Consider the following 57,671-nt stretch of genomic DNA (forward strand, 5'->3'; position numbering starts at 1 on the left):
CAAAGCCATCCAAAAAAGAAGAAACGAACAACAGTCATGAGAGTACTACTTATCAATACATCCGAACGCATCGGCGGCGCAGCCATCGCCGCCAGCCGTCTGATGGAATCACTCAAGAACCACGGCATCAAAGCCAAGCTGCTGGTACGCGACAAGCAGACCGACCAAATCTCCGTTGTGTCACTGGACCATAACTGGCGCATGGTGTGGAAGTTCGTCTGGGAGCGCATCGTCATCTGGAGCGCCAACCGCTTCAACAAAAAGAACATCTTTGCCGTAGACATTGCCAACACGGGAACAGATATCACCTCACTGCCCGAATTCCAGCAGGCAGACGTCATCCATCTGCACTGGATAAATCAGGGGATGCTCTCGCTGAGGAACATCGAGAAGATTCTCGCCTCGGGCAAACCCGTCGTCTGGACCATGCACGACATGTGGCCCTGCACCAGCATCTGTCACCATGCCCGCGAGTGCACCCGTTACCAGCAGGAATGCCACAACTGCCCCTTCATCCATGAAGGCGAAGGCAAACGTGACCTTTCCTACCGTATCTTCCGGAAGAAGATGAACCTTTATAAAGGAAGACGAATCAACTTCGTGACATGCAGCCATTGGCTGGAAGAACGCGCCCGCACAAGCGCCCTCTTCAGCGGACATGCCGTGACGTGCATCCCCAACCCCATCAACACCAACCTCTTCAAACCCCGCAACCGACAGGAAGCCCGCAACCGTTGCCTCCTTCCGCAAGACAAGAAGCTCGTGCTGTTCGGCTCGGTGAAGATTACGGACAAGAGGAAAGGTATCGACTACCTGATAGAATCGTGCCGCCTGCTGGCCGACAAGCATCCCGAACTCCGGGAACAGTTGGGCGTGGTCGTCTTCGGCAACCAGTCGCAACAACTGGAGAACCTGCTTCCATTCAAGGTCTATCCGCTGAACTTCGTCAGCAACGAACACCAACTGGTGAACATCTACAATGCCGTAGACATCTTCGTGACCCCCTCTCTGGAAGAAAACCTGCCGAACACCATCATGGAAGCCATGGCGTGCGGCATTCCCTGCGTCGGATTCAACGTAGGCGGCATTCCTGAGATGATAGACCATCTGCACAACGGCTACGTGGTACAATACAAGTCCTCGGAAGACTTTGCCAACGGCATCTACTGGACGCTGACCGAACCCGATTACCCGAGCCTCTCGGAACAGGCCTGCCGGAAAGCCGTATCCCACTATTCGGAGAACGTCGTCGCCAAGAAATACATTGACCTTTACAACAAAGTGACCGGAAGAAATGCATAACCACCCCACCCCGAAATTCAGCATCATCACCGTGACCTACAACGCCGAAGCGGTATTGGAGGACACGATTCAAAGCGTTATCTCGCAAACCTACCACCACGTGGAATACATCATTGTGGACGGTGCGTCCAAAGACGGCACACTCTCCATCATCGACCGGTACAAAGACCGCATCACCCGCATCGTAAGCGAACCGGACAAGGGACTGTACGACGCCATGAACAAAGGCATCCGCCTTGCCACCGGCGATTACCTCTGCTTCCTCAATGCCGGCGACAGCTTCCACGAAGACGACACCTTGCAGCAGATGGTACACTCCATCTCCGGCAGCGAACTGCCCGACGTGCTGTATGGCGAAACAGCGCTGGTGGATAAGGAAGGGCACTTCATCCGCATGCGCCGCCTCTCCGCCCCGGAAGCGCTTACCTGGCGAAGCTTCAAGCAGGGCATGCTGGTCTGCCATCAGGCCTTCTTTGCCAAAGCTTCCCTTGTGGAACCCTACGACCTGCAATACCGCTTCTCCGCTGACTTCGATTGGTGCATCCGGGTGATGAAAAAGGCACGAACCTTGCACAATACCCATCTCACCCTCATCGCCTATCTGGAGGAAGGAATGACCACCCAGAACCGTCAGGCATCCCTGCGCGAACGCTTCCGCATCATGGCGCGGCATTACGGACTAATGAGTACCGTAGCCCATCATGCCTGGTTCGTATTACGGGCCGTGATAAAGAAATAGCACAAATTTCGAGGACAAATATACTTTGTTCCCGCAAGACCTATACCTTGCGGGAATCTCCCCTATACCCAGCTCTCTACAGTATAGGAGTGAGTACCTAAAACATCCGGATGTTCTGCATATTAAGTCCTATACCGTGAGGGGCTAAGTCCTAAGACGTAGGAGATTAAGTCCTAAGGCAAAGGAGGCTGGGTAGCTGCAAGCAGCGCCTTCAACTCTTTTACCCCTTCCGAAGCTCCCTTTTGAATGACATGTATCGGACGCATGACGTGCGTGTCCACCGGCTTGGGGTCTATCAGATACACTTCGGTGGCACGGGGCACGTAGTTCAGCAGTCCTGCAGCGGGATAAACGTTCAGGCTGGTGCCGATGATGACGAAGATGTCCGCCTGCTCCACATACCGGATGGCAGTCTCAATCTCCGGCACCGGCTCGCCGAACCACACGATGAACGGGCGGAGCTGCGTACCGTCGCCCGCCTTATCGCCCAACTTTACTTCATATTCCTCCGGCGCCAGTTCCTTGACGAAATGCGGATTATAAGGGTCGCGGCTGGAACAAACCTTCGTCAGTTCCCCATGCAGGTGTATCACCCGCGTGCTCCCCGCCCGCTCGTGCAGATTATCTACGTTCTGAGTGACGACCGTTACATTGAAATCCCTTTCCAGGTCGGCAACACCCAGATGCCCGGCATTCGGCACCACATCGAGCAACTGCTTGCGACGTTCGTTATAGAAATTAATGACCAGTTCCGGGTTACATGCATACCCCTCGGGAGTCGCCACTTGCTCCACCGGATATTTGTCCCATAATCCGCCCGCATCACGGAATGTGCTGATGCCGCTCTCGGCGCTCATACCAGCACCCGACAATATGACCAAGTTCTTCATTTTCCGCTCCTTTCCTTTATTAAAGTAAGACAAATATAAGAAGAATGTTCAAGTTGTGATATAAATAAGAAAAATTAAATACTTAAAAGCCTTATCATTCAAATAAAAGACGTACTTTTGCCACTCATAAATTTGCAATAGACTGGAAAAGAAACCAATCCGGTCGTCAACAAAAGAATCTTATGGACAAATTCAGTTATGCTATCGGCCTTGGAATAGGTCAGAATCTTTTAAGCATGGGTGCCAAAGGCATTGCAATAGATGACTTTGCACAAGCAATCAAAGACGTTTTGGAGGGCAACCAGACGGCAATCAGCCACACAGAAGCCCGTGACATCGTCAACAAGTACTTCGCCGAACTGGAGGAGAAGATGAACGCAGCAAACATAGAAGCCGGCAAAAAGTTCCTGGAAGAGAACAAAAAACGCGAGGGAGTTGTTACGCTTCCCAGCGGACTTCAATACGAAGTTATCACAGAAGGAAACGTCGGTCACTATGCCAAAGCAACCGACCAGGTACAATGCCACTACGAAGGCACACTGATTGACGGAACGCTGTTCGACAGCTCCATCAAGCGCGGCCAGCCTGCCACATTCGGTGTAAACCAAGTGATACCCGGTTGGGTGGAAGCCCTTCAGCTTATGCCCGAAGGTGCCAAGTGGAAACTCTACATCCCCAGCGACCTGGCATACGGAGCGCAGGGTGCCGGCGAGATGATTCCTCCCCACAGCACGCTCGTATTCGAAGTCGAATTACAGAAAATTTTATCTAAATAAACAACAAGTAAAAGCAAAATGAAAAAAGTAACATTTCTCATGGCTCTTGCAGTAGCTGCCGGTATGGCATCTTGTACTGCTCAAAGTCCGAAAGCTGATTTGAAGACGGACATCGACTCATTATCTTACGCCATCGGTATGGCACGTACAGAAGGTTTGGACCAGTATCTTGCACAACAAGGCATTGACTCAACCCAGATGTCAGAATTCCTGAAAGGTTTCAACGAAGGCGCAGCCAAAATCGATAAGAAAGATGTGGCTTACATGGCCGGTCTGCAAGTAGGCCAGATGGTCAGCAAGCAATGGGTGGAAGGCTTCAACCAACAAATCTTCGGCAACGACTCCACACAGAGCATCAGCCGCGAAAATCTGCTGGCAGGTTTCGTAGCAGGTGTCATCGGCAAGGGTGGTGCTATGGATATGATGAAAGCTCAAGAGTACATGCGTACTCAGATGGATGCCATCAAAGAAAAAGCAACTGCAGAAAAGTATGCTGACAACAAAGCTGCCGGTGAAAAGTTCCTGGCTGAGAACAAGGCTAAAGAAGGTGTAGTAACTACCCCGAGCGGTCTGCAATACAAAATCATCACCAAGGGTAACGGTGCTGTTCCTGCCGACAGCAGCAAGGTGAAAGTAAACTACAAAGGTACGCTGATTGACGGAACAGAATTCGATAGCTCTTACAAGCACAACGAACCTGCTACTTTCCGTGCCAACCAGGTAATCAAAGGCTGGACAGAGGCCCTCACCATGATGCCCGTCGGCTCTAAGTGGGAACTCTATATCCCCTACGACCTGGCATACGGTTCAAGAGAAACCGGTAGCCAAATCAAGCCGTTCTCTACTTTGATATTCGAAGTGGAACTGTTGGGTATCGAGAAGTAATGTAACAATCCGAAGGGAGGGGCAAAACCCTCTTGATACTTCTTTTAGGCGCGGATTACGAGGAATAACGCGGATTTGGTAAACTAAATCCGTGAAATCCGCGTAATCCGCGCCTAACCGTTATCCTCACTTTTATTCATTTTTCTATCCCTTTTCATAGATAAATTAAAATAAAGTCCTATATTTGCTTACTATTTGATAACAACAAGAACTTTACTTATTTACTATTATGGAAAAAATAGACAATCTTGACCGGCAGATTCTGGAAATCATTTCCCAAAATGCCCGTATCCCTTTCAAGGACGTAGCTGCTGAATGTGGCGTGTCACGTGCTGCCATCCATCAACGTGTACAGCGCTTGATTGACCTTGGCGTTATTGTTGGCTCAGGCTATCATGTAAATCCCAAGTCCCTTGGATACAGAACCTGCACTTACGTAGGAATCAAGCTGGAAAAGGGCTCCATGTATAAGACGGTAGTTGCTGAGCTGGGCAAGATTCCCGAAATCGTAGAATGCCACTTCACCACTGGTCCGTACACCATGCTGACCAAGGTATATGCCCGCGACAACGAGCATCTGATGGATTTGCTGAACAACAAGATGCAGGAGATTCCTGGCGTAACCGCTACCGAGACCTTGATTTCCCTGGAACAGAGCATCAAGAAGGAGATTCCTATTTGCCCCGAGAAATAACGAACAACAATGGATTTCTTGAACGAATATCATCTGTCGGGCCTTGTCATAGGTATCTGCACATTCCTCATCATCGGCTTGTTTCACCCCATAGTTGTGAAAGCCGAATATTATTGGGGCACCAAGTGCTGGTGGATTTTCCTTTTACTCGGCATCGGCGGCATCATCGCCTCCCTTTATACAGAGAACATCATGATATCCTCCCTTCTGGGCGTCTTTGCATTTTCCTCGTTCTGGACTATCAAGGAGATATTCGAGCAGGAAGAACGAGTGAAAAAAGGCTGGTTTCCTAAGAATCCAAAACGGACTTATAAGTTCTAAGGACAAAGATCACAAGGAATTTTATCCAAAAGCCTTGCATATTTCAATAGAAAATGCTACTTTTGCCCTCGCTATCCAAGCAAGGATGCATCGGACTTGTAGCTCAGTTGGTTAGAGCAACAGACTCATAATCTGGAGGTCCCTGGTTCAAGCCCAGGCTGGTCCACGAAAAGAAAAGCGTTAATTGCTTGAAATCAAGCAGTTAACGCTTTTCTTTTTGTCCCTCACTATGAGTTGGGATAGGCTCAAATCAATAGAAAGTTGGCGGAACGTACAATGTTAAGTTTGATATTTTTGGGAGACACACCTAAAAACACAAAAGCCAACTAACTAGCAATAAATAAGTTGACTAATTCTATAACATTTTCCAAATATCCCTATTTAAAAGAATAAACCAAAATCTAATAAAATAAAGTTCATCTCTCAAGTGATTATTTAACCAGTATTTCATATTTTTGCAGATAAATTTCTGAATCTTTTACGACAAACATGAAAACATTTTTGAATATTAAGAGAATTTTTCTTTTTGTTATCCTTATCATTAGTAGCACCATAAGTAGGTGTCAAATTTATAAATACATAGGATTGGAAGATGGTCTGAACAATCAAAAAATATATCATATCCAGAAAGACCGACGAGGCTATATGTGGTTTCTGACCCAAGAAGGAGTAGACCGTTATGATGGAAAACAAATCAAACACTACAACTTTTCAGATGACAACATGAAGCTGGATTCACGTATTGCCTTGAACTGGTTCTATATGGACAATGAGGATATTTTATGGGTTATCGGTCAGAAAGGGCGTATTTTCAAATACGATTCGCAGCATGATAAATTCGAACTGGTTTACATACATCCGGAGTTAATCAGAAATAAGTCACAAGCATTTCTAAATTACGGCTATCTGGATAAGAATGACAGAATCTGGTTATGTTCTAAAGATAGCATCATATGGTATGATACTCGGACTGGAACCGCTTCACATATAGCGACACCGGTTAACAGCGAAATAACCGTCATTGAGCAAACGGACGGCAACCATTTCTTTATCGGTACGGGAAACGGCCTGTTTCGTACCCAGACAGAAAGAGAAACACTGAAGCTGATACCCGACGAAGTGGCAGAAAGTATCGGTACACCTGTGCATGAGCTCTATTATCATACAGTTTCAAAACAGTTATTCATAGGAAACTATAAAGAAGGAATACTTGTGTATGACATAGGAGGAAAAGGAAACATTATCCCCTGCCAATCCCCCAATAATGTAGAGTTCAACCAGATTGCCGCTTTGAACGACCATGAGCTTCTGATTGCCACAGGTGGAAAAGGCGTATATAAGCTGGACTTGAATACATACATGAGCGAACCCTACATAACGGCCGATTACAGCAGTTATAACGGGATGAACGGAAACAACATCAATGACATTTATGTGGATGAAGAGCAACGAATTTGGCTTGCCAATTACCCTACTGGCATCACCATCCGTAACAACCGTTATGGGAGTTACGACCTGATAAAGCATTCTATTGGCAACAGCCACTCACTGGTAAACAACCAAGTTCATGATATAATGGAAGACAGTGACGGTGACCTTTGGTTTGCAACCAGCAATGGTATCAGCCTCTATCAGACTGATATAAAAGAGTGGCATTCCTTCTTCAGTTCCTTTGATTCGGTACCGGATGACGAAAATCACATTTTTTTGGCGCTATGTGAAGCCTCCCCCGGCGTGATATGGGCCGGAGGATTTACATCCGACATCTACAAGATAGAAAAGAAGAAAGGATTCAAGATAAGTTACCTTTCTCCTGCTACCATTGCAGGAATACGTCCTGACCAATATATATTCGACATCAAGAAAGATTCGGACGGCGATATCTGGTCCGGTGGATATTATCACTTGAAATGTATCAATCTGGAGACTAAAAATGTACGTTTATATCCGGGAGTAAGCTCCATCACCACCATTCAGGAAAAAGATGCCCAACAAATGTGGATTGGCACACAAATGGGACTCTACCAGCTTGACAAGAAATCCGGAGATTACCGGTATGTAGACTTGCCCGTAGAATCTCCTTATATATGCGCGTTATACCAGAGAGACGATAGTATCCTATACATAGGTACCCGCGGGTCTGGACTGCTTGTATATAACCTCTACAAAGAGAAGTTCATCCATCAATACCGTACAGATAATTGTGCGCTGATTTCCAACAACATCTACACCATTATTCCCCGTCAGGACGGAAACCTGCTCATGGGGACAGAAGACGGGATTACCATTTATTCACCCAAAGGACACTTCTTCCGCAATTGGACACGGGAACAAGGATTGATGAGTGTCAACTTCAATGCCGGCTCTGCTACCACCTACGGCAAAAACTCACTTGTTTTTGGCGGCAACGACGGTGCGGTCAGGTTTCCGATAGATATACAGATACCGGAACCACATTACTCACGTCTGTTACTGCGCGATTTCATGATAGCCTACCATCCCGTTTACCCAGGCGATGACGGTTCTCCGCTGCAAAAAGATATTGACGAGACCGACCGACTGGAACTGGCCTACGAGCAAAACACTTTTTCACTGAATGTTGCCTCCATTAATTACGATTATCCTTCCAACATTCTTTTTTCATGGAAAATTGACGGTTTTCATAAAGAGTGGAGCCGTCCGAGTCAGGATAACCGGATTATTGTAAGGAATCTGCCTCCCGGCAGTTATACGTTACAGATTCGTGCCATATCCAATGAGGAAAAATACAAGACCTATGAAACAAGAAACATACAGATTGTCATAACGCCTCCGGCATGGGCCAGTGTTTGGGCTATGATTGGATATGCAATACTGCTGGTACTGGTTACGGGCATCATATTCCGTATCATAATGCTACACAAACAGAAGAAAATTTCGGATGAGAAAACGCGGTTTTTCATTAATACAGCCCACGACATACGTACTCCGCTTACATTGATAAAAGCCCCATTGGAAGAAGTTGTAGAAAACCAAATGGTAACAGAACAAGCGTTGCCGCATATGAATATGGCTCTCAAAAATGTAAACAACCTGCTTCAGCTGACAACCAACCTGATAAATTTCGAACGGATAGATGTCTACTCTTCCACCCTTTATGTTTCTGAATACGAACTGAACTCCTATATGAACAATGTTTGCGCCACATTCCGCAAATATGCCGAGATGAAACACGTCAGGTTTGTTTATGAAAGCAATTTTGACTATCTGAATGTGTGGTTTGACAGTGACAAGATGGGATCTATTTTGAAGAATATCCTATCAAATGCATTGAAGTATACACCTGAAGGTGGCAATGTATGCATTTATGCCTGCGAAGGAGAAAACTCCTGGAGTATTGAAGTGAAAGATACTGGAATCGGCATTCCCTCATGTGAACAGAAGAAATTGTTCAGAAATTATTTTCGAGGAAGCAATGTCATTAATCTGAAAGTAACAGGTAGTGGAATCGGGTTGATGCTGGTATACAAACTGGTCAGATTACATAAAGGCAAGATTCAGATTCAGAGTACCGAACATCAAGGTACTTGCGTACAGGTTACTTTCCCGAAAGGGAACAGCCATCTCCATAAAGCAAAATTCCTCTCTCCCCAAGCACCGGATAGATATTCGGAAGCTATCATGCCTCATGACACTTCAGAGCTATCGGCATCCATGGAAATATCCCAAACAAACAACTCTTTACAGCGTATTTTGATAGTGGAAGACAATGATGATTTACGCAATTATCTTGTTAACATGTTCAAAACGGGCTATAATGTTCAGTCTTGTCCCAATGGAAAGGAAGCACTTGTTATAATGCGAGAATTCAATCCAGCTATTATCATATCCGACATAATGATGCCCGAGATGGGCGGAGATGAATTCTGTTCGGTTATAAAAAACGACCTTGAGATGTCTCATATTCCTATCATCTTGCTGACCGCGCTAGGGGATGAAAAGAATATGCTCGAAGGGCTGGAAATCGGAGCAGATGCCTACATCACTAAACCCTTCAGTGTGGGAATACTCAAGGCAACGGTTAAGAACATACTTGCAAATCGTGCTTTACTCCGTCAGGTTTATAACAGCATCGAAGATAAAGAACAAAATCTTCCAACCAATTGCACCAATAATCTGGACTGGAAATTCATAGCCTCTGTCAAAGAATGTATAAAGAACAATATGGAAAATGCAGACTTCAATGTGGACATGCTCAGCAGCCTGCATCACATGAGTCGTACAAGCTTCTTCAATAAATTAAAAGCATTGACCGGTTATGCTCCAGCCGATTATATCCGGATGATACGTTTGCAACACGCCGCACAATTATTGAAACAAAACAAATATACAATAACAGAGATTGCCGACATGGTTGGATTTTCGGATGCAAAATACTTCCGCGAAGTATTCAAGAAATATTATAATGTAAGTCCAAGCAAATTCAACAAACAACAGGAAGAACCCGTTGATGGAACCAATTCATCGCCGCAGTAGAGCGGCACAATGATATGATGTGCCGGCAACTTACTGAAATCAGAGCATAATTTTGCAGGTTGCCACGGCCCGTTTTCCTTGATTCCGTCAAGGGGTTCAACTACTGACTCGTATGATTATCAGACATCTACCCTCTCCTGTGTTTTTCTGCCACCATAAGCACCGGCAACGCAGCACAATACGGCTCCCAGCAAAATAGCGAAAAACGAAATCAAAGCCGAGCGGGCTGCGGCATCTGTTGCCTTATCGGCAGCCACCAATGTCTTATGCTTAATCTCTTCCCATTCCTGTGCGGCTTCCTGCAGATTTGCCTGCAAGTTGCCAATCTGTTCTTTAGCTTCCTTGCGCGCATTTTCCAACAAGTTCATATATTGTTCTATCGCCTTGTCCGCTTCTGCCTTGGACATATCGGTATTGTTGGCCATGGCTTTGGCCAAGTCGTTCCGGTCGATACTTTTGCCTAAATCCTCCACACGCTGTTCCAGACGGTCCAGAAAACCGGCAATCGTTTTATCCGTTTCCTGCGGAGAACGGGCAATCTTTTTCACAGACTTGGTCAAGTCATCCTTCACAACTGCCAGCTGTTTCTGCAAATAATCCGGCTGAAGTTCGGGCACATCGCTCTTTACCAATGCAGTACGGATATTCTGAGATATGTTTCCTTCTTTCATGGAGGCGTTAAAATCTATCTTGCCGAACAGTTCCTCCGCTTCCTCAGACAATGCGGAAACCCCGTTGCCCACAACGCTGCCTGCTCCCGACAAAACGCTGCCCGTAACGGACGAAACCGCTCCAAGTGCATTTGCCGTCACTTTTGCAGCACCGGCAGCCAGGAAGATTCCCAGTACCACGGCAACAATCAGAGTAGTAGCCCAAACCAAAAAGCCATGGATGATTCCATCCATACCGGCCAGTTTTCCGGCAACAAAGCCGCCCGCCGCCATACCCACAATCAGAATGACTGCAGAACCAATCCCCACAGCAGTGCCTATGCCCGCAGCAGGATGATCGGACAACGGGTCAAACATAAACAATCCGATACTCGAATTCAGGATAGACAATAAAACAGAGATTGCCAATACAGTCATGACACCTCCCAAAACACTACCCCAGGACACTCTGCCCTTCAATTCCGCTAAACTTAATCTTTTCATAATCGCTAGGTTTTAGTTAATACTATATTCAGAGAAAAAAACAGTGTTGAAAGAGTTTTTGTTTGATTATCACCTGTCGGCATCATGAATATTTGTATAAAAAAACATAAATGGAGGTTCTTTACAAGGGTCAGAGAAATTATCACTTCGCGCCTTCAGGAGTTAACGAAGCTAGAGCCGACACTCTTTCGTATGTATTCACAGAAGTATCGGCTTTTCCGGTGAGACCGGTTTTAGCTGATAGCGCAACTGACTATGATTCAACAGACAAGCACTGCAAAGATGATGCAAGCAAATTACAGCGATACTGCAACCCTATTTGCAGCAGCAGTGCAACAAGTTTGCAGCAGCAGTGCAACAAGCTTGCAGCGGCAGTGCAACAAGCTTGCAGTAGCAGTGCAACAAGCTTGCAGTAACCATGCAGTCAGTTATCCATTTATTCTATCCTCTTTCCAGTCCGGTTCCATCTCACGGCGCCGGTGGCCATGTCTTCCGACTTCCATATCATCACCGCACGTCCCACGATAAAAGGCTCGGGAAGCAGCCCCCAGTAACGGGAGTCCTGCGAGTTCTCCGCCTTGTCGCCCGCCACGAAGTAGTAGTTCTCCAGGAAGCGGTATTCCCGTATCAGGCTGTCGCCCAGATAGGCGCGGCCGTCCGCATCCATGCGCAATTTCTTTTTCTGCTCCCAGCCCACAGGTTGCCGGTAGAGCAACCACGACGCGGAATCCATCTCCACCACCTGCCCCTTGGCGGGAACAGGCAGCGGCCCGAACTCCTTCACCGTCCAGCCCCAATCCTTGTTCCAGGGGAAGGTCTCCATCTGCACGCCCGCGACGCCGCTGTCGGGCAACAGGGCCATCGCTTCCTGGGAAGGCAAGTAGCCCACGTTCCCCTCATGGCCGGCTATCCGGTAGCGCCCGTTTCTTATCTCCAGCGTGTCGCCCGGCACCGCCACGCAACGCTTCACGTAGTAGCGCATCACGTCGAAGGCAATACTGTCCCAACTGCCCGGCCGATAGGGGAAGTTGAATACCAACACGTCGTCCCTCCGGTACCTCCTCCAGCCCGGCACACGGTATATCTCCACATCCTTCCCCTCCAAGGCGCCGGAGAGGTCGAACAGGCGCGCGCCGCCCGAACACTTGTCCACCAGGATATAGTCGCCAGGCAACAGGGCGGGCGACATCGAGTCGCTGGGAATCCTGAAGGAGACCACGGCAAACACATGCAATACACAATAGCCCGCGGCAAGCAGGCAAAGGTAAAAAGCGGCGTTCGTCAGCCTGCCAAGCCACCTTACCATAATCCTCTTCGTTTCCTTCCCGTCCATCCTTTCCTACCTTATCAGGTCCATGGTTATCACACTGTCGTTTTCCAGATAGAACACACGCTGGTTGACGATGCGGTCGGGCACGGTGAACCACAGCAGCGCATTCTCCGGGATATTCGTATAGCTCTGGGTGGAATCGGCGGTGCTGTCGTATTCCAGCGGGGAAAACGAAGCCGACTCCGCATCCCAGTAGTGGAGCGTGTACGGACGCTTGAGCAGCCTTTTCCGTTTCGGGAACGTGAACGCCCGTGTCTGGTCCGTACGGGGGATGAACTTGCGTACATGCCCGCTCGCATCCGCATGGAACGGGGCGGTAAGGAAGCGGAGCCGCCCGCCCGAGGGAGAATCCGCCACGATGAAGATGTTGTCGCATCCCACCCGGTGAAACTGACAGACCGTATCGGTGCGGCATCCCATGGCAATGGGCTCCCACCGGTAATAATTGTAGGCGCAAAGATAGACCCGGCCCGATGCATGCACGAACTCCCGGATGCGGTCGGTCGACACGCGGACATCGACGGGACGTTCGAGGTACTCCGGGCTGACGTCCTCCAGCAAGGGACTTTTCAGCCAGGTGGCATAGCCGTCGTCCGCGCCTTCCTCTCTGCCGGGCACGGAACAGAGGCCGAAATGGGAGCGGTATACCTTGGCGGGCCGCAAATTTCCCCGGCCGTTCAATACCGGCAGAAGACAGCAAAAGGCACCCGCCTCGCCCAGGGCTTCATCCACGCCTCGAAAGCGAGGTCGATGTTCCGTACCAGGAAAGCACTGTCCAGCGTCTGGATATCCTTGTAGCGGTGGCGTTCCACCATACGCCCCGCCCTTGCCAGCGAGTCGAGGTGCGCCTTGCCAGCCTCCTCCGTGGAGAAGTCCGTCAGCTGCGGGCGGTGTCTCCCATCGCCGGGCAGCGCGTAAAACTCCTCCTCGTAGAAGTGGTAGGGCATGTTCTCTATCAGGAAACGGGCGGCAGCGAGTTTCAGGCTGTCGTCCTTATAGTGCCACAGCACATGCTCCAGTTCCTGCCGGTTCTCACCGGCAAGCGCCAAGGCACGCTCCAGCGCGACATCCCGGCGGCAAGACGGGAAAAGCAGGAGCATCAGGCATCCGCATAACGGGAAGCACCGGAATATTTTACTCGGGGGCATTCGCATGATTACTCTTTCTATTTGTTATTTGGCATCCCCGCTAATCTTCAATGTCAACGGAGAATTGTCCGTATTGCAGTACAAGGTGATTGTCTTGTCGAAGTGTTCGGGGCGTTCGGCCTTATAAACCACCTCCAGGGTGGTTGCACCGCCCGGCTGCAAAGGCTCTTTGGAATAAGCCACGGTGGTGCAACCGCAAGAGGTGGTGACGTCCTGTATCACCAAAGGCTTGTCGCCCGTATTCTTCAAGGTGAAAGCTGACTTTTGCTCCTCCTGCCAGTCGAAGCTCCCCATCGAAACAGAACTACGGTCTATACTCACTTTGGTAATTATATGCTTACTCTTATTCTCCCGTCCTAGCTGTTTACCTTGGATAATATTCAGGTAGAGTTCTTTCACTTGGGGGTTATAAATAGGATTACCAATAGAAACAACTTTATTATCTTTATCAAGTAAAAAAGTTTGGAAAGACATATTAGACGATAAATGATTCAATTTATTAAATGAATCATTTATATCAATCCATACAGGATGTTTAAAGGCATTAACTTTCAATATATTAATTATTTCTTGCATATTCTTAGGATGAAAAATAAAATTCAAATTAACTTTCTTTTTTGAGATAGAATCTACTTCTTGCATAAAGATATTCCATCTGTTAAGTTGCAATTTACAACTTGTACACCCAATAGAATCAACATAACTAACTATTGTATAAGAATATTCTTCCAAAAATGCATTATCTAATGTATCAACACCTTGTATAGTAAATATAGTTGAATTCGGATACAATAGTTCCTTACCAATCCATTGTTCTATAGCAGAAACGACTTGTCTTTTCTTCTCTAAATTACTACAACTCGATAATAACATGAAAGGCACAAATAGGATAAAAAGAAATCTCATCATACATCAATATATCAATATGAAAATGTAAGAATATGATAATCTGGAGAATTACTGATACCATATATTTTCCTCATTTTCTCATTTACAGTAAAAGCAAGTACTCCCTTGTCTAATTTAAATATTTTCCGTGGAGTTCCATCCCAGCCAAAAACAAATATTTGTTCTGCCAAAATATTATACCCGTCTTCATCCTCTGATTTTCCACTAAATAATACCCAGAATTCATCTCCTACATGGACTGGAGAAAAATAAGCATCTCTTGTTTCACCTTTTACCCGTGAACTGGAATTCACTTTTCCATCATTGAACTCTTCAAAATGAGATGCAAAATATCGAGGCCCATGAATTCTATTGAGCAAATTTCCCTCTCTGTCATAAATATCAATCAGGTCAGTCCAATTATAACAAACAGCAATCCAATCCTGTTGATTTGTCGTAAATGAAAAAGAATACACATTCTTTTTTTCCACATCTGTTATTTCCCAATTTGCCTCTGGATAACGTCCTATTGAATCTACTACCTCTCCTTCGCTATTAAACTCATAAAATAGAAATGATGTATTCCGAGAGACATCGCCTATAAGCCTATCCTTTAATAACCTTACCTCACCGGAAATCGGTTTTTGTAATGAAATAAATTTCGTATACTGAAGTTCACCTGATTTGAAAAAATCTTCCATACTATATTCTAAAACTGTAGATTTTATCAAATCAGATATCAAGATTTTAGAATCATCATTGCCCACAATACGAGGAAGCAACATTTCTCCCGGCCCTTGCCCAACTGATATATGTTCTGCTACTTTCTTTTCTGTATTCACATTGAATACAAGTATTCTTTTATCACTCCTCTTATTTATCGTAATCAACATGCTATCATAAGCACACAAATGCGTAGGTGCTAAAAACAAACTATCAAATCCGGCAATCGTTTCCGCTTTTAACTCTATTATTTCTTTAAAATCATCATAGTCAACAAGGGTAGCATCTGAATATATTTTTTCATTTTGCTTACAAGACATTAGTAATAATCCTAAAGACAAAAGGCATAAAAAATTTTTTTTCATAACATTATATCTTTTCATAATGGAAAAGAGGCATAAATACATTCAAATAATAAATTCATGCCTCTTCACCTTCAACTCTTATTTTCCACGAGAATTATCACAAGTTATTCCTTGTACTTCTCCTGCATACCTAATAATACAAGTACATCGATCATCAGGCGTACAATAAGTATCACAATCCGAAGATCCACCCTCACCACTCGCCAACGCTTCCACATTAGCCAGCATCAAATCCGACATTGTATCAACTTTCTGATTCGTATAAATACCATATCCTGCAATCGCAGCAAATGCAGCAACAAAAGCTACTCTCATTATTTTTTTTATAATTCTTACTTTTTAGTTTTAAGTATTGTAATTCTTATCTGTTTCCGTATCTATCCTTTCAACGGAAAAGCAAACATGTTGCTTGTTCAATTTAAATCGTTATCTTTCTTTTCATATCATTTCGCATCCCCGCTAATCTTCAATGTCAACGGAGAATTGTCCGTATTGCAGTACAAGGTGATTGTCTTGTCGAAGTGTTCGGGGCGTTCGGCCTTATAAACCACCTCCAGGGTAGTTGCACCGCCCGGCTGCAAAGGCTCTTTGGAATAAGCCACGGTGGTGCAACCGCAAGAGGTAGTGACGTCCTGTATCACCAAAGGCTTGTCGCCCGTATTCTTCAAGGTGAAAGCTGACTTTTGCTCCTCCTGCCAGTCGAAGCTCCCCATCGAAACAGAACTACGGTCTATACTCACTTTGGTAATTATATGCTTACTCTTATTCTCCCGTCCTAGCTGTTTACCTTGGATAATATTCAGGTAGAGTTCTTTCACTTGGGGATTAATAGGATTACCGATAGCAAGAACTTTATTGTCACTATCAAGCAAAAAGGTTTGGAATGCCATATCTGTTGGAAAATGATTCAATTTATTCAAACAATCCTCTTCATCAATGCAAATAGGATACATAAAGTTATAACGCTTTAACAATATATACAAGTCCGACTTATTTGGAGGATCAAAATAAAAAAGAATGGGGATATTCTTATCCAAACTGACAGAATCAACTTCCATGATAAATTCTTTCCAAAACGGTAAACGCAATGTACAACTAAAGCACGCCTCCGAATTTACATAAGTGACAATACGATAATCAGATTTCATCGATAAGAAGTCAACACTATCTTTGCCATCGTATGTAATAAATAAGGTGTTTTCAGGAAACAAGATTTTCTTACCTATCCATTCCCTGACCATACTACCAATAGCCTCTTTTTTATTTCCGCTACAAGAATAAAATACTAATAATATGAGAAAAAATCTTATGTGTTTTAGAATTTTCATTTTATTTCATCTGTAATATGTCTTTTAATGAATAAATATAGACAATTGGATTTACCTCACGACTTAAACCATACAACATACCGTTTCCGATACTAAAGTCATATAATGATTTAGACAACAAGCAATGGGCTACAGGATTACCTTCCCAATCATAGACCAGCAAATGCGGACAATTGTAAGCATCTATACCCCTTTCCTTTATATTCTTTCCTGAATAAAGCACATATACGAAGCGTTCATCGGAAGCAATGCCGGCAATAGCATAAATATCGTCACGCTTAAAAGTAACAGCTCTCCCGATTTCAGCGGTCTGAAACTCCGGCAAAAAATAATGATGTTCTCGTTTCAACCTCAAACTGCCGTCCGGAAGTATCTCATAAAAATCAATCAGGCCGAAGCAAGCCAACACCAATGTATTTTGATTTCCCGTCATTATAGTCCCTGAAAACAAAGCTCCCTTATGCCTATAATCAAGAGAGGATATCCTTTCATGCGACGGATAATCCATGCATATCTTTGCACTCTGTGTCCTTTTATCAAATACATAGATACGTCCTTCACTAAAAAGTCCTATGCCAAATATATAATTCCCCATCTCACAGAAACGAAGAGGCAGCTCCCCTTCCTCTATCGGCAGTTGATAAACCAATGAATGCCTGGTGGCTGTGTCTTTCTGCAACCTATCCAAATCCATCTCATATATCTTTCCACGCCTATAATCGGCAAAACGGAAAAAAGTGGGACAATTTGTCTGACTTACAACATATTGAGGCATTTCATCTGCACCTTGTCCTATAACATTGCGGACTGTGACAAGATTAGTCCTCAGATTCCAAAAATTCAATTCCCGGTTACCAACCATGCTATGAAAAATCAGGAAACTGTCTTTATAGTGAATATAGTACGGATTTAAAATTCCCATTTCCTCCAAATCCAAAGAATCAGCCACTTGTAAATCAAGCACTTGTGTAAAGTCTAAAAATATAGGATCATCTTTACTACTACATGCAGAAAAGGAGAAGATAATTAATATACTTATAATTAGTCTCATTTTGAATCTTTTTAAGGTGCTAAAAACCAAGAATACATACCAGCACATTCTACTAAAGTCCCTTTCTTATGAATTGCTATTGAAAATGATACATATTTCTTGCCTTTTAGCAGCCTTTATTATTTCAATTAATTATAAAATGCGCCTTCTTCCTCCCATTGTTCCCAAGGGTAAAAGTACATACACCAACTATACTTAACACAAGCACAAGGTTGACCAACAATCACTTCACTATTAGCCAACGCCTCTGTATTCGCCAGCATCAAATCGGATATAACATCTACCTTCTGGCTCTCATATACGCTATATCCTGCAATCGCAGCAAATGCAGCAACAAAAGCTACTCTCATTATTTTTTTCATAATTCTTACTTTTTAGTTTTAAGTATTGTAATTCTTATCTGTTTCCGTATCTATCCTTTCAACGGAAAAGCAAACATGTTGCTTGTTCAATTTAAATCGTTATCTTTGCCGAAACCTCCTTTCCAGGGTGGGTTACGGAACGGGCGGTACGCAATGGACCAACAAAACGTTAGCCGTCCGCTCCTCTTCATCCCTTTTTATATTTTCTTTTATTCATTGTATCTGATATTCTATAAGCGGCTCATCCTTCGAATATTTTCCACAGAAAGCATCTCATCGGATGCCTTGTCATGCAAATCGAGCACCACCGCTCTGTCTTCCCTGCACCCGGATGTGGAAAGGATGTCGCATAGTCAACGATATTGAACTAAATAGACTTTCACATGATCTATGGGACAATCCACAGAACCACTTCCAATACAATTTATAAGTTCCGCTTCTTCACCCGATGCCAAAGCCTCTATATTCTCAAGCATCAGACTGTCCAACTTTTCATGTTCAGCACCTAATTGAAAGGAAGCGACTACAGCCGCCGAAAACAAAACTGTAAATAGAATTTTCTTTTTCATTTTTTCCATGTTTATTGATTGAATGATAGAGCAAAGTTAATGGAAAAGAAAAACTCCATCCAAATTTTCAACCTGACAAAAACTGACAATCAAACAAAAAGTTGAAAATGTCAGATTTTGTCAGATTTTGTCAGATTTTGTCAGAACACCATTCAGGCAGGATATTCCTTGATGGAACGATGGATTTTTAAGTGATAGACGAACTTTTCACCTTCAACCGTACAAATGGAAATCTTTGACAAATAATTACGCAATCTTTTTATATTCTGATACAATTTATCCTGAGTACCACTACCATCCGGCCACAATAAATGCAGAATTTCATCATTAGACAACGTATAATTTTCCGCATCCAGGAAACCTTGCAGCAATCGGGCAAGCAATGGCGCCAACTTTACGACATCATCTCCTTTCTTCAACAACCGGGAATCGGCATCAAAGTACACACCTTCTTCCAACCGATAAGTATGTGGACGGCTCTCGCGACCAACAACCACAGGAACTTCCTTTTCTATCACGATGTGCTTTTCCTTAACAAAAAGACGATAATAAACCCTATACACATACCCCCGCATAAAGAACAAGAGAATACAAGAAACAATCAAGGCAACCATCAAAGCCATCTCCTTCCAGGAAAGAACCGTCCACCAAGGATGATAAAGGTATCCGGTCACCCCAACCTCACATCTGCATCCTATATAATAAACGGACAGACTATCCGATTTGGACAGATAAGAAGAATCGGCAGAATAAGTATAAGACTCGCGTTCCTGCCAGTCTGACACGGAAATGCGTACGACCGTTGTTCCGGAAAATCCCATTGCAGCCAACCGATTCTTCCAAAACATATTCAACGAATCGGCATTCGGAGGAGATACATGCAGAAGATAAGAGCATATTCCTCTTAATTCAAAAGCCTGTTCTATATTCCGAGAGTATTTCTCATACGGAATCCAATAGTCTCTTTTGCCGTATTCGCTTTCTAACGACACTTTTATCGGTTTCTTCTCCATGCCAACGGAATCATCCGGCAACCGCACATTCCCCGACATACTGCGATGCACATCAATCTCCTTCCACTTCTGCAACCCCTCTTGCAAAGCCACGGGAAAAACACTACGCGCCTGCATCTGCCAAAACTTCAGCCGGTGTTTGTACAGAAAACAACCGGCGACCCCTGCCGCCACAATACCTATGAATGCGTATATCAATAGCTGTTTCCAATCTTTCTTCTTCATCGTCGATTTATGTGTAATTCATTATAACAGACCGAAAAGAAAATCAAAAAAAGCGGAATAGAAAAACTTTTCAAGCAAAAATTAAGAAATTGTTTTGAAGGAATCCTTGTTGTTTTATGATTCATAGGTATTTGTTGTTTGACCTACCACCTCCCCCTACGGGGACTCCTCCTTCCAGAAGGAGGAGAATCCAAACATATTTATCGAGTAAAATCAAAACAGTTTCTAAACAAGCAGCCGATACTTATCGTTTATATACATGAAGTGTTTTCAAACTTCAATGCAGTTTTTGGGAACTATTCAAATCATTAAATAGATGTTAAATTCATTTCAGTCGCTCGAACTATCTTTTTTGACGAACTGTTTTTTAGATGACATCGAGCAACAAAGTTATTTATCACTTTGTGTACAATCACAACTACACAAATGACAATATACCGCGTGTGACATATATTTTATTGTATTACCATTAATTTATTTTTAATTATGAAAAAATCTATCTTTGTTTTAGCACTCAGCATGGGAACCCTTGCCATGCACGCGCAAAATGACCGTACAGCCCTTGAAGGCACACGCCCTGGCGATAACTGGTCCATTGAACTGAAAACCGGTGCCGTAACACCTCTTACCCACAGTGCCTTCTTTAAAAATGCCCGACCGGCCTTCGGATTCGGGATAGGCAAACAACTTACTCCCATCTTCGGCCTGGGCATTCAAGGCATGGGATATGTAAACACCTCGGCCAGCAAAACCGCTTTCGATGCCTCCGAAGTAAGCTTGCTCGGAAAAGTCAATCTAATGAATCTTTTTGGAGGATACACCGGAGAACCACGCGTCTTCGAGATCGAAACAGTGTCGGGCATCGGCTGGCTGCATTACTACCAGAATGGCCCTGGTGATACGAACTCCTGGTCCACACGCCTCGGCCTGAACCTGAACTTCAATCTGGGTGAAGAGAAAGCATGGACACTGGGCATCAAACCGGCCATCGTATATGACATGCAGGGAGACTTCAGCAGAGCCAAAAGCCGTTTCAACGCCAACAACGCCAGCTTCGAACTGACCGCCGGACTGACTTACCACTTCATGAGCAGCAACGGCAGACACCATTTTACCAATGCACGCCCCTATGACGCCATGGAAGTAGCCGAACTGAATGATGCAGTCAACGGCCTGCGGTCACAATTGAATGACAAGGACATGCAGCTGGACAATGCCATGCAGCAAGCAAGCAACCTGCAAAAAGAGCTGGCCGACTGCAGAAGCCAAGCCGCCAACGTGGAAACCGTGGTGAAGAACAACCGCATTCCGGAATCCATCGTTACCTTCAGACAAGGAAAGTCGGCAGTCGACGCCTCTCAATTACCTAACGTAGAGCGCGTGGCCACTTACATGAAGAAACATCCTGAAGCCAAAGTCATCATCAAAGGGTATGCTTCTCCCGAAGGCAACCTTGCCTTCAACGAGAAACTGGCGAAAGCACGTGCCGAAGCCGTGAAGAACATACTTGTAAGAAAATACAAGATCGATGACACCCGCATTGCCTCCGAAGGCCAGGGAATCGGCGACATGTTCTCCGAACCGGACTGGAACCGCGTCAGCATCTGTACCATCGAAGAAGGCAAATAACCTCCTTTTGCAAACGGATGCCCGATTCCGAACGAGATAAATGACTTTTCTTAATCCCCCTCATTTTCTTTCCGCTTTTAGCGATAGAAAGAAAGTGAGGGGGAAATTAATAAAACAGATTACATTATGGACTTACACTCAGGATTACCCTATTGGATTATCAGAAATTCCTTATTAGACTATTTCCACCCATTGGAGGAAGATTTTTCAACAGATGTGGCCGTCATAGGTTCCGGCATAACAGGAGCCTTGATGGCACACGAATTGTGTCGTGCCGGAATAGAATGCTGCGTGATTGACAAGCGCAGCATCGCAACCGGAAGCTCCGCAGCCAGTACCGCTTTGCTACAATATGAAATAGACGTTCCACTTTGCCGGATGGCAGCAATGATTGGCGAAAAAAATGCTGTAACAGCTTACCGGGCATGCCTGCAATCCATCACCGACATCAAAAAAGTATTGGAAGAAACGGGCGTCAGTGCCGGCTACGAGCAACTTCCCAGCCTCTTTTACGCCAGTAGCCCGGCAGACAACAAGCTACTGAAGCAAGAATATGAAATACGGGAAAAGCATAAGCTACCGGTCAGTCTGCTCAAGAAAAAAGAGGTCAGAGAACAATATCACGTGGAAGTATCCGGTAATGCCCTTGTAAACGAAGCTTCCGCACAGATGGATGCCTACAGAGCCGCAACCGGACTGCTGGCTCACAATATGAAGGAAAACGGACTGAATGTCTTCACCCATACCGATATCAAGGAGTACAAGGAAACGCCTGACGGCTGCATCATGACAACAGACAAAGGACATAAAATCAGATGCGGATATATAATCGTAGCCGCCGGATTTGAAGCCGGGCAATTTCTTCCGCAGGAAATCATGGAACTGACTTCTACCTATGCACTCATATCACATCCGGTAGCTCCGGAACACCTATGGCCGACACATTGCCTGATTTGGGAAACGGCCGACCCGTATCTATATATCCGCACCACCGACGGAAACCGGATTATCATAGGTGGCGAAGATGAAAAGTTCAGTGCTCCGCAGCGCCGTGATTCGCTACTCAGAAAGAAAACCCGTATCCTGGAGAAAAAATTCAGAAAACTATTACCTGACATACCTTTCAAAACGGAAATGGCATGGTGCGGCACATTCAGTACTACCAAAGACGGATTGCCCTTCATCGGCAACTGGCCCGGCAAAGAGCGACTGTTCTTCGACCTGGGATATGGTGGAAACGGAATCACTTTCAGCATGATCGGAGCACAAATAATCTGCAATCAGCTGCAAGGCATCAAGGATGAACGCAGCCGGGTCTTCGGTTACGAAAGAATCGGGAAATACTGGTAAGGGCACACCTCAGTGCCCGTTCTCCCATACAAATATCCCAAAACAAAAACGAATCGGCCACTACTGCCAACCAACGCATTTTTGTTTTGGGATATTCCAGTCAACATAAACGGCTATACAGCCATCAATACCTTTCGAAGCCAACGCCCAGCCACTGTGGCATACGGGGTTTGCCGTAAAAGTAATAGAACAGCAGTCCCACCCAACTGGTGAGAAGCACCAGGACAATGGCTATCAGCTTTCTTTCTGCCGGCGCATGAATACGCCATATTTCGAGAGCTGCTCTGATAGTCAGTACCAATCCTACAATCCATATTACAAATCCAACCATAATATACTTATATACAAAAAATTACTACCGACATAACAATACATTCCAAAGAATCAGTCAAGCTTCTTCTCAACTTCCTTTTTCACGTCATTATATCCTTCCTTTATCTCCTTCTTGGCCTTTTCAGCACCTTGTCTGACATCTTTCTTCGCATCTTTCCACGCGTCCTTTACAGCATCGGCACCATCCTGAACTTTATCAGACACCTTGTCAGCTGCATTATTGACATCACTTTTAACTTTTTCTACTTGATATTCCACTTTTTTCTGCTCTTTCTTGTCACGACAAGACGTGAAAGACACTACCAGTGTCAATACCAAAATTGCAAACAATAACTTTTTCATACTCATCAAAATTTAATTATTTTAAGACTGTCCGGGAACTACATTCCCGGACAGTCTGTACAAACTTTAAGGTTTCAAACTCTTACTTCTTCTCTGCCTTTTTGCATGAAGTTGAAGACTTACACTCTTTGGCCTGAACACTCTTCTTCGTGTTCTTTACCTCTTCCTGTTTCTTTTCATTTTTCTTGTTCATAATTAAATGGTTTATGGTTAATAATCACAGCGGTTATAAACCGATGTTTCTTTCAATTCACTGATATTTGCACCAAGATGCCTTCTCCTCCGGAGTAGCCGACAGAACCTGCCCACTACGCTCTTTAGACAAATGTGCTTCTTTCTTGGCAATATTCTTTTCCGAACGGTCCGTGCCTTCCGGTTTTCTGTCCAGCAATCCGTTGGTACTCCTCACTTCTTCAAGCGGCTTTTCTATATATTGCCACTGCTCTTTCAGTTGCGTACTCTCGCCCTCATTCCAAGGTCCGCGGGCGTCTTCTCCTTTCGACAAATCGAAATACAGGTTGCTATATCTGGGGGAGGTTTGAAATACTCCCGGTGGGAAATTGGGCTGGATTGTTGCCAAAGCCGCCTCAAACTGCTGGTAGTGCGTCACCTCACGGGCCATAAGGAATCCGAGCGTTTCCTTTACCAAAGGATCGTCTGTCAGCTGAAGAAGGTTTTCGTAACCTATCTTAGCACGAGCCTCTCCTGCCATATTGGAACGCAAATCCACTGTAAGTTCGGCTGTAGCAGATACGTAAGTAGCACACCAGGGGTTTCCGTTACTATCTGTCAAAGCCGGACTGCCGGGAGCACCTACCAGGAACTGCGGATTGGTGAATGCTTGATGAATTAACTCTTCTTTGGCTGATTTACCACTCATCATTGTATGAAGCGGCGTATCTTCAAGAGCATCCTTCATTTCTCCGTTTACCTTTCCCAGAAGCATCTGGATAGTGGCTCCCACAATTTCCAGATGGCCGAATTCTTCAGTAGCGATATCCATCAGCATGTCATACTTATCCGGAAATGGATTATGGCAACTGAAAGCCTGCACGAAATACTGCAAAGCAGATTTCAATTCTCCGTTCGCTCCACCGAATGCCTCGAGCATTACACGTGCAAAACGTGGATCGGGTCTTGATACCCGGGCATTGAACTGCAAATCTTTTACATGATAAAACATAATCTTTTCAATTTGGAGTTAAAATTTAGGTTCATTCGGGTGTGCTTTCCGCACACCCGCCGAGCTTGTACAACTCAAACTCATACTTCCTTATGTAAGGACAATCCGCATCACATAGCTTCTTCCGCTTCAGACTGCTTCCGATAGACGGCATGCATCTGTTGCCAAACAGCCTGCTGCAACATAGCCGATATGCTTCGAGGGCTTTCTTTTTTTCCTCGCTACATCCTTTGAGGTATGCTAACCGGGATATCCGATACAGTTTTTCATAACTTCTCTTCCTACCGTCAGCGTACAACTGATATTTCAGACTTTCTTCCCATTTCATAAGCGTATGAGTAGTCTACAAGTTACTTGTTCAGGTTCATTTCTTTACCTCGGAAGCCATTGTATGCACTTTGCCTTTAAATTCATCCGCTTTCCCGGCAAATTCGGAAGCTTTGTCAGCCACCTTGTCCACTACGGCTTTTCCGGTATCCGCCACTTTTTCCCCGGCTTCATCCAGCATGTCCTCTGCCTGACCGGTTATCTTATGAAAGGCGTCACATACTTTTTCCTTCAACTTCTTGGCTTTCGAAGTGCGTGAGAAACGATAAGCAAGAGCACCGATGACCGAACCTACTCCCAGGCCGATCCATAAACTAGAATTTCTATTTTCCATAATTAAGTTGGTTTTAAATGGTTAAAACAATTAAATTTCAATTCTTTTTCTGTTATTAAACAACGAAACAATCCACAGCAATACAACAGCTCCTACAGTTGAAGTTATCAAGCTACCCAGCAGGCCCGTCGTTGCTATTCCCAGCAAACCGAACACCCACCCGCCTAAAACGCCACCAACGACGCCCACTAACAGATTGACAAGGAGACCGAAACCACCGCCTCGCATTAGTTTACCGGCAATGAATCCGGCAACAATTCCAATAATAATGTACCACAGAAAATACATAGGCTGATTTTTTTAAGTTACACATTCAATTTTGAGATTTACATGTAAATATGAATAGATATATCATTCCTTGACTTCAAATAGAAAGAAAAAACCTTCAGTCCTTCATATTGCTATCATTTTACCTGTCTGCAGTTACTTGAAAACAAACATGCTATTGCTCCAATAACAGAACTGATTATTAATCTGACGCGCAAATCAAAACTTAGACTTTTCATGACTATCGATTTTAATAACAAACAAACTTAACATCTTATATTTATTAAGCAACTATTCTTAAATCAGTTGGATGTAACCGATTTTATCCTTCGTTATGTACTGAAGAAACACAGCATTCAAAAAAATAGTTCGAGACATAAACATGAAATTAACATCATTTTCTTGCTTTATAAAAAAATGAAAAAGAAGTCATACTTCATATCGACATTTTTCATATATGTAATAATATACAGCAAACAAATGCAGGCAGCATTTGTTGTTTACATAAAAAGAGAACTGTTCTCTTTAAAAGAAACATTTTATTAACTAAATGCCTTAATTATGAAAAAATTATTTTTACTGGCCATGATTGCATTGGCATCAATGGGTATGAAGGCCCAGACAGTGAAAGGTGAAAGCTCTTTGATGGGCAATGTCGGTTATCAAACCAACTACGAAAGGTTTGGTCTGGGAGTACAAGGACGCTATGCAATAGCGAATAATCTTCGGATTGCTCCGGATGTGACGTTCTACTTTCCTAAAGACAAAGTTACCGGACTGGATGTAAGCGTGAATTTCCATTATGTCTTCAACTTCAAAGAAGACGGCCAAGGATTTTCGGTCTATCCTCTTGCAGGTATCGGTATGCAGAACAACTTTTATGGCAAAAAGAGTATTGAAATAGACGGGAAAGAAATGGAAATGGACCGGAGCAACTCTACTAAATTCGCTTTCAACTTGGGAGGAGGCATCACATTACCCATCTCCGAACGCAGTTATCTGAATGCAGAAGCCAGGTTTATGTTTGCCAAAGATGACAATGTGGCAATCATGTTGGGATATGGATACAAATTCTAAAAAGCCTGCACGCTGATAATCTAATTGTTCTTCAAACAATAAACACCTTTATCAGACATTTACAGTGTCATTTTACTTAACGGTAAAATGACACTGTATCTTAAGTAACACATCGCCCACGCTCTATATTACCTGCTCTTCTATTATACAAATTCAATGCAGAATGACAGAATCTTGATTTACCCCATAATCTTCCGGTTTATAGTATCTGTCTTTGGAAGGAGTCGCAAAAAAACAACCATTTCCCAACACATCACAAATAGTAGGATACACTCTTCCTCGAGACATTCTCAACAGTAAGATACAATACTCATCCTTAACAACATACCCCAGTTGGAAGGAAGTTCCATCCGGACTTCTGAGCATCCTGCTATGTATTTCGGGCTTCTCTCCAGTAAAGAGCAAATCCAATTCTACCATACCATCTTTTGCCAAATCCAATTTTAACAAATTACGATACGGAGAAACAAACACTGCTCCCAAAACGTACCACTGCAAGCTATCCACTGCCTGCAAACCACTTGTTGCCTGCTCCGGTGCAGACAGTACATCATATCTTTTCCCCCTTATACGTTGCATCAGGGAAAAATCGAAAGGACTTAACAAGTGAGAATTCCTCATAGCACAATTCACAAACGAAAAATTCCCCTCCACATCATTCTTTATAGCCTCAGGGCTGACATCAAAGATTTTATAACCCTGTTTTGCCACTTCGATGATGCAGTTCGACATCTTCGCCTGAAACGGAGCCGCCGCCTTATGGTCCCGATAGAGGAAAGAAGTCCCGAAATCCGGCAAATAGGAATAGAAGATGTTCTTGTCCAGTACCAACGTAGGGTTCCTATCCGCCGCAACCACAATGCCACGGTCTACCGTATCATAATACACCTCGTTGAAAATGAAAAAGCCATCTGCTTCCACACGTATCCCTTCCGTAGAGCGGAAACCTTTCAACCCCAAGTCCAGACCGCCAGTGGTGTGCATGGAGAGAATATGCAGGTTATTCAAAATATGTCCCGCCGACTTTGTCACGAGTCCATACTTCGTGCTATATATGAAAGTATTGGAAATCTTACAGTCACAGCAAGCTTGGTCTATATAGATACCATATACCTCTTCGTTGGACGAAATGCCTTGTATCGTCACATTGTCTATTTTGGTATCACTGCTTCCCGTTCCTCTGAAGTCGTCGGTAACGCTGATGCGGATATGTGTGTTGCGCCCCTTAAACAAACTGATACTTTTCAGGGAAACCAGCTGTTTCAATCCGTTGACCATGATTCCGTTCTCCACATTATAGCAGTCGAACATCCCACCCTCGATATAAGAGAAGCGCCGGTGAGTAACGTCGGGCGTTGTCATCTCCGAATAACCCACTTTCAACAATGCTTCCATCGGCAAATCGGTCTTTATCAATGCATTCTTGTCAAAAACAATATTTACATTCTTCGTATAGTCGTAGGGCAAGACGATAGGTTCCGACAGGTTATAGGTACCGACAGGAAAATACAACGTCTTCCCGTAGCTCCTCACGACAAGCTCATTCAGTTCAGAGCCTATCACAGAACCGTCGTTCCGGACACCATGCCTAATGACAGAAACGATGTCATTGCCTCGCTCCACACGCTTCTCCGCCCAAAGTGGCTGGAAAAAGCAAAAACATACAAAGAAGCTACAAAGAATAATCCAGCTACATTTCTTTTCTTTCATTGTCTTGTTCTTCAAATATTACTAAAGTACTTATTTTCGCATCACCAGAAAATGGGTAGAGACTTTCCGCTCTCCACGATGGTCAAAGATTCCGTTATCAGTAGGATAATTCACGACATTCGTAACATTGTCCCCTTTTCCTATGACATACATAGTCGTGGAACCTCCGCCATCCATATTCAGTGCATATTGCGGAGAGAAGTATTTCACGATAAAGCCGGTCAGTTCCTTTGCGTTCATGCCTTCTGCCTGACCGGACCGGCGTCCGTCGACGGTAATGAGCAGCAAATCTCGGTCTTCCGTCAAGGCAATGGCAGTACGGGGATGTCTGACTCCCTGATGGCGGTTCTTGTCTTCATAATCCAGTCCGTTCAGTTGTTCCGGCGTATATGCGGCATCCACAAAAGAGACGCCGCAAGGCACGTAATTATCAACCAGCATCGGGGCACTGGCTATGAGATTCCGATGTGTATCCGCCTTATAGCATGCAATGGCATCCACCCCGTCTTTACCGGCAAACCATATTCCGATGTCCTCATTGTTGCTCCAACAGACAGCACCCTCATGCTTCCAGAAGCGGAGATGGTCGGGCGCCAATGCCACTTCCGAAAACACGGTATTTTCCGCCTTCAAGTAGATGGCTTCCTGCTCATACCCTGCATTCATTCCAGCTATAGCTCCGGCGGACTTGGCAAGTTCGGACAACGTAGAACACTCCGGAACATACCGCAAGGCAAGCGTATAGTCAGGATTTGTCAAATCAAGTTCCAATACATTCACGATCTGACTGGCATCCGAAACTTCATCTTTTGCTGCAAAATTATAGTAAATGATTCCGTTGGCAATCGTGTCCGTTGTCCAGTTTGTCTTATCAAGCAACGTAGGCACCTTGACAACCGGATTGCCCAATAATGTCTTTTCTCTATTTCCAGTAACAGAACAACTGCTGCATAGCATAGCCACTGACAACAGCAACGTAATGAAAAAAGTTATCATCTTCATATAAACATAATCTTCAAATTAAAGAACTTATTCTGCTTTGAACACCTTCGTCTGGACATCACGGCTGTTAGGACCGACCATCACTTGAAACTCACCCGGATCATACCCGTATTGCAAGTCCGAATGGTAGTATTTCAAGTCCTCTTCTGTCAACGTGAACACCACTTCCCGCTTTTCCCCTTTCTTCAAGAAGATGCGCCGAAAAGCTTTCAGTTCCTTGACGGGACGTGCCACCTCAGCCATCACATCACGCAGATAGAGCTGTACGATTTCCGTACCGTCACAAGTACCGGAATTGGTGACCTCCACGGAAACCGCCAACTCCCCGTTCTTGGGAAGACATTCCGAACCAAGCCGCATATCACCGTACTCAAAAGCCGTATAGCTCAGCCCGAACCCGAAAGGATAAAGCGGCTCATTATTTTGGTCAATATAGTTACTCTGGTAGCGGTTGAACACCCCATCTTGCGGATCGGGGCGACTGGCACTCAAATGATTATAGTATAACGGCATCTGTCCTACGGCACGTGGGAAACTGGTAGTGAGCTTTCCGGCAGGCACGGCGTGCCCAAACAATACGTCGGCTATGGCATCGCCCGCCTCACTGCCCGCAAACCATACATTCAGTATAGCAGGAACATGTGCCGTTTCCCAATTAAGCACCAACGGACGTCCCGTAAACAATAACAGCACCACCGGCTTTCCCGTCTTCACCAGTTCTTTCAGCAACGCTTGCTGCGCATCCGGCAGTTCCAGTTCCGTACGTGAGGCCGATTCACCCGACATATCCGCACACTCACCCAAAGCGGCAACAATCACATCCGCACGGGCAGCCACCTGCAACGCCTCCCGAAGTAATTTCCCATTGTCTCCACGCTCCAAAGGACGGAAGCCGACGGCGCCTTTCTCCATTTCCTCCTCGTAATAGATATTGCTGCCTTTGGCATGAAAGACTTCGCCCCTGCCCTTCATCGCGTCGCGCATCCCATCGAGCAGGGAACGGTGGTCGGAAGGAACACAAGTCAGACTCCACATGCCGCACATATTGTTGCGGGCATCGGCCATAGGTCCTATCAGCGCTATCTTCTTATCCATAGAAAGAGGCAGCAGACTTCCCTCGTTCTTCATCAGCACGAAGGTTTCACGTGCCACCTCACGCGCTTCTTTGCGGTGCTCGGGCGTAAAGATTTCCTTCTCCGCACGTACCGTGTCGCAGTATTTGTAGGGGTCGTCAAAAAGTCCCATTCTATACTTAGTCTCAAGCACCCTACGGCAGGCACGGTCAATATCAGCTTCAGAAATGAGTCCTTCCTCCAATGCCGACTCCAAAGTATCCAGAAAACCGGCGGTGACCATATCCATGTCCGTTCCCGCCTTCAAAGCAAGCACGGAAGCCTCTTTCTTGTCGGCCACGCCGTAAGTTTTCATCTCTCCGATGGAATAATAATCGGTAACTACCATGCCGCCAAATCCCCACTCGTTACGAAGAAGATTGGTCAGCAGCCACTTATTGGCAGTGGCAGGAATGCCATCCACAAGGTTGAACGCGCTCATCACGCTCCCCACACCCGCCTCAACGGCTGCTTTATAGGGAGCCAGATAATTGTTGTACATGCTCAATCTGCTCATGTCCACCGTATTATAATCACGTCCCGCCTCGGAAGCACCATACAGTGCAAAATGCTTGACACAGGCCAGTATTTCATTATTAGCCTTCATAGCATCACCCTGATAGCCATGTACGTATGCCCTCGCCATCAAAGCGCCCAAGTAAGGGTCTTCTCCGTTCCCCTCGGCAATGCGTCCCCAACGGGCATCGCGGCAGATATCCACCATCGGACTGAAATTCCAGCAGATTCCATCGGCACTGGCCTCAGTAGCCGCTACGCGTGTCATCCGTCGGATGGCGACAGTGTCCCAGCTACACGACATGGCAAGCGGTATGGGGAATATTGTCTCATAACCGTGTATGACATCCGCTCCTACAATCAAGGGAATCTTCAAACGGGTTTCCTCCACGGCAATACGTTGCATCTCTCTGATTTTCCGTACTCCCTTCACATTGAAGAAGCCCGTGATTTCCTGCTTCCGTATCATTTCCGTGAGTTCGCCGTTCATCACCGTACCAGTCACTAAATCGCCTCCCGAGGGCAGGTTCAACTGGCCCAGTTTCTCCCGTACAGTCATCCGGTCCATCAGGCCGGTCACAAAACCGTCCATCTCCGTGCTATCCTTTCCCACAAACGAAGAACAAGCCTGCAGGAAGCATGCAAGCAGTACAACTGCAAAATATCCAACTTTCATATTTCTAATATTTTAATGGTTCACCTCTTCCAGATACAATATCCGACTGGCATAATCACTCATTTTATCTGCATCCACCCTATGTTCTCCGGGAATCTCCAGTCCGTGGCTCATCAGGAAAGAGCCACTCAGTACCTTTCCTTCAAAGGAGAGAGGGACATTGTCAATGCGGTTCAGCTCACGAATACGGTATTGTTTCCCCGCATCCAATCCCGCCATCCTGACACGCGGCAACTGCTGGTTGACAAACTGTTCTAGCTTCCACCAATAGAAGACGGCTTTCGACTTATCTTCGCTGGCATACAACAGTGAGGCTACCCCCTGTCTGTCATACGGTGACACCAGCCGATAAAGTTCACCGAACTGCACCACCGGACGAATCTCTTTGTAAGCAGCAATCGCCTCACGGCAAAGATTCTTCTCTTTATCCGTCATATTCCGGGGTTGTATCTCCATACCGAGCCTTCCGCTCATTGCCACATCAATGCGATATTTCAAGGGCAAGCTGCGATGCGTCTGATGGTTGGGCGCAGCGCTGATATGCGATCCCATAGCGATAGCAGGAAAGAAATAGGACGTTCCCCACTGGATATAAACGCGTTGCAAGGCATCTGTATTATCGCTGGTCCAGAATTCATCAAAATAGGGCAAATAGCCGTAATTGACACGACCGCCTCCACTGGCACACGCCTGAATCGTCACATCAGGATATTTTCTACGGATGCGTCGGCACACATCCTCAAATCCCTGATGATAAAGAATACTCAGATGGCTTTGCTCGTCCTTGTCCAAATGGACAGAACCGTGGTTCAGCACCGGCATATTGGCATCCCACTTGATATATTCTATTTCCGGATAACGGGCCAGCAAGGTATCCACCGTATAAAAAATGAAATCCCGCACCTGGGGGTTGGTAAGGTCAAGCACCGCCTGCGTGCCACCGCGCGCCGTAATGAAGTCTTGTCCGGGGACTTTCATCACCCAGTCGGGATGCTTCTCGTATAGTTCGCTGCGTGTGTTAATCATTTCGGGTTCAATCCAGATGCCGAAACCGATATTATGTTTCGCGGCATCACGCAATAGTCCGGCAATGCCGTCAAGCAGTTTCTTCGGGTTCACCACCCAGTCCCCCAGCCCGGCGTTGTCAATATCACGCGGATGCTTGTCGCCAAACCAGCCATCATCCATCACAAAGAGTTCGCCTCCCATCAAGGCTATGTCTGCCATCATCTGCTCCATATCCTTCTGATTAATGTCGAAGTAAACACCTTCCCAACTGTTCAGCAGTATCTTGCGGGGCTTGTCTCCATTGGCCAGTTTATGTTTCCGTCCCCATTTATGGAAATTACGGCTTGCGCCGCCCAATCCCTCTTCTGAGTAGGTGAGCGCCAACGGGGGAGTACGGAATACCTCGCCTTTTTTCAGCCTGAAGGAAGCACCTTCCTCATCCATACCGGCAAAGAAGTGGTGATAATCGCCGTCATCCGTATTGATTTTCAGCCTATAGTCACCGGTATAGCAAAGGGCTGCGCCGATAGTACGCCCTGTGTTTTCCTGTGGTTTCCCGTCCAGCGAAAACATTACTTCGGCATGGGCAGTATGCGAATTGCGTACGCCATCGATATTCTTTATCAGCCTGATGCCGGATTTTAAAGGTTCCTGAAGCAACCTTGCCTCGTTGCCCCACCCACCGTAGAGGCTGGAAAGCCACACATCGCCTCTGCGGAGAGGAAGATAAGACGAAGCAAATTGAAGGAGCGTTACCGGAGTCTTCTCCGAATGGCTGAATTCAGCCCAGGTTTCAATCACATCCACATCGCGATATGCCTTGTAGCAGAGATTGACGTAGAAGGGATAAACACAATCCTTCAGTTTCACAAGGGTGAGCATAGCATCCGGCTCTTGCCTCACTTCCACATCCTGCACATAAAGCCGGGTGGCTATCACCCCATCGGCATGTCTGACACGGAGAGCGGATTCACCGGGCCATCCTATTCCATAAGAAGGATAAGCAACATGATGGCACGTACCTGCCACATTCATCTGCCGCAAATCATCCTCCGATAATCCGGTTCCGTAGTAGAGATACCTTAGTTCGCCTCCTACCGGAGCATCAAGCACCAATGCGAAGGAAGGGGTGGACACAACAATCTGCCCGGCGGCAGCGGGCAGTGCAGCCAACAACAGTCCTGCCAGACAGAGCCACAAAATATTTTTCAAATTTTCCATACCAATAATCTATAAACCAATTCATATCAATCAAGTCCCGAACAATGCGGCTCCCTGGCGTCACATTCAGGGAAGCATCATCGCAAAGTGTCGAATATCGCCTCAGCTATCTTTCGCATGCCTCGGTCGTCGGGGTGGGCAATAATAAACTCCTTGGTCACGGTATAAGGCTTTCCTTCCACATCATGGAGGGTATCGCCCACCTTGGGACGCGAATCATACAGACGGTCTATCCAGTCAATCGGAATAAAGGAAATGCCGTGGGTACGGGCAGCATGAATAATGGCACGCTCCTTCTCGGCATCTTCCCAAAAGCAACCAGTAATGACCACCCTGCCCGCTTTCTGTTTGCAATATTCCACCAGGCGGAGAATGCCCGGACGGAACGCCTGCTTATCCTGCACATTCTCACCCAGACGAATCACGACAAGGTCTTTGCCGCGAACAGCCGAACCTATCAATGAATCAATATCGCACGTCAGATTGCGTTCCCAGTAAGCGATGTTGAGCGGGGTAACCACCGTGCCGGGATGCTCTGCGCAGAGCAGCTTCTGCAACTGGTGGCAATAGTCGTTCTCTTCCTTCGAAGCTGCCATGCCCCACTCCGAGAACCATTCGATATCAGCCTTATATTCGTGCCGTGTAATGGAATTTCCCAGGCAAAGCACTTTGAGGGAAGCGCCGCCTAGTCTAGACTTCTTTTTGTTTCCTCCCGAAACGGGAAGACAGATTACGGCCATGATACAGGCCAGTAACAAATGTTTCATACTCTTGCTTGATAAAAATTAAAATTCATTCACCGTCTCTTTACCGTCCAGCCAGGCAGCCATGTTCAGCACCAGCAAGTTCCAGTTCTGGAAGCCCTTGTTGAGGATGGGCTCGCCGTTGTCGGGCATGTAATATTCGTGCAGCGCACCGAAACGCTCATAGTCGCGTCCCAGCAGCAACACGGTCTTCTCCGCCAACTCCCGGGCATCTTCCGTATAGCCGTAGCGGAGCAGTCCCCGGAAAACAAAGTAGTTGACACATATCCATACCGGTCCTTGCCAGGAAGAAGGATTGCCGCTGGCACGCACGTCGTACATTTTCTCCAATGGAGAAAGAGAACGCACACCTGCCGCCGCATTGAACAAACGGGAATCGCGATATTGCCGTTCCACGATTTCGCGCGCCTGCTCGGGAGTGGCTATTCCTGCCCACAACGCCATGAAGCCGCTCCACACACTAAAACGTTGTATCAGGCAGTCGTAAGTACGGGGTTGCCCGGTGTGGTAATGAAAGCCCGGCGCAGCGGGTTTTTCCACCGGAAGCAGGTTAAGGTCTACACTGTAGTAGAAGCCGTCGCGAGGGTCCCAGCAATGCTTGCGGATATCTTCTTTCAGTTCCTCCGCTTCGCGGGTGAACCGATTTTCCAGATCGGGCATGCGGAGCTGTCTTGCCAGATAAGCCATGGCAAGCAGTTCCCTATACATCAAGGCATTGAGGAAGATGGAGCCCGAGCTTCCGTGAGGACGGTAGAAGGTACTCGGGTCATTGTCCACGCCAATCATTTCATCGTTTTCCCAATAGAGCAATCCGGTGGCCTTGTGGCGATGGTAGTTGAGGTACTTGCCCACAAACGTCTGCAAGTTATAAAATCCCTCACGCAGCCATTCGGCGTCACCGCCCGTCTGCTCCACTACGAAAGCAGCATGCTGCGCCAGGACGGGTTTGTGCATATTGGTCTTCCAAGGATTGATTTTCTGCAGCAACTGCCAGCGCTCTTCCGTATTGTCAAAGATGCAAATGGGAATCCATCCGTCGCCTCCGCCATAGCTGAGGAAGTTGAGAATACAGCCTTTCTCGTAGGCAATCAGTTCCTCACGGTCGTCCCTGGTGCCGTTTTCCACGATGATTTGCCGCAGGGCTATGTCGCTCAGCCACGAATCCCAGTCCCACAACTGGTTGGCATACTGCCCGCTGCCGGGCACGAGGAAGGGATACTTCAACGCACCGACCGGTTGCCGGTACATGCCCTTCATATTCTTATAAATATGCTGCCGGCATATCGCTTTGTATTTTTTCAGGTTGCCGGCATTCCTTTCGGGTAATTGCGCCGTCAATGAAACGCTGACCACAAGCCCGAAGCACAAAAACAGTATCTTCTTCATATATTTCAAAACACTTGTTGATTTTTCATCTTAATCCCTTCTTCTCCAAGGCTGCAATCAACTCGGCAGGCACGTCCGTCTGAATCATCCGCACAGTGGGGAATATGTCAAACAGTTCGTCAAGTTGCCTGTCGTCCAGCGCATATTCGGGTATGGCCTGGTCGAGCACCCACAGCAGGCAGACGGAGGGAACCATGCCCAACTCTACCGAATCGCCCAAAGAGGGGCTTCTGCCTTCGGTGGCATACGATGTCTGCACGAAAAACGTACGCGGCAATCCCTCCAGCAACTTGTGCCCTCCTACCCAAGGATAGATGTTGGCATCCTCCACCACACCGAGCACCTCACGGGTACCCTCTTCCACACCACTGTAGAAGAATACGGCCTCCATCATACCCGTCCGGCACACCACGTCCGCCACTTTCCCGAAGATACCTTGTCCGGTACATTTGTCGATGTCTACATACGCCCGTCCGCGTACGGCGGTCAGATACTCTTCCAATGTGGGCATCTTCTCATCGGTGGGTTTTCCGGCACGGTCTTTCAAGTTGTACTGCAGGATTTCGTCATAGGTCATGTCGGCAATCCGGCCTTGTCCGGTGGTGGTGGCGTCGATGGTCTCGTCGTGACATACCACGAGAACACCATCCTTTGTCTGCCTGACGTCGCACTCCAGAATTTCAGCGCCGGCGGCCACGGCAGCCTCTATCGCACTGAGAGAATTCTCGGGAATGGTCTTGTCCTGCGTATGCGCCCGGTGGGCCATGACCCACACCTTCTTGTACGAGGGGTCTTTGAACTGCTGCATGGCAACGCTGAGCGCCGGCAGGTTGCAGACGTGTATACCGGCAGCCAATGTTCCGGTTGCCGTCTGTGCCTTGATGGTGTAATCACCCTCCTTGGTATAAGCGTGTGTCAGGAGTCCGTTGTTCCTGCCCGTTTCCACAGTTCCGTCTCCGAAATCCACCGTCACCTCCATGTCCGGAGCAACGTTGTCCAGCTTTATCTTTACCACCTCATGCAACATGGCATACTCACTTACCGATATGCGGGGTGTTTGTGTCTCTACTTCCTTTTTCGCTCCCTGGCAAGCCGTCAGAAGAACCAGCAGAAGGCCGATGCACAGATTCATTTTCTTGTTATAGTTCATATTTGATTTCTTTAAAGGAATTTCTACCAGTTTTTCCATCAATATTTCCGGTAAGGTTCCGTCATCATATGCAGGGTTTGCGGAATCCATACCTTGTAGCGGCCTTTCGGAGCCCAGTCGTTGCCCGAAGAGGCGAAGTCGCAGAAGCGTACGGGCCTGGCCGTCTTGTTGGCGGCGTCTTCCAGGTCGGTGCCCAGCACAGCGGGAACTTCCAACGTAATCCAGGCAAATGAACCGGACATATTCTCGTGTACTGCGGCCTGCACCACACCCCGCTCATCGCTCTGGATGACGGCACACTCATCCACATCGCCGTCGTCGAAACGGCTGTCGCGGGCAAATACCAGCGGACCGCGCACCACTGCCTGGTGGTTATGGCTCTCCACAACTTTGGTTTGAAGGTCGAATTCCAATGTCACTTCATCGCCTCGCTTCCATATACGGTCCAGGCAGAGATAACCGCCCAGGTGCAGCACTTCCTGCTCTTGCCCGTTGACAAAGGCCTTCGCCCCGTCTACCTGCGAAGGGATGCGCAAGGAGAGTTTAAAGCGTTCGTCCCTCTGCGGTTCCACTCCGATGCTTACCTTTCCGTTTACGGGATAACCGGTCTCTACTTTCAGGGCCACTGCATTTTTCCTGCCCGTCTTCACCGTAGCTTCCATCGGCACATAGAGATTGAGGAATACACCGTCTTCTTTTGTCGCCACCGCCATTTTCGGAATCAGAGCGAACCCCCGGGGACCATTGGCGTTGCAGCAGTTGATGTGCATGCCGCATTGCTCCTCACCCGGCTGTCTTCGTCCTTCCAACGGACTGTACTTGGAAATCTGTCCTCCGTCGTGTTTCATCGAGGCGAACAAGGCATTGTACATCGTCCGTTCAAACTCCTCGACGTAGAGCGGATTGCCCGTGTCGCGCCACAAACGACGGCAGAACTGCATGTAGGTGAACGTCACGCAAGTCTCCATCGTATGATAAGCCGGCAGAGTCTGCTTGTCCTTGCCTCCATACCAGCACTCGAAGGCTGCACCCGAACCGGCAATGTTTATCTCGTCGCGCCGGATACTCTCGGCCGTACGCTCGGCGGCTTCCTTGTAAAGAGGGTCGTCCAGCACACGCCCCAGTTCTATCAGACCTTCGTAGCAGGACATCATCTCGTAAGCCTTCTGCCCGTTTTCGAACGACCACCACGATGCCGGATAAGCCGAACGTTGCGACACCGGCACATCTTTCAGCGCTTTGGCTATGAGTTGCGAACTGCCCTCCCGCTCGATGCCCGCCACGATGCTTTTGGCAAAGTCGAGGTAGCGTCTCTCACGGGTAATGTCATACAGATAGACCACCGGTTCCAGAATGGAACAACTTGCCATACCAAAGTAATTGCCGGTACGGGCAATGTCGATGTGCTGTTCGTGCAACTGCTTCATCAGGTAATCCACCGAACGCATAGCGGTCTGCAATGCCGCCTTGTCGCCGGTCAGGCGATAGTATGCCACCAAGGCAAGTGCCGAATATTTCCTGCCCCAGATGTCCCAGTTGGTCAGCCGGGCTTCGGGGCTGTAGTTACCTATGTAGCCTTCCGGAGTCTGGGTCTGCATGAAACTCCGCACGCCAGTCTTTATCTGCTCCAGCAACGCAGGGTCCTTGCAATACTCGTAAGACGAAATGGCCCCCAGCAGCCACTTGCCAAAGAATTCGGACTGCCACAGGCTTGTCTCCCCGCGATGACGGAAAGGCTCTACCAGATGCTCCACATCCTGCGATTTCACCCGCTGCTCGATGCAGGTATGAATGCGTCCGCCTACAAAACCGCCAATGCGGATGTCCTCTACCCTGCTCTCCTGCCCCAAAACCGGCAAAGAGCCCCAGGCACACAGTCCTAACAACAATACTCTATAATTCATCGTATATCCATATTTTGATAATATCCATAAAAAACATGCAAGTGCAAACAGTATTTTTTGTCCGAATTTATACACACGCAATCCAGCATTCCACAAACAACTAAGCATCAACCATTTACGTATCATCCTATCTCAGTCGTATACTTAGGGTATCTCAGTCGTATAGTGAGATACCCTAAGTATACGACTGAGGTACCCTCATTATACGACCTTGCCTGAAAACAATCCATCTTGTAATCTTTTTATACCTTATTCCCCAAAAAGACGAAGTGCATAAAAAAAGACAAATCTCCCCCCGCAATCTTTTCCGGAGAACAGAATACGGAAGGAGATTCTTAGTGTTTGCATCCAATCATCATCCTGCTTTATCAATATCCGGGGTTTTGTTCAATCACACCGCCCGACTCGGTAATCACCTTCGGTGGAATGGGGAACAATACCATGTGGTCCTTGGCTGCGGTACATCCGCGATTTCTGGCAAACTCGATGTATTTACCGAAGCGTATCAAGTCCTGACGACGCCAGCCTTCCATAAAGAGCTCGCGCCCTCTTTCCATCAGCAGGAATTCTTTAAACTTCTCCTTGCTGGATTGTATATCTGCCGGAATGGTATGCGTGACGCCCACACGGTCGGTAATCTGTTTCAGATAGCCCAGTGCCTTGTCCGTAGGTCCGTTCAGCTCGTTCTCTATTTCGGCCAGAGAGAGGAGTACGTCCGCATAACGGAAAGCCACGATATGCGTATTGCCATTGGAATACTTCTCGGAGTCGTTACACAGATATTTCACCGGAACAGCCCCCTGCTGGATACGGTCATCACTTGCGCCACCTCCCCCGGGACGGGTATAAAGCGTGCCGTCTGCGCTCTTGTAAGAGTCAAATATCACCTCCAAGCGTGCATCTGCCTTGTCGTACGTATCGTAGAACTCCCACGGCATCAGGTAACCTCCCCAACGGTTTGCACCGGATTTATATTCAAAGTCCTTTCCAAAGGTGATACAGTTGGGCGGGAAAGCATAGAAGAAATATTCATTGCCGGCAAGCTCGCCACTCGGAACAGCCCACACCGTCTCATCGTTCATTTCATTGATAAAGATATCCTTATAATCATCAGACAGTTTGTAGCCCATCGTCTTCATACTCTCGGCATAAGGCAAAGCCTTGTCATACTGATGGTCATTCATATATGCCTTCATCAGCAGCATGGTGGCAAGCCCCTTGTTCACACGCCCCCAATTGCCCGTACCGTTGGTCTTGTCATAGAGGTATGGAAGCGATTCCTGCAAATCGCTCACCATCCGGTTGAAATAGGTCTCTTTCGTGGGACGTGGCGTATAACCGATATTGCTCAATTCTTCCGGTTCGAGTACACAAGATACCGGACCGTACAAGTCATAGAAACAGAACATCAGCCATGCACGCAATGTCTTCGCCTCGGCTATCTTGGTAGCCTTTGCCGCTTCGGGCAGACCACCCACCTTCTCCAGCTGGTCGAGAATGAAGGTGCATCGCGTAATGTTACGGCTAATGGTATAAGTCATGAACGTGTCCCAGGCACCTGCCCAGTTGAAATCGTATAAGCGGTTGCCCTGATGGCGGCATTCGTCCGAAGTAAATTCCGAATAAGCCCACCAGCCATCGCCTGCCGCATAGATAGGCATGGCCCAGCCACCGTTTGAATCGTCCCACATACCGCCTGAATTGGCCTTGAAATTAGCATACATCCCTACCACCAACGCATCAATATCTTCTACCGTTTGCGGAAAGTTTGCATTTGTCAGGCTCGAAAATACTTTTTGGTCCAAGTCGCATGAATGGAGCATCATACCCATGCACAAGGCAACCGCCCAACTGATTATCTTTTTTGTTTTCATCTCTTCTTGGTATTTTTAGTTTAGAAATTAATGTTAACACCCAATACGACTGTAAACGGAATGGGGAACGGTGCAAAGTTGGTTCCCATTTCCGGATCCAGACCATCGTAGTTGGTCAGCATCAGCGTGTTCTGCAAATCCACGAATACAGAAGCATCCGAAGCAATCTTATTTCTCTTCAGGAATTTCTCAGGCAGCATATAGGTCAGCTTGATATCCTTGAAGCGCCAGAAATGTACGTTCTTCAGTGTAAAGTCGTGCATGCCGGTCTTATTGTTTCCGCCCGTCACATCTTGTGCAATACCGGGATACCAGCCGGTAGGATTGTAGGAAGTCCATCTGTCCTTTACGCGTACACTGGTGTTATCGTCGCCGATGCCTCTGAAGTGCCATGCATCGTGTGATTTTCTGCCCAATACACCATACGTGTCAATATCCAGCATCCAGTTTTTGAAGCGCAGGCTGGCACCCAGACCGAAATTGGCCTTCGGATCCCACGTACCCAATTTCACGATGTCATTATCATCCATCACGCCGTCTCCGTTTACGTCCACATACCTCAGATTACCCGGTTTGGCATCCGGCTGGAGCACCTTGCCATTCGAAGTATAGGCTTGCACCTCTTCCAAAGAGTGGAAAATCCCATTGGTTTTCCAGCCGTAAATCGGACTAAGGTCATCTTTTTCCTTCAGCCATGGGCTGATAGCCACTTCCGGATTACGTTCCACCCACTTGGAACGGTTATGCGCCACATTGGCATACGCCGTCAGCGTCCAGTCTTTCTTATCGATGAGGGTACCTTTCAATGACACCTCGATACCTTGGCTTCGGGTAGAACCTACATTCTTGGCAATATTCGTCACCATACCGGTCACGGGAAGCGGAGTGAAATTGAGCAAATCCTTGGCTGTACGCACGTAGTAGTCCACACTACCGGTCAAGCGGTCATCGAAGAAACCGAAGTCGAGTCCGGCATTTATGGTAATGTCCGTTTCCCACTTCAAATCCGGATTACCTTGCTGTTTCTGAATGATACCCTTATGATAAACTCCACCGAAGTAGTAATAGTCACCGTTAATGGCATTGCCATACGTAGTCAGCGAATAAGTACCGCCGGTCAGGATGCTTTCGTTACCGGATGTACCGTAACCGGCTCTCAACTTCAGGAAGCTCAAAGCGTTAAAGTCTTTCATGAATTTCTCCTCAGAGATAATCCATGCAGCGGAAGTACCGGGAAACCATCCCCACTTGTGGTTGTCGGCAAATACGGAAGAGCCGTCGTTACGGAGCGTAACGCCCAGTATATAGCGGTTCTTGAAGGTATAGTTCAAACGGCCGAAGAAAGAGAGCTTGTTGCGCCAGGTCTTCCACGAGCCCAGATTGCTTCTTTCAAGGTCGGCCGTAGAGCCGATGTTGTTATTCTCGTACACATCCGTAGGAAAGTTGTAGCCCATCACGTTGTGCGCCTTGGAAGTGGTGATGTAGTATCCCGTACCCACCACTGCATTCAGGTGATGATTCTTGGCGATGTCCTTGTCGAAAGTCAGGTACTCTTCTATTCCGTAGTTGTCGTTGAACGAATCGGAGAAACCACCGTAGTTCTTTTCTATCTGTGCCGGCAACTTAGCCTTGGATGAGCCGAAAATCTCGCGGTTCTCGTCTGTCTTGTCCACGCTCAACTGCACGTTTGCCTTGAGCCACGGCAGGAATTTCACTTCCAGATTGGGCGAGAACATCAGGCGCTTTGTCACAGTCTGGTTCTTGATGTGGAACCAAACGGCCGGATTAGGCGTCAGCGGAGAGATGGAAGTGGTCGTATTTCCGTTTTCATCGTATAGCGGCATGTTCGACGGGAAGTAAATGGCAGCGTTGGTCTGCACCGCCTCATTGGCATTCGAATGGGTACCCGCATCTCCCGCCGACGGATTGTTTGCCGACAAATGGGAGTACATGCTTGCCACGCTCAGCTTGACGTTCTTATTGAAGTTGGCCTCAAAGTTGAGACGGCCGCTGAAACGTTTCATGTCACTGACCTTCAGAATGGAATTCTGGTCATAGTAGTTGAACGAAGCATAAAGCCTGAACTTCTCCGAACCGGCATTGATAGCCACATTGTGATTATGGATAAGTCCGGTACGCGTAATCTCGTCCACATGGTCGTAAGTCTGCGCATTGCGTATTTCCTCGGCCGTAAATGCCTCTGCCCACCCCGAAGCGGGAGCCGGTTCCGTACCGTAAGGGAAGTAGTTGCCGCGATAGAGGAACTGCTCCATTCTGGAAAGGTTGACGTTGGTCATGTATTCCTGAGCATTGAGTACGTCATAATATTTGCTCAGCCCCTGCACTGAAAAAGAGCCATTGTAAGAGATGCGGGGCTTTCCGGCCTGTCCTTTCTTGGTGGTAATCAGAATCACACCGTTGGCAGCAGACGAACCGTAAATGGCGGCAGCACTGGCATCCTTCATCACATCGATGGAAAGGATGTCATTGGGATTCAACGTAGCGAGCGGACTTCGGTCGGCACCGTCGCGCAAGCTCAGCTGGTTGGGACCTCCGTTGGAAGCCTTGTTTCCAGTGCTGCTTATCACTACCCCGTCAATGACGTAAAGCGGAGAATTCGAACCGTTGGGCGAAAGGTTTCCACGAATGTTCACGCTCATTCCCGCACCGGGCTGTGCAGAGTTTTGCGTAATGGTAAGACCGGCCACCTTGCCTTGCAGCAGATTGTCGGCACTCACCGCATTGGGCGCTTCAAGCTCCTCGGACTTTACGGAAGAGATGGCACCCGTCACCGAGCGCTTTAATTGTGAACCATATCCCACAACCACCACTTCTTCCAGCAACTCGGCATCGTCCTGAAGAACGACGGTATATTCCGACTTCGAGTCTACCGGAAAAGCGTAGGTCTTGAAACCGATAAACGACACCTCTATCACCTGCCCTGCTCCGGCAGAAATCGTAAAGCGTCCGTCTATATCCGTTATCACACCCGACGTAGTGCCTTTCACTATCACGTTGGCACCAATGACCGGTTCACCGGTCTTGTCTTTCACCACTCCGGTCACATTCTTCTTTTGTTGTACCACTTCCGTCCCGTCTGCTGAAGGATTTACGGCTTCTGCGTGTAAGCCCTGAACCGAACCGAATGAGAACAGACCTACCATTCCCACCATCTGGAGAAAACGGCGGCCACGGTATGTTCCGTTCAGGATTGTGCTTACCAAAAGCGTTTCATGCTTTTTCATAATACGAATGTATTTAAGAATTAATTAAAAAAATTCGTTGCAAACTTACCTGCAAAAAAGATTAAAAAAGGATAATTGCTCTTCAAAAAAGGAGAATATCCGCCCATTCATGCGTTTTGAACAGTTTGTTTTCATCCTCCACCACCTTCACCTTTTCCCTCAACCTGCCTATTCACAGGCATTTCCGGTGAAACCGGTTTTACCCTATGCCGCTTTCCCGATGAAACCTCTTTTCTTCGCACTTCCAATTCCCGACAACCCCAAAAACATCTGCAGTTCAATTCTGTTTCACTATAATATAAATATGTATAAATCAACAGATAATCACTGCAAAATTCTGCAATAGTTTTGCAGTAACACTGCAACCATACTTGCAGTAACGCTGCAATAGTTTTGCAGTGACGCTGCAACCATACTTGCAGTAACGCTGCAACAGTTTTGCAGTGGCGCTGCAACTAACTTTCAGTAGCGCTGCAACCAATTTGCAATGATGCTGCAAATCGGTTACAGTGAAGTTCGCCGCCGGCAATTGACAACTCCCGAAACATAAACGCGAGAGCGAACACAGAATTAAACCGGTTTCACCGGAAAAGCCTATGAATAGAGGGATTGAAGGAAAAGGTGAAGGAAGTGAAGAATAAAAAAAACGCTTTTATTCCATTTGGTTTACTCAAGTTTCACAAGCTCACTTCCGTAGCAGACTACGAATACCTTGTCAACATAAGAAGTCGGGCTTGCGAAACTTAAAGGCAGGCTATCGTTTGCATTTTACTAAAAAAGCAATCCGAAAACGGGATTAAAAGACACCCCCTATTTACCGGTACGTCGAACCACCTCCTGATACAACCGGTCGAAAGCAGGTTTCAGATGGCAGCTTCCGGTCTTTACACCCGGCTGGAATCCGTTCTGGTTGTAAGTGGCGTCTATTTTCTTCATCAATACCTGGAGGGCCTTGGCATGAGAAGCGGCTTTCTCCAGTTCCGTCTTTTTGCCGTCACACTGTGCCGCCAACATGCACAGCACTTCTCTTCCATATTCACCCAGCAACTTAAACTGCATCAGCCAAGGGGTTATTTCCTTGATTAATGCCGGATTTTCATCGGAAGCCAGCAGCAGGTCGGCAGAAGCAATCATACGTTCGCATTCCTCGGTTACAGCCGATGCAGCGGCGACCTCCCGCTTTCCTTCGCGGCAATAAGCATCCAGCAACCGTTCCAAAGCAGGACGAATCTGTTCTGACTCTTCACGACGGAAATCATGTTCGTTCCCGCCAAGGTCGGAATTGTGTGAGGCAAAGACCTGAAGAGCTGCGGCATGGCCGGGCATCAGGTACCGGACAGCTCTTCTCCACGATGCATCACTCTTGTAGGCATCCATGTTCCAAGCATAATCGGCTATACTGAAAAGGGCGATTTTTGAAGCCTCGGCACGTTCCATAGGGTTGGATATAAAAGCACTTATATCGTCATCGATATCTGTCCCATTGCCATAGACAGCCCCCAGCAAAAGGCGGTCGCGCACATAGTCGGACACGGGGAAATTCCACCAAATGAATGCTTTGCGCTTCAACAGCGGATTGACAAACTGCATCGTAGGCTTATCAATACAAGCCACCACTTTATCGCCCGTCCACAAGATGCCTATGTCCGGATGAAGCTTGCCGCCCAGCGTCGCGAGATAACCTCCCTCGAGCTTAGTCCACAGACGGTTGTACTCCGTAGGACACATCAGCAACGGAGCAACATCCCCTTTCACTTTGACGAAGTTATGATAAATATCATTCAACAGCTCCACCTGCTTCTCCGCCGATGTCCCTTCGCCGGAAATATCATCAAAGAAAACGGCAAAGGCCCTTATCCCCAAACGATACATGCTTTCGAACTTTTCCATCAACAAATCACGGTCTTCCGTATTCCAGCGAATGTCCTTTCCCGGATGGATAGCCAAATAGAAAAGCACTTCGTTCCGCCGCGCACATTCCACCAGTTCTTTCAGCTGTTCGGCTTCCTGAGCAGGATAGGGCTTGCGCCAGTTGGGCGAACTGTGGTAAGGGTCGTCCTTAGGACCGTAAATATAGATATTCATCTTGTTGCGGCCATAGAAATCAAGCTGCGACAAGCGTGCTTCCCGGCTCCAGGGAACGCCATAGAAACCTTCCACCACACCACGGTAGGGTACGTCGGGATAATCCGTCACCTCCACCAACGGCAGTTTGGGCAATGCAATCAGTTGGACCAGCGTCTGCACACCGTAAAAAACCCCTCTACGGTCGGCACCGGCAACAACAATACCTTCCTTGCCTATCTTCAGATAATAACCCTCTGCCTGTTTAGGGATACGTGCAGCATACTTCCTCACAGACTTATCCCCCTTCATACCGATACAAACGGAAAAATCGGCAGTCACCGCAGCATCCGGAAAAAGACCGGCCAACAACTGCTCCGCCGCACTTCCCCGCAAAGTGGCTCCTACCTGCAAACTATATCTTGCAGGGATAAAAACAGAATCCTCACTTCCCACATATTTCTGCGGAGTGGGCTGGAGGTGAAAACCCTGCGCATCGGCTTCTGCCCATGAACAGAGAAACAAGATGCACAAAAGCAATACCATGTTTTTCATCAATACCATATTTTTTTAAGATTCATACTCACAGCAGAAGCACACGCAACTGCCGGATGCAAAATAAGGGCATTTTCCATGGAAAAAAGAAGAAATTCCGACCGAAAAAGGAGAATTTCCGCATCCATAAGGCAACTTCCGTGCCGATTTCAATCATCATTCGCATGTGGCGTCCCCGACGGTTTGCGTAACAGCGTATCCTGCCTCTGCGGACATCCCAGTATCGGAATACCGTCTTTGTCCCACTCCACCTTCTGCATACAGACTTCATACTTCTCTAAAGAAATGAACATATCTTCCAAGTCCTTACGCACCTTATACAGATAGTAATACTCCGTCTCGTCCGGCGAGGGTATGAAACAGACGATGCTGGGAGCATAGAGTTTATCGGCGGTGTTCGAGCTGAATACCGGAACCGGACATTTCTTCCACGACGTGGAATCAAGCAAGTCGGCAGAAGCATCGGCCATCAGCATGCCTTCACAATAATAAGGCGTCCAACGGCCACTGGCAGCATAATAAAGCAGAATCTTATCCTGACGAAGCGACCTGAACACCTGAGGACACTCGTTCACGTAAATCGGATAAGCCGTGCGGTTGCCGTCAATGCCCACCCACTGGCATTCCCACTCATATTCGGGCTTCGATATCAACACACGCTCCGAAGACAAAGTCCAGGGATTCTCCATTTCGGCAATATAGATACATTGGGTTTCTTCATAAATCCTGCGGGAAGGCCAGCCGCACCACACCAGATACAAACGGCCGTCCTGCTGGAATACCGTAGAGAACATGGCCACATGATTCTCCTTATCGGTGTCAATGCGCCCTTTCAACCTGAACGTGCCCTTCAACGGATCGGGCGAATCATTCTCCAGCACATAGATGCAACGATTATCCAGGTTATTGTCATTCCCGGTGAAATAAACATACCATTTGGAATCAATGTAATGCAATTCGGCATCATCTATGTTTCCGACAGAAGGATCGGCAGAGGTCCACACATTCCTGAATTCTTTCTCCTTGAGCAAAGTGACGTCTTCCGCCACACGCAGGTATATGCCCGACATCCATCCCTGAATGCAATAATACATACCCTGATGAAACAAGACATGACGCCCCAGGAAACCGGTGGAAACAGGATTGACATAGAACAGCAAGGAGTCTGTTCCGTCCACGTTTTCAGGATACTTTCCCGAATGGCAGGAACTGAAACACCAGACAAGCAAACAAAGAAAAGCATACTTGATTCTCATCATACAACAACTAATTTAAGATAGATAAATCTCTCAAAGCCGTCGCAAAGTAATGGATTTTATTCTTAAGAAAAAGTGCCTGAAACAAAATTCGTCTTTTTTGGTCGGTTTTTATCCTTTTATAAAGACTAATTGGAGCACCTTTGCCCAAATTCCGCACGACAGACGGAAACAACTATAATTTATAAACAACAGATTGTTATGAGAATGAAAAAATTGGCGTTAGCATGTGCCTTGGCATTGGGCCTGCAAACCCCTTCCCTCGCCCAATGGAAACCGGCAGGCGACAGAATAAAGACGGAATGGGGAGAGAAACTGGACCCTGCCAACGTTCTGCCGGAATATCCGCGCCCGATGATGGAACGAAAAGAATGGAAAAACCTGAACGGACTGTGGGACTATGCCATCCGCCCGTGCGGAGAAGCTGAACCGGAAACCTACGACGGCGAGATATTGGTGCCCTTCGCCGTAGAATCATCGCTATCAGGAGTAGGCGTGCACTTGGAAGACAGTCAGGAATTGTGGTATACACGGCAATTTGAAGTACCTGCCGGATGGAAAGGGAGAAGAGTACTGCTGCACTTCGGCGCCGTAGACTGGAGAGCCCATGTGTGGGTGAACAATATCAACGTAGGCAAGCACGAAGGCGGTTATGCCCCTTTCTGCTTCGACATCACCGATGCACTGCAAAAAGGAAGCAACAAACTGACCGTACGTGTATGGGACCCCACCAACAATGGTCCGCAACCTGTAGGAAAGCAAGCCAACCGCCCGCAAGGCATCTGGTATACGGCTGTCTCAGGCATCTGGCAGACAGTGTGGCTCGAACCGGTGAATGAAAATCATATAGCCTCCATGAAAATCACTCCCGACATCGACCTCAACCGACTGCATATCGAAGCCCAGACCGACGAGAGCGAATGGAAAAAAGGATGCCGCATAGAAGCGGAAGTATATGACAACGGCAAACTTGTAGCCTCGGGAGCAGCCATCCGCGGGGAGGCGATAGACATCACCATGCCCGGAGAAGTAAAGCTGTGGTCGCCCGACACACCTTTCTTATATACACTCAAAGTACGCCTGAAACAAAACGGCACAGAAACGGATGCGGTGGACAGCTATGCAGCCATGAGAAAGTTCTCGTCCAAGCGTGACGAAAACGGTGTGGTGAGAATGCAACTGAACAATCACGACCTGTTCCAGTTCGGCCCGCTGGACCAGGGATGGTGGCCCGACGGCCTCTATACCGCCCCCACGGACGAGGCTCTGATTTACGACATACAGAAGACGAAAGACTTCGGCTTCAACATGATTCGCAAGCATGTGAAAGTGGAACCCGCACGCTGGTACGCACACTGTGACCGGATAGGCATCATCGTATGGCAAGACATGCCCAACGGCGACAAAATGCACGAATGGAACCAACGTGACTACTTCACCGGTGCCGACCTGACCCGCACCCCACAATCGGAAGCCATTTACTTCAAGGAATGGAAAGAGATTATGGATTACCTCTACTCCTCACCCTGCATCGGCGTATGGGTACCCTTCAATGAGGGATGGGGACAGTTCAAAACAGAAGAAACAGCCAACCTGACCAAACAATATGACGGCACCCGACTGGTGAACGCTGCCAGCGGTGGCAACCACTATACATGCGGCGACATGCTGGACATACACAGCTATCCGGGTCCCGAACCGTTTCTATATGATGCCCGACGGGCCAACGTGATAGGAGAATACGGTGGTATAGGCTATGTAGTGGAAGGGCACGTATGGGAGGCCGACCGCAACTGGGGATATATCCGGTTCAATACCTCAAAAGAAGTAACCGACGAATACGTGAAATATGCGCAAGAATTGAAGAAACTCGCCCTGAAAGGTTTCACCGGTGCGGTATATACACAGACCTCGGACGTAGAAATCGAAGTGAACGGCCTGATGACGTATGACCGTAAAGTAATTAAAGTAGACGAAAAGCGTATCAGGGAAATCAACCTGGAAATTTGCAATTCTCTCAAATAAATTCTATTTTCGCCATCACTATGAAAAGACTGTTTCTCATATTGTGCTTTCTTATCGGAATATCCGGTTATCCGGCCACTGCTGCCGAAATATTATCGGTAAGGAGGCTCAATGTGGAAAACGGTCTTTCATACAATACCGCCACTTGTTGCCTGCAAGACAGCTACGGCTTCATCTGGATCGGTACGGAAAACGGCCTGAACCGTTACGACGGCTGCAACAACCGGATATACCGCAGCAGCAACCACAAGCACTCCTTGGGCAACAGCCATATAAAAACACTTGCAGAACTAAACCAAAAGCTGTGGGTAGGAACCGAAAACGGCATCTATATCTACCGCCATGCTTCGGATGATTTCTCGCACTTCGACATCACCACACAATTCGGCGTCATCATCAGCAGCGAAATACGAAAAATAGTCAGGACACACAACGGCCTCATGTGGATAGCCACCATAGGCCAAGGGCTCTTTATCTACAATCCCCAAACAAACACAATGAAACAGGACTGTGTGTGGAACTCCTTCATCAACGACATCTGCGAAGACGAAGACGGCCGCGTCTACGTACTTTCACGCCAGAAAGGATTGATGATATATGACGAAGACGGAAACCGGAAACCCGCCGACGCCCCTTTGGCCGAAATTGCCGAAGGCACCGGAATAAACTTCCTGCAATGTATCGGCGGCAACCTTTGGTTCAACCAAGGCAACAAGTTGTGCTGCTACCAGAAACTGCTGGGAAAAACCGAAGTGTATGAAACAAACGGAAAACGGTTCGGAGCCATCTTCTGCCTCATCAAATATAGAGAGAAAAGCCTGCTGGTGGGAACCGACAAAGGTATTTTTGCCCTGCAACTGCCACAACGTACCTTCGAAGAAATCAATCTGCCCACCAGCTTCCTGAACATAAAGCAACCCCACATCAACGACCTTATGTGCGACAATGAGGGCAACTTCTGGATAATGACCAACTACAATGGAGTGGAAATCATCAACAACCAGCTGAAACGCTTCGAATTCCATACCATTCCCGCCACAAACACACAACCGGAAACCGGAGGAAAAGAAATAAGAGCCTTCTATGAAGACAATCAGAAGAAAATATGGCTGGGCACCGCCGAAGGCTTGTGGATATTCGACCCTGTCACCGGGAATCTCAAGAAATACCTGTTTGAGAATATGCCCCAGCACCAGCCCGACATCTGCTGCCTGCTGCCAAACAAGGAAGAACTGTGGATAGGTACTTACAAGGAGGGCATCTACAGACTGGACATGAACACCGGAAAATGGAAAAACTACCGCCACTCACAGCAAACACCGCATACAATACCCAGCAATGACGTATTAAGCCTATATCAAGGACATAACGGAACCATATACGTAGGCACGAATATCGGCCTGTGCCGATACCGCGCAGAAACAGACAATTTCCTGCCTATCATACAAGTGGGGGCAATGACGGCAGTAACGGACATTCTGGAAGATTCGCACCAGCATCTCTGGATAGCTACCTCGAACAGCGGGGTTTTCAGGATGACAAACCTCAATGCGGAAAGCACGGTGTGGAGCCATTATAAAAAAACATACCAGGATACCAACAGCATCATCAGCAATTCCATCACAAGTTTGTTTGAGGACAAAGATGCCCGGATGTGGTTCGGCACCAACGAGTCGGGCATATGCCGTTTTTCCGAAGCAACCGGACATTTCTCGGCCCTCCTTCCCGGCAGCCGGACATCACTGACCGGCAACATGGCATGTGCCGTCAGGCAAGACCGCCACGGAGACTTATGGATATCAAGCAATAACGGCATCTTCCAGATTCCATCGGATAACCGGAAAGACATCAGGCAGTTCACGATGAACGATGGCTTGCAAAGCAATCAGTTCCTGCCCAAGGCATCCCTGCTCTCTTCGGACAACAAACTCTATTTCGGAGGTATCAACGGATTCAATATCCTGAGCCCCGAAGACATAAAGAACAATCCATACATTCCTCCCGTGTACATCATGGAGATAGACTTCCCCCACATAAATGACAAGGAGCGAACGGACTTTGGCAATGCACTCTACATGCAGAAAGAAATACGGCTGCCGTACGAATACAACACTTTTTCCCTACGATTCGCAGCCCTCAGCTATGAAGACCCACTCAAAAACCAATACAGCTACCGTCTGAAGGGGGTCGACAAAAAATGGATTGCCAATACCTCCAACCACTCGGCATCCTATACCCACCTGCCACCCGGAGAATATGAATTTCAGGTGAAAGGAGCCAATAACGACGGCTTATGGAACGACCGGACCGCTTCGTTGCGCATCGTCATCACTCCCCCGTGGTGGCTGAGCATACCGGCCTACATAGCTTATGTACTGACTTTCTTTTTCATCGTCGGATATATCACCTATCGCTGGAGGTTGCACATCAAACGCAAGTACCACCAGATGATGGAAGACTTCCGCACTACACAAGATAGGGAAATTTACAAACAGAAGATAAGTTTCTTTATCAATCTGGTGCACGAAATACGCACCCCGCTCAGCCTGATATGCCTGCCGCTGGAGAAATTACGCGACGGAAAAACAGAAGAGCATGACAAGCACCTGGCCCTGATTGAGAAAAACGTCAGCTATCTGCTCGAAATCACCAGTCAGCTTCTTGATTTTCAAAAGATAGAGAACAAGAAAATGAAACTCAACCTGAAAAAACATGATGTAAACGCAATCATAAAAGATATCGCCGAACAATTCAAGGATGCGGCATCCATCAAAGGCCTTGAACTCTCCGTCAGTCTGCCCGCACCCGGAGCGGAAGCCATGATTGATAGTGACATCATCCGGAAAATCATAGTCAACCTGATGAGCAATGCACTGAAGTATGCCACGTCAATGATTGAGCTAAGCCTGAAGGAATCGACCGGCCGCATTGTAATTTGTGTCAACAACGACGGCCCCCAGATTCCCGAAGGACAAAAGGAAAAGATATTCCAAATCTTCTATCAGATACCGGACAGCCGGAAACAAATGCCGGGAACCGGCATCGGACTTGCTTTCTCCAAGTCGCTGGCAGAATCCCACCAAGGCACTCTATCCGTAGAGAACCTGCCGTCGGGCGGATGTTCGTTCATCCTCTCACTCCCCCTGAAGAAAGCTACGGAAACACTTCCGGAAACGGAAAGCCATCCGGAAAACGAAGGGCCTGAACCGGACCTGTCCCAGGCAGGGAACAAACGCCACACCGTGCTGATCGTGGAAGACAACATCGAATTGCAGCATGAAATAGGGGAAGCACTGGGACAATGGTATAAGGTGTATACCGCCAACAACGGAAAGGAAGCGCTGGAGAAACTTGAAACGAATGATGTCACAGATGTTATCGTCAGCGACGTCATGATGCCCGAAATGGACGGCATAGAAATGTGCCGCCACATCAAGAGCAACCTTGCTTACTCACACATCCCCATCATCCTGCTGACAGCCAAGACCAACCTGGAGTCAAAGACAGAAGGCATGGAGAACGGTGCGGAGGTATATATGGAAAAGCCGTTCAGCATCAGCCAACTACACAACCAGATAGAAAATCTACTGAAATTGCGTCTGGCTTTCCACGAGCTGATGCTACGTTCGGCAGGAACTACACACGAAACGCCTTTATCGGAATATATTCTGTCCGAATGCGACATCACCTTCATGAAAGAGGTGGATACCGCCCTTACAAAACACCTGGACGAAGAGAGTTTCTCCGTAGACAACCTGGCCGATGCCATGAACATGAGCCGTACGAATTTCTACCGGAAAGTAAAAATGCTGACCGGAATGGCTCCCAATGTCTATATCAAGAATTTCAGGCTCAATCAGGCAGCCGAACTGCTTACCCAGAACATGCGCATCAACGAAGTGATGTTGCGCGTAGGCTTCATGGCTCCATCCTACTTTGCCAAATGCTTCAAAGCCAAATTCGGCAAACTGCCTAAAGAATATCAGAACACCATCAACAAGTAAGCATGAGAAACGTACTTGCAAAAAACATATACTGATATGAAACCACTATCACAGAAGTTCTGGAAAACCGGCTTGTCCCTGCTTTGGGGCACGGCAATATGGCTGTTCTGGAAGATAGTCTATCCGGCCCACCTCCAATACCACGAGCAATACCAACTTTTTTTGTCCGACATGGAATATTGGAGAGAACGAATCGCCATCCCCGGCGGATGGGCCGACTATACAAGCGAATTTCTGGTACAGTTTTATTATCATACGTGGATGGGCGCCACTATTCTGGCACTCTTGTTCATAGGACTGCAACTCCTGACATGGAAATTAGCAAAAAGACAAGGAACTCCGGAAGTGTATTACCCGCTGAGTTTCCTACCGGCAATAGCCGTATGGCACTTCATGTGTGACGAAAACGCCATGTTGTCGTTTGTGACGGCCCTGCTGATGGCATTGGCTGCCAACTATTTCTATACCTTCCTGCACACCAAGTGGAAACGTGCGATGTACGTGCTGGTGTGTTTTCCGGTCCTTCTTTGGATGGCGGGAGCAACACATCTCATCTTTATGGGCTGGATTATCATCAGCGAACTGCACACCTGCTTCAAAAAAAGGAAATTCCTCCAAGGAATCGGAATCGTAGCAGGGATGTTCGCACTGAAAGCCACCTGCACGCTATTGATAAGCATGCAAGTGCAGAACCCCATCTACCAGCTAAGCGGATTTCTCGGCTACTACCGTTTCCCTGCGGTGATTCCCCGGATGGAAATGACAATCATCCTTCTGTTCACCGTGCTCCCCTACCTGCTGGCCCGGCTGCCCCGGACGCACAAGCATGTATCTGCATATATGACCTTACAGAGCATGACATTAGCAGCAATAAGCTATCCCTACATTCTTTCAGGCTGCAATTTCGATAAGGAAGAGGCGATGGCGTACAATCAATTGGCAAGAAACCGGCAGTGGAACCAAATCATAGAAAAAGCGGAAAACAAGTCCCCGGTTTCCCCGCTCAGCGTAACTTGCCTGAATCTGGCTCTGAGCAAGACCGGACAACTGGGCAACCGGATGTTCGAGTTCTACCAGAACGGAACGGAAGGCCTGATAGCCAAGTTCCAGCGAAACTTCGTCACTCCGCTTCCTACGGGCGAAATATTATACCATCTGGGGATGATTAACGACGCACAGCGTTTTGCCTTCGAAGCCATGGAAGCCATTCCCAACTTCCGCAAAAGCGGGCGCTGCCTCAAACGGCTGGTCGAAACAAACCTGATTAACGGACAGTATGAAGTAGCGGCCAAATACTTGCGTATTTTAAGCAAAACACTGTTTTACAAAAGCTGGGCCGAAAATACGATGACCTATTTATACAATGAAGAGAAAATCGAAGCACACCCGGAATGGGGACGGTTGAGGCAAATGCGATATACGGAGAACTTCCTGTCCGGAAGCTACGAAACGGATATCCTACTGGCACGCTTGTATGAACAAAACCCGCAGAACCGGATGGCCTTTGAATATCTGCTGGCATATACACTGCAAAAACGCGACCTGAAAGGTTTCATGAATTACTATCCTTCAGACGCAAATACCGGGCATGAACCCATTCCGCGTAGCTACCAGGAAGCGCTGGCATATATATGGGGACAGGCTCACAAGGATTTCCGGGATATACCCTGGAAACTATCTCCGCAAGTAATGCAGGATTGCAAAGAGTTCATGCGGATTTACACATCACAACCGAATGGGCGGCAAATGCTGCAAGCACGGTATACCGGCACATTCTGGCATTATCTGTTATTTCAAAAATAGGATAAAGAATGAAGAAGCATTTGATTTGCATACTATCGGTATGGTTGCTGACAACCTGCAGCCATCCGGTAAACAATCCGGAGAAGACGGAAGAATGGCCGGAAATCTATCCCGACTACATAGGAGTGACAATACCCGCCACCATTGCTCCGATGAATTTCGACTACATCGGCGGAAAACACGACCGCATAGACGTAATCGTAACGGGAAGCAAATTCGGAGAAATACACGTAAATGCCCGGACAGCCTCCTTTCCGGAGGACGAATGGCACAAACTCCTGGAATCCAACAAGGGAGACAGTCTGTTGTTTACAGTATCTGTCAAGAACGAAAACAAATGGAAGCAGTACCGCCCTTTCTCCATGTATGTCAGTGACGCTCCCATAGACTATGGAGTGGTATACCGCAAAGTCATTCCGGGATATGAAGTATATAGCAAAATGGGTATTTACGAACGGAACCTTTCATCCTTTGAAGAACGCGTTTTGCTGGAAAATGCGATGGTACCGGGCATGTGCCTGAACTGCCATGCCTTCAACCGGACAAATCCCGGTCACCTAAGTCTGCATATACGCGGACAGCACGGTGCAACCCTCATGCAGATAGAAGGAAACCGCGAACTTCTGAATACCAAGACAGACTCCACACTCTCTGCTTGTGTCTATCCTTATTGGCATCCGGAAGGAAAATACATTGCCTATTCGGTAAACCGGACTACACAGTCCTTCCACACAGCCAAGGCAGAACGCATCGAAGTGATGGACATGGCCTCGGATGTATTGGTATACCAACCGGAAACGCACGAACTGCTGCTTTCTCCCCTATTGCAGAAAAAAGAAGCTTTTGAAACCTTCCCCGCATTCTCGGCAGATGGAAAGAAATTGTATTTCTGCTCGGCAGTGGGTAAACCGATGCCCGAGAAATACGATGAGATACGCTATAGCCTTTGCTGCATAGACTTCAATCCGGACAACGGCACGTTCGGCGAACGGATAGACACGCTGATAAATGCAGAAGACCTGAAAAAGAGCGTTTCCTTTCCACGTCCTTCATACGACGGGAAATATATCATGCTCACATTATCCGACTACGGAAACTTCTCCATCTGGCACAAAGAAGCAGACCTATGGCTGCTGAACCTGCAAGACGGTACCATGCACGCCATTGAAGAAGCAAACAGCAACAATACGGAAAGCTACCACAGCTGGAGCAGCAACTCACGCTGGTTCGTATTCAGCAGCCGACGCGACGACGGGCTATATACCCGCCTCTATCT

Annotated in this window: 46 protein-coding genes and 1 tRNA gene (2 of these 47 cut by a window edge); 16 read left to right on the top strand and 31 right to left on the bottom strand. The window is 47.2% G+C overall.

Going from position 1 to position 57,671, the window contains the following annotated elements; genetic code table 11:
* The 3 genes in view from M1B78_RS01000 to M1B78_RS01010 are tightly spaced (each overlapping or abutting the next) and all read left to right on the top strand, a layout consistent with a single transcriptional unit that may run on beyond the window.
* Nucleotides 1-40 carry the 3' portion of an ORF6N domain-containing protein gene (locus M1B78_RS01000; protein ID WP_257939649.1) on the top strand. Its footprint begins 359 nt before the window's first position, so only the last 40 of its 399 coding nucleotides appear in the window; its start codon lies off the left edge, out of view; the stop codon is at nt 38-40.
* On the top strand, nt 37-1,302 hold the full coding sequence (locus M1B78_RS01005) for a glycosyltransferase family 4 protein (protein WP_257939650.1): 1,266 nt from the start codon (nt 37-39) through the stop codon (nt 1,300-1,302). Before M1B78_RS01000 ends, M1B78_RS01005 begins: the two co-directional genes overlap by 4 nt.
* Nucleotides 1,295-2,041, top strand: coding sequence for a glycosyltransferase family 2 protein (locus M1B78_RS01010; RefSeq protein ID WP_257939651.1), 747 nt, complete (start codon nt 1,295-1,297; stop codon nt 2,039-2,041). The genes M1B78_RS01005 and M1B78_RS01010 overlap by 8 nt, the downstream gene beginning before the upstream one ends.
* Before the next feature lie 173 nt (nt 2,042-2,214).
* Here the strand turns inward: M1B78_RS01010 and M1B78_RS01015 are convergent, their stop codons facing one another.
* Nucleotides 2,215-2,931 (bottom strand): SIR2 family NAD-dependent protein deacylase, encoded by a 717-nt coding sequence (locus tag M1B78_RS01015; RefSeq protein WP_257939652.1) that lies wholly within the window; start codon nt 2,929-2,931, stop codon nt 2,215-2,217.
* Nucleotides 2,932-3,113: 182 nt separating this feature from the next.
* Between M1B78_RS01015 and M1B78_RS01020 the strand changes: the two genes are divergently transcribed.
* From M1B78_RS01020 to M1B78_RS01045, 6 genes are all read left to right on the top strand, one after another.
* Entirely contained in the window at nt 3,114-3,707 is a 594-nt protein-coding gene (locus tag M1B78_RS01020; RefSeq protein WP_016272350.1) for an FKBP-type peptidyl-prolyl cis-trans isomerase, read from the top strand.
* Nucleotides 3,708-3,725: 18 nt separating this feature from the next.
* Nucleotides 3,726-4,592 carry an FKBP-type peptidyl-prolyl cis-trans isomerase gene (locus tag M1B78_RS01025; RefSeq protein ID WP_257939653.1) on the top strand — a complete coding sequence of 289 codons (867 nt, stop codon included), beginning with the start codon at nt 3,726-3,728 and terminating at the stop codon, nt 4,590-4,592.
* A gap of 229 nt (nt 4,593-4,821) precedes the next feature.
* The gene (locus M1B78_RS01030) at nt 4,822-5,286 is read left to right on the top strand and encodes an Lrp/AsnC family transcriptional regulator (protein ID WP_005830846.1); all 465 of its coding nucleotides are present in this window, start codon (nt 4,822-4,824) and stop codon (nt 5,284-5,286) included.
* Between the two features lie 9 nt (nt 5,287-5,295).
* Nucleotides 5,296-5,607, top strand: a complete 312-nt coding sequence (locus tag M1B78_RS01035; protein ID WP_016272349.1) for a DUF4491 family protein — start codon at nt 5,296-5,298, stop codon at nt 5,605-5,607.
* Nucleotides 5,608-5,699: 92 nt separating this feature from the next.
* Nucleotides 5,700-5,773 (top strand) — tRNA-Ile (locus tag M1B78_RS01040).
* A gap of 323 nt (nt 5,774-6,096) precedes the next feature.
* The gene (locus M1B78_RS01045) at nt 6,097-10,122 is read left to right on the top strand and encodes a hybrid sensor histidine kinase/response regulator transcription factor (protein ID WP_257939654.1); all 4,026 of its coding nucleotides are present in this window, start codon (nt 6,097-6,099) and stop codon (nt 10,120-10,122) included.
* Between the two features lie 119 nt (nt 10,123-10,241).
* Here the strand turns inward: M1B78_RS01045 and M1B78_RS01050 are convergent, their stop codons facing one another.
* From M1B78_RS01050 to M1B78_RS01105, 12 genes are all read right to left on the bottom strand, one after another.
* The gene (locus M1B78_RS01050; protein WP_257939655.1) at nt 10,242-11,276 is read right to left on the bottom strand and encodes a hypothetical protein; all 1,035 of its coding nucleotides are present in this window, start codon (nt 11,274-11,276) and stop codon (nt 10,242-10,244) included.
* A 436-nt stretch (nt 11,277-11,712) separates the two neighbouring features.
* Nucleotides 11,713-12,609 (bottom strand): signal peptidase I, encoded by an 897-nt coding sequence (gene lepB / locus M1B78_RS01055; protein WP_016272328.1) that lies wholly within the window; start codon nt 12,607-12,609, stop codon nt 11,713-11,715.
* 6 nt (nt 12,610-12,615) lie between these two features.
* Nucleotides 12,616-13,089 carry a hypothetical protein gene (locus M1B78_RS01060; protein ID WP_257939656.1) on the bottom strand — a complete coding sequence of 158 codons (474 nt, stop codon included), beginning with the start codon at nt 13,087-13,089 and terminating at the stop codon, nt 12,616-12,618.
* 194 nt (nt 13,090-13,283) lie between these two features.
* Nucleotides 13,284-13,754: a hypothetical protein gene (locus M1B78_RS01065; RefSeq protein WP_257939657.1), complete on the bottom strand. Its 471-nt coding sequence runs from the start codon at nt 13,752-13,754 to the stop codon at nt 13,284-13,286.
* Nucleotides 13,755-13,778: 24 nt separating this feature from the next.
* Nucleotides 13,779-14,660, bottom strand: coding sequence for a DUF1573 domain-containing protein (locus M1B78_RS01070; RefSeq protein ID WP_257939708.1), 882 nt, complete (start codon nt 14,658-14,660; stop codon nt 13,779-13,781).
* Nucleotides 14,661-14,674: 14 nt separating this feature from the next.
* Nucleotides 14,675-15,730 carry a TolB-like 6-bladed beta-propeller domain-containing protein gene (locus tag M1B78_RS01075; RefSeq protein WP_257939658.1) on the bottom strand — a complete coding sequence of 352 codons (1,056 nt, stop codon included), beginning with the start codon at nt 15,728-15,730 and terminating at the stop codon, nt 14,675-14,677.
* A 78-nt stretch (nt 15,731-15,808) separates the two neighbouring features.
* The gene (locus M1B78_RS01080; protein WP_276018707.1) at nt 15,809-16,045 is read right to left on the bottom strand and encodes an NVEALA domain-containing protein; all 237 of its coding nucleotides are present in this window, start codon (nt 16,043-16,045) and stop codon (nt 15,809-15,811) included.
* Between the two features lie 128 nt (nt 16,046-16,173).
* Nucleotides 16,174-17,058: a DUF1573 domain-containing protein gene (locus tag M1B78_RS01085; protein WP_257930372.1), complete on the bottom strand. Its 885-nt coding sequence runs from the start codon at nt 17,056-17,058 to the stop codon at nt 16,174-16,176.
* 1 nt (nt 17,059) lies between these two features.
* Nucleotides 17,060-18,109, bottom strand: a complete 1,050-nt coding sequence (locus tag M1B78_RS01090) for a TolB-like 6-bladed beta-propeller domain-containing protein (protein ID WP_257939659.1) — start codon at nt 18,107-18,109, stop codon at nt 17,060-17,062.
* 128 nt (nt 18,110-18,237) lie between these two features.
* Nucleotides 18,238-18,471 carry an NVEALA domain-containing protein gene (locus M1B78_RS01095; protein ID WP_257930370.1) on the bottom strand — a complete coding sequence of 78 codons (234 nt, stop codon included), beginning with the start codon at nt 18,469-18,471 and terminating at the stop codon, nt 18,238-18,240.
* A 353-nt stretch (nt 18,472-18,824) separates the two neighbouring features.
* The gene (locus M1B78_RS01100; protein ID WP_016272323.1) at nt 18,825-19,040 is read right to left on the bottom strand and encodes an NVEALA domain-containing protein; all 216 of its coding nucleotides are present in this window, start codon (nt 19,038-19,040) and stop codon (nt 18,825-18,827) included.
* A gap of 152 nt (nt 19,041-19,192) precedes the next feature.
* A complete protein-coding gene (locus M1B78_RS01105; RefSeq protein WP_257939660.1) occupies nt 19,193-20,278 on the bottom strand; it encodes a winged helix-turn-helix domain-containing protein in 1,086 nt (361 codons plus the stop codon).
* Nucleotides 20,279-20,764: 486 nt separating this feature from the next.
* Here M1B78_RS01105 and M1B78_RS01110 point away from each other — a divergent pair, with 486 nt between their 5' ends.
* Together M1B78_RS01110 and M1B78_RS01115 are read left to right on the top strand one after the other, a co-directional pair.
* Nucleotides 20,765-21,907, top strand: coding sequence for an OmpA family protein (locus M1B78_RS01110; RefSeq protein ID WP_016272321.1), 1,143 nt, complete (start codon nt 20,765-20,767; stop codon nt 21,905-21,907).
* A 126-nt stretch (nt 21,908-22,033) separates the two neighbouring features.
* On the top strand, nt 22,034-23,257 hold the full coding sequence (locus M1B78_RS01115; protein ID WP_257939661.1) for an NAD(P)/FAD-dependent oxidoreductase: 1,224 nt from the start codon (nt 22,034-22,036) through the stop codon (nt 23,255-23,257).
* A 124-nt stretch (nt 23,258-23,381) separates the two neighbouring features.
* Here M1B78_RS01115 and M1B78_RS01120 read toward each other — a convergent pair whose 3' ends face one another.
* The 6 genes from M1B78_RS01120 to M1B78_RS01145 all read right to left on the bottom strand — a co-directional run bounded on the left by M1B78_RS01120 (nt 23,382) and on the right by M1B78_RS01145 (nt 26,064).
* Entirely contained in the window at nt 23,382-23,588 is a 207-nt protein-coding gene (locus tag M1B78_RS01120) for a hypothetical protein (RefSeq protein WP_016272319.1), read from the bottom strand.
* Nucleotides 23,589-23,641: 53 nt separating this feature from the next.
* Nucleotides 23,642-23,932, bottom strand: a complete 291-nt coding sequence (locus tag M1B78_RS01125) for a YtxH domain-containing protein (protein ID WP_176469385.1) — start codon at nt 23,930-23,932, stop codon at nt 23,642-23,644.
* Nucleotides 23,933-24,182: 250 nt separating this feature from the next.
* Complete coding sequence (locus tag M1B78_RS01130) at nt 24,183-25,115, bottom strand: manganese catalase family protein (protein WP_136009208.1); 933 nt, start codon at nt 25,113-25,115, stop codon at nt 24,183-24,185.
* A gap of 31 nt (nt 25,116-25,146) precedes the next feature.
* On the bottom strand, nt 25,147-25,443 hold the full coding sequence (locus M1B78_RS01135; protein WP_035457538.1) for a hypothetical protein: 297 nt from the start codon (nt 25,441-25,443) through the stop codon (nt 25,147-25,149).
* Nucleotides 25,444-25,479: 36 nt separating this feature from the next.
* Complete coding sequence (locus M1B78_RS01140) at nt 25,480-25,776, bottom strand: YtxH domain-containing protein (protein ID WP_016272315.1); 297 nt, start codon at nt 25,774-25,776, stop codon at nt 25,480-25,482.
* 30 nt (nt 25,777-25,806) lie between these two features.
* Nucleotides 25,807-26,064: a GlsB/YeaQ/YmgE family stress response membrane protein gene (locus M1B78_RS01145; RefSeq protein WP_136009207.1), complete on the bottom strand. Its 258-nt coding sequence runs from the start codon at nt 26,062-26,064 to the stop codon at nt 25,807-25,809.
* 540 nt (nt 26,065-26,604) lie between these two features.
* Here M1B78_RS01145 and M1B78_RS01150 point away from each other — a divergent pair.
* On the top strand, nt 26,605-27,120 hold the full coding sequence (locus tag M1B78_RS01150; RefSeq protein WP_136009206.1) for an outer membrane protein: 516 nt from the start codon (nt 26,605-26,607) through the stop codon (nt 27,118-27,120).
* Nucleotides 27,121-27,273: 153 nt separating this feature from the next.
* Here M1B78_RS01150 and M1B78_RS01155 read toward each other — a convergent pair whose 3' ends face one another.
* The 12 genes from M1B78_RS01155 to M1B78_RS01210 all read right to left on the bottom strand — a co-directional run bounded on the left by M1B78_RS01155 (nt 27,274) and on the right by M1B78_RS01210 (nt 48,566).
* Nucleotides 27,274-28,830, bottom strand: a complete 1,557-nt coding sequence (locus M1B78_RS01155) for a right-handed parallel beta-helix repeat-containing protein (RefSeq protein ID WP_257939662.1) — start codon at nt 28,828-28,830, stop codon at nt 27,274-27,276.
* Between the two features lie 30 nt (nt 28,831-28,860).
* Nucleotides 28,861-29,832: a phosphodiester glycosidase family protein gene (locus M1B78_RS01160; protein WP_257939663.1), complete on the bottom strand. Its 972-nt coding sequence runs from the start codon at nt 29,830-29,832 to the stop codon at nt 28,861-28,863.
* 27 nt (nt 29,833-29,859) lie between these two features.
* Nucleotides 29,860-32,136 (bottom strand): beta-glucosidase BglX, encoded by a 2,277-nt coding sequence (bglX, locus tag M1B78_RS01165; RefSeq protein WP_257939664.1) that lies wholly within the window; start codon nt 32,134-32,136, stop codon nt 29,860-29,862.
* Between the two features lie 12 nt (nt 32,137-32,148).
* Nucleotides 32,149-34,365, bottom strand: a complete 2,217-nt coding sequence (locus M1B78_RS01170; protein ID WP_257939665.1) for an alpha-galactosidase — start codon at nt 34,363-34,365, stop codon at nt 32,149-32,151.
* Between the two features lie 77 nt (nt 34,366-34,442).
* A complete protein-coding gene (locus tag M1B78_RS01175; RefSeq protein ID WP_257939666.1) occupies nt 34,443-35,132 on the bottom strand; it encodes an SGNH/GDSL hydrolase family protein in 690 nt (229 codons plus the stop codon).
* An 18-nt stretch (nt 35,133-35,150) separates the two neighbouring features.
* Nucleotides 35,151-36,515, bottom strand: a complete 1,365-nt coding sequence (locus tag M1B78_RS01180; RefSeq protein ID WP_195668458.1) for an MGH1-like glycoside hydrolase domain-containing protein — start codon at nt 36,513-36,515, stop codon at nt 35,151-35,153.
* A 25-nt stretch (nt 36,516-36,540) separates the two neighbouring features.
* Nucleotides 36,541-37,665 (bottom strand): glycerophosphodiester phosphodiesterase family protein, encoded by a 1,125-nt coding sequence (locus M1B78_RS01185; RefSeq protein ID WP_257939667.1) that lies wholly within the window; start codon nt 37,663-37,665, stop codon nt 36,541-36,543.
* Nucleotides 37,666-37,703: 38 nt separating this feature from the next.
* Complete coding sequence (locus tag M1B78_RS01190; protein ID WP_257939668.1) at nt 37,704-39,569, bottom strand: glycoside hydrolase family 127 protein; 1,866 nt, start codon at nt 39,567-39,569, stop codon at nt 37,704-37,706.
* A gap of 368 nt (nt 39,570-39,937) precedes the next feature.
* Entirely contained in the window at nt 39,938-41,443 is a 1,506-nt protein-coding gene (locus M1B78_RS01195; protein ID WP_057089108.1) for a RagB/SusD family nutrient uptake outer membrane protein, read from the bottom strand.
* A gap of 20 nt (nt 41,444-41,463) precedes the next feature.
* A complete protein-coding gene (locus tag M1B78_RS01200; protein WP_257939669.1) occupies nt 41,464-44,688 on the bottom strand; it encodes a SusC/RagA family TonB-linked outer membrane protein in 3,225 nt (1,074 codons plus the stop codon).
* A gap of 810 nt (nt 44,689-45,498) precedes the next feature.
* Nucleotides 45,499-47,307 (bottom strand): beta-N-acetylglucosaminidase domain-containing protein, encoded by a 1,809-nt coding sequence (locus M1B78_RS01205; RefSeq protein ID WP_430732559.1) that lies wholly within the window; start codon nt 47,305-47,307, stop codon nt 45,499-45,501.
* A 149-nt stretch (nt 47,308-47,456) separates the two neighbouring features.
* Complete coding sequence (locus tag M1B78_RS01210; RefSeq protein ID WP_257939671.1) at nt 47,457-48,566, bottom strand: glycoside hydrolase family 43 protein; 1,110 nt, start codon at nt 48,564-48,566, stop codon at nt 47,457-47,459.
* A 204-nt stretch (nt 48,567-48,770) separates the two neighbouring features.
* Between M1B78_RS01210 and M1B78_RS01215 the strand changes: the two genes are divergently transcribed.
* The 4 genes in view from M1B78_RS01215 to M1B78_RS01230 are tightly spaced (at most 36 nt apart) and all read left to right on the top strand, a layout consistent with a single transcriptional unit that may run on beyond the window.
* A complete protein-coding gene (locus tag M1B78_RS01215; RefSeq protein WP_257939709.1) occupies nt 48,771-50,588 on the top strand; it encodes a glycoside hydrolase family 2 protein in 1,818 nt (605 codons plus the stop codon).
* A gap of 20 nt (nt 50,589-50,608) precedes the next feature.
* The gene (locus M1B78_RS01220) at nt 50,609-54,592 is read left to right on the top strand and encodes a hybrid sensor histidine kinase/response regulator transcription factor (protein ID WP_257939672.1); all 3,984 of its coding nucleotides are present in this window, start codon (nt 50,609-50,611) and stop codon (nt 54,590-54,592) included.
* A gap of 36 nt (nt 54,593-54,628) precedes the next feature.
* Nucleotides 54,629-56,395: a DUF6057 family protein gene (locus M1B78_RS01225; RefSeq protein WP_257939673.1), complete on the top strand. Its 1,767-nt coding sequence runs from the start codon at nt 54,629-54,631 to the stop codon at nt 56,393-56,395.
* 8 nt (nt 56,396-56,403) lie between these two features.
* Nucleotides 56,404-57,671 carry the 5' portion of a TolB family protein gene (locus M1B78_RS01230; RefSeq protein ID WP_257939674.1) on the top strand. 196 nt of this gene lie beyond the right edge of the window, so only the first 1,268 of its 1,464 coding nucleotides appear in the window; its start codon is at nt 56,404-56,406; its stop codon lies off the right edge, out of view.

Source organism: Bacteroides muris (ex Fokt et al. 2023), assembly GCF_024704895.1.
Taxonomy (GTDB): Bacteria; Bacteroidota; Bacteroidia; order Bacteroidales; family Bacteroidaceae; genus Bacteroides; species Bacteroides muris.

Excerpts from the sequence above, each read along its gene's own strand:
- M1B78_RS01025 (WP_257939653.1), top strand. The coding sequence starts at position 3,726 with ATGAAAAAAGTAACATTTCTCATGGCTCTTGCAGTAGCTGCCGGTATG.
- M1B78_RS01070 (WP_257939708.1), bottom strand. The coding sequence starts at position 14,660 with ATGAGATTTCTTTTTATCCTATTTGTGCCTTTCATGTTATTATCGAGT.
- M1B78_RS01225 (WP_257939673.1), top strand. The coding sequence starts at position 54,629 with ATGAAACCACTATCACAGAAGTTCTGGAAAACCGGCTTGTCCCTGCTT.
- M1B78_RS01045 (WP_257939654.1), top strand. The coding sequence starts at position 6,097 with ATGAAAACATTTTTGAATATTAAGAGAATTTTTCTTTTTGTTATCCTT.
- M1B78_RS01105 (WP_257939660.1), bottom strand. The coding sequence starts at position 20,278 with ATGAAGAAGAAAGATTGGAAACAGCTATTGATATACGCATTCATAGGT.
- M1B78_RS01085 (WP_257930372.1), bottom strand. The coding sequence starts at position 17,058 with ATGAAAATTCTAAAACACATAAGATTTTTTCTCATATTATTAGTATTT.
- M1B78_RS01010 (WP_257939651.1), top strand. The coding sequence starts at position 1,295 with ATGCATAACCACCCCACCCCGAAATTCAGCATCATCACCGTGACCTAC.
- M1B78_RS01135 (WP_035457538.1), bottom strand. The coding sequence starts at position 25,443 with ATGAAATGGGAAGAAAGTCTGAAATATCAGTTGTACGCTGACGGTAGG.
- M1B78_RS01160 (WP_257939663.1), bottom strand. The coding sequence starts at position 29,832 with ATGAAGATGATAACTTTTTTCATTACGTTGCTGTTGTCAGTGGCTATG.
- M1B78_RS01100 (WP_016272323.1), bottom strand. The coding sequence starts at position 19,040 with ATGAAAAAGAAAATTCTATTTACAGTTTTGTTTTCGGCGGCTGTAGTC.
- M1B78_RS01175 (WP_257939666.1), bottom strand. The coding sequence starts at position 35,132 with ATGAAACATTTGTTACTGGCCTGTATCATGGCCGTAATCTGTCTTCCC.
- bglX (WP_257939664.1), bottom strand. The coding sequence starts at position 32,136 with ATGAAAGTTGGATATTTTGCAGTTGTACTGCTTGCATGCTTCCTGCAG.
- lepB (WP_016272328.1), bottom strand. The coding sequence starts at position 12,609 with ATGGACGGGAAGGAAACGAAGAGGATTATGGTAAGGTGGCTTGGCAGG.
- M1B78_RS01140 (WP_016272315.1), bottom strand. The coding sequence starts at position 25,776 with ATGGAAAATAGAAATTCTAGTTTATGGATCGGCCTGGGAGTAGGTTCG.
- M1B78_RS01120 (WP_016272319.1), bottom strand. The coding sequence starts at position 23,588 with ATGGTTGGATTTGTAATATGGATTGTAGGATTGGTACTGACTATCAGA.
- M1B78_RS01115 (WP_257939661.1), top strand. The coding sequence starts at position 22,034 with ATGGACTTACACTCAGGATTACCCTATTGGATTATCAGAAATTCCTTA.
- M1B78_RS01150 (WP_136009206.1), top strand. The coding sequence starts at position 26,605 with ATGAAAAAATTATTTTTACTGGCCATGATTGCATTGGCATCAATGGGT.
- M1B78_RS01090 (WP_257939659.1), bottom strand. The coding sequence starts at position 18,109 with ATGAGACTAATTATAAGTATATTAATTATCTTCTCCTTTTCTGCATGT.
- M1B78_RS01020 (WP_016272350.1), top strand. The coding sequence starts at position 3,114 with ATGGACAAATTCAGTTATGCTATCGGCCTTGGAATAGGTCAGAATCTT.
- M1B78_RS01205 (WP_430732559.1), bottom strand. The coding sequence starts at position 47,307 with ATGAAAAACATGGTATTGCTTTTGTGCATCTTGTTTCTCTGTTCATGG.
- M1B78_RS01190 (WP_257939668.1), bottom strand. The coding sequence starts at position 39,569 with ATGAATTATAGAGTATTGTTGTTAGGACTGTGTGCCTGGGGCTCTTTG.
- M1B78_RS01015 (WP_257939652.1), bottom strand. The coding sequence starts at position 2,931 with ATGAAGAACTTGGTCATATTGTCGGGTGCTGGTATGAGCGCCGAGAGC.
- M1B78_RS01075 (WP_257939658.1), bottom strand. The coding sequence starts at position 15,730 with ATGAAAAAAAATTTTTTATGCCTTTTGTCTTTAGGATTATTACTAATG.
- M1B78_RS01215 (WP_257939709.1), top strand. The coding sequence starts at position 48,771 with ATGAAAAAATTGGCGTTAGCATGTGCCTTGGCATTGGGCCTGCAAACC.
- M1B78_RS01180 (WP_195668458.1), bottom strand. The coding sequence starts at position 36,515 with ATGAAGAAGATACTGTTTTTGTGCTTCGGGCTTGTGGTCAGCGTTTCA.
- M1B78_RS01200 (WP_257939669.1), bottom strand. The coding sequence starts at position 44,688 with ATGAAAAAGCATGAAACGCTTTTGGTAAGCACAATCCTGAACGGAACA.
- M1B78_RS01095 (WP_257930370.1), bottom strand. The coding sequence starts at position 18,471 with ATGAAAAAAATAATGAGAGTAGCTTTTGTTGCTGCATTTGCTGCGATT.
- M1B78_RS01185 (WP_257939667.1), bottom strand. The coding sequence starts at position 37,665 with ATGAACTATAACAAGAAAATGAATCTGTGCATCGGCCTTCTGCTGGTT.
- M1B78_RS01065 (WP_257939657.1), bottom strand. The coding sequence starts at position 13,754 with ATGCCCCCGAGTAAAATATTCCGGTGCTTCCCGTTATGCGGATGCCTG.
- M1B78_RS01155 (WP_257939662.1), bottom strand. The coding sequence starts at position 28,830 with ATGAAAGAAAAGAAATGTAGCTGGATTATTCTTTGTAGCTTCTTTGTA.
- M1B78_RS01130 (WP_136009208.1), bottom strand. The coding sequence starts at position 25,115 with ATGTTTTATCATGTAAAAGATTTGCAGTTCAATGCCCGGGTATCAAGA.
- M1B78_RS01195 (WP_057089108.1), bottom strand. The coding sequence starts at position 41,443 with ATGAAAACAAAAAAGATAATCAGTTGGGCGGTTGCCTTGTGCATGGGT.
- M1B78_RS01125 (WP_176469385.1), bottom strand. The coding sequence starts at position 23,932 with ATGAAAAAGTTATTGTTTGCAATTTTGGTATTGACACTGGTAGTGTCT.
- M1B78_RS01145 (WP_136009207.1), bottom strand. The coding sequence starts at position 26,064 with ATGTATTTTCTGTGGTACATTATTATTGGAATTGTTGCCGGATTCATT.
- M1B78_RS01050 (WP_257939655.1), bottom strand. The coding sequence starts at position 11,276 with ATGAAAAGATTAAGTTTAGCGGAATTGAAGGGCAGAGTGTCCTGGGGT.
- M1B78_RS01210 (WP_257939671.1), bottom strand. The coding sequence starts at position 48,566 with ATGATGAGAATCAAGTATGCTTTTCTTTGTTTGCTTGTCTGGTGTTTC.
- M1B78_RS01170 (WP_257939665.1), bottom strand. The coding sequence starts at position 34,365 with ATGGAAAATTTGAAAAATATTTTGTGGCTCTGTCTGGCAGGACTGTTG.
- M1B78_RS01005 (WP_257939650.1), top strand. The coding sequence starts at position 37 with ATGAGAGTACTACTTATCAATACATCCGAACGCATCGGCGGCGCAGCC.
- M1B78_RS01035 (WP_016272349.1), top strand. The coding sequence starts at position 5,296 with ATGGATTTCTTGAACGAATATCATCTGTCGGGCCTTGTCATAGGTATC.
- M1B78_RS01110 (WP_016272321.1), top strand. The coding sequence starts at position 20,765 with ATGAAAAAATCTATCTTTGTTTTAGCACTCAGCATGGGAACCCTTGCC.
- M1B78_RS01030 (WP_005830846.1), top strand. The coding sequence starts at position 4,822 with ATGGAAAAAATAGACAATCTTGACCGGCAGATTCTGGAAATCATTTCC.
- M1B78_RS01220 (WP_257939672.1), top strand. The coding sequence starts at position 50,609 with ATGAAAAGACTGTTTCTCATATTGTGCTTTCTTATCGGAATATCCGGT.
- M1B78_RS01080 (WP_276018707.1), bottom strand. The coding sequence starts at position 16,045 with ATGAGAGTAGCTTTTGTTGCTGCATTTGCTGCGATTGCAGGATATGGT.